Raw genomic sequence first — 51,831 nt, forward strand, 5'->3', positions numbered from 1 at the left:
TCTTGTTTCATCTGTAGAAAGAATTCTTAAAGAATTTGGAGATAATTATGTAATTAATTTTGCTTAACTACTTATCCTGTCGCGGATGACGGCTGTTTGGCGAATTGTCCCGCCGGCGATGCCAAAACCCAAGCGCTGCGACTGCGATCGACTCGTTCTCTGTGGGACAGCACTTACACTGATGAAAGTTGGCTGGGTAAATCCAATCCGCCGCTAACAATTATTCCCCGGTTTCGAGAGTGGGTAAACCAGGATTATCCCGGTACAAAGGTCGCAATTACTGAATATAATTGGGGCGGTTTGGAGTCAATTAATGGGGCGTTAACCCAAGCCGATGTACTGGGGATTTTTGGGCGGGAACAAGTGGATTTAGCGACGCTGTGGGGGCCTCCGAAGTCCTCGGAACCTGGTGCTTATGCTTTCCGAATGTACATGAATTACGACGGAAAAGGCGGTAAGTATGGCGATACGTGGGTGCGATCGGATAGCACAGATCGGGGGCTTTTGTCAATCTACGCAGCCGATCGCAGCAGCGATGGTACTCTGACGCTGGTAATTATTAATAAAACAAACAAAAATTTGACCAGCAACTTGAGTTTGAAAGGATTTAAACCTGCAGGGAAAGCTCAATTTTACACTTACAGTGAAGGGAATTTGGGGGCGATCGCCCGTCAGAGCGATTTAGGTGTCACCGCTGCTGGTTTTCAGGCAACTTACCCGGCTAATTCTATGACTTTGGTCGCTATTCCAAAGGCGAATTCTTAGCGGGGCTTAACTTAACAGACGGGAATTCACCCGCCAGAACCGGAATGATTAAACCGCAGAGGACGCAGAGGACACTGAGTCAGAGAAGGGAGAGATCAATAATTCTGACATTTTTAATCTGAAATTAGACCTGAAGCGTCCACCCGATCGTCCTCAGCATCCAAGTGTATCAGCGGACAAATACAACTCTCCTGTCCCAGCCACTGCGATCCTACTTGATGTAGGGCAGCCATCACCGGTTGAATTTGGCGACCCTTGGGCGTGAGGGAATATTCTACACGGGGCGGAATCTCGGCATAAACACGGCGATCGACTAACCCTTGAGATTCCATCTCTCGTAGGCGTTGGGTGAGGGTTTTGGTGCTGATTCCCGGAAGCGCCGCGAGTAATTCGTGAGGACGGCGATCGCCTCCAAACAGTTCGCGTAGAACCAAAATTGACCATTTATTGTCCAACAAATCCAGCACAAATTGAATCGGACATTTAACCTCTACGCACTGACTGGCTTCCACCATAAACTCCCTTCACAGTTGCCTTCACGATAATTTCCATATTTCTTTAGAAATGGCTCAAGCGTCCTATTGGCTTCAATGCTTTACCTCAAGTAACTATAGGATACCACTGGTAACTGACTTGTGGGCGATCGCGGATTCAGGAACAATTGGTACACAGTCATCAATTCCGAACAATCCACTCTCCACTCCTATGGTCAGTTCAATTAGTAAATCGGACTCGGCTGGTTTGCCATCCAGCATTAAAGCACCTGTTCAAGAAACCCTGTTAACACCCCGCTTTTACACCACCAATTTTGATGCCGTTGCCGAAATGGATCTGTCCGGGCAACAAGCGGAATTAGAAGCAGTTGTAGCAGAATTGCGCGCGGACTATAACCGCCACCATTTTGTCCGCAATCAGGAGTTTGAGCAATCCTGGGACAACATTGATGGCGAAACGCGAAAGGCATTTATTGACTTTCTAGAGCGATCCTGTACCTCAGAATTTTCTGGTTTTCTGTTGTTCAAAGAACTCTCCCGCAAACTCAAGAATCGCCAACCTTTGTTATCGGAAGCCTTTAACCTACTGGCACGGGATGAAGCGCGCCATGCCGGTTTCTTGAATAAGGCGATGACCGATTTTGGGTTGTCTCTTGATCTGGGCTATTTAACAAAAAATCGTACCTACACATTCTTCCCTCCAGAATGGGTAATTTATACTGTTTATCTGTCGGAAAAGATTGGCTACTGGCGCTATATTTTGGTGTATCGCCATCTCGAACAACATCCCGAATATCAAATTTATCCCTTGTTTCGCTACTTCGAGAATTGGTGCCAGGACGAAAATCGGCATGGGGATTTCTTTAAGGCATTGTTGCGATCGCAACCTCAACTCTGGAATAACTGGAAGGCAAGACTCTGGGCGCGCTTTTTCCTACTGACGGTGTTTGCCACCCACACAATGACGGTGTTGGAACGCTCCACATTTTATGACTCGATCGGGATCGACCCCCAGGAATACAACAAGCAGGTGATTCATCACACCAATGAAACGGCAAAACGGGCGTTTCCCAGTATTTTAGATACCCACCATCCAGAATTCTTTCCCCGTTTGGATCGATGTGCGATCGCCAATCAGAAGCTAGCAGAAATCTCAAGTAACCAGCGCCCTGCAGCTATCCAATTTTGCCAAAAATTACCCTGGATTGCTGCGATCTTCTGGCAGTTGTTGCGCCTTTATTTACTGCCCTCGATTAATGCTGAAGCGTCCAGAACCGCTATTAATTAGGAGATATTCCCATGACTAATCTATCCACACGCCTCCGAGAAGGCACGATGCAATCCCACACCACAGCAGAAAATACGGCATTTATGAAATGCTTTCTGAAAGGCATTGTGGAACGGGAACCTTTGCGTAAACTATTTGCCGATTTGTACTTTGTTTACAGCGCCCTAGAAACGGCTTTGCAGAACCATGTCAACCACCCGATTATCGGGGCCCTCTATTTCCCTGAGTTAAATCGCACTGAGAATCTGGCTGGCGATCTAGCTTTTTATTACGGTGAAAATTGGCTGGAGGAAATTACGGCTTCTCCAGCGGGTTGCGTGTATCGCGATCGCATTCAAGCCCTCTCAGAAACCGATCCAGTCCTGCTGATTGCCCATGCCTACACCCGCTACATGGGTGATTTATCCGGCGGACAAAGCTTGAAAAAGGTGATTCGATCGGCGTTGTCTCTGCCGCCGGATCGGGGAACAAATTTCTATGAATTTTCCCAAATCTCGACACCAGAAGCAAGGCGAGTATTTAAGGAACGCTATCGCCAAACCCTGGATGAGTTTCCGGTGGATGCTGACACAATCGAGCGAATTGTCGCAGAAGCAAATGTGGCATTTGCCCTCAACCGGGATGTAATGCACGAACTCGAAGCCGATGTAAAAGCGGCGATTGGAGAACATACCTTTGATTTGCTGACTCGGCAAGATCGCCCCGGCAGCACAGAAAGCCGCAGCCCTCATGCCAAGCGAGAATCTGTCGCGCAATAACTCGCCCAAGGAAAACAAGATCGATCGTATCTCTAAAATATGCCGGGGTTCTGAACTTACACAACAACAGAAGGACACATCAGTTTATGAAACAGTTATCACAAACAGTTGAATTTGATGCTGCATTGTTGAATACCTACAACCAGCCTTTACCCCGCTATACCAGCTATCCACCCGCCACAGAATTAACTACTGACTTCGATCGCAACGCATTTAAAACCGCGATCGCCGTCGGCAATCACAAACAAACCCCCTTATCGCTTTACTGCCACATTCCGTTTTGTGAAACGCCCTGTTATTTCTGCGGCTGCAATACCATCATCACCCAGCGCAAGGAGGTGGTAGAACCATATTTAGGCTATCTCGCTCGCCAAATTCGCCAAGTTGCCAGTTTGGTGGATGCCGATCGGCTGGTGCATCAGTTGCACTGGGGCGGTGGCACTCCCAATTATCTCGATCGAAGTCAGGTAGAGTGTCTCTGGAATCAGTTCAATCATTATTTTAGTTTTGATGCTGCAGCAGAAATATCGATCGAAGTCAATCCTAGCTATATCGATCGCGAATACATTCTATTTCTGCGACAATTAGGCTTCAATCGGATTAGCTTTGGTATTCAGGATTTTAATCCCACCGTCCAGGAAGCAATCAATCGGGTGCAGCCCGAAGCGATGTTGTTTGATGTGATGGATTGGATTCGGGAAGCAGGGTTTGAAAGTGTCAATGTAGATTTGATTTACGGCTTACCTTTCCAGACACAAACAACGTTCCAGGAAACGGTACAGAAGACCTTGCAATTAAATCCCGATCGCATTGCCGTCTTTAATTTTGCCTATGTTCCCTGGATAAAACCGATTCAGAAACGGATGCCGGAATCTGCTTTGCCGACTGCTGGCGAAAAGCTGAAAATTCTGCAAAGTACGATCGCCCAACTGACGCAAAATGGCTATGTGTTTATTGGCATGGATCACTTTGCCAAGCCAAATGATGAACTGGCGATCGCCCAACAAGCGGGTCAACTCCATCGCAATTTTCAGGGGTATACAACCAAGCCCGAATCAGATCTGTTGGGCTTTGGCATGACTTCCATCAGTATGTTGCAGGATGTATATACCCAAAACCACAAGGGATTAAAAGACTTTTATCGGGCGATCGATGCGGGTGAATTACCGATCGAAAAAGGCGTTCGACTCAACCAGGACGATCTGATTCGGCGCACGGTCATCATGGAATTGATGTGTCAATTCCAACTGTCGGTGCAAGATTTAGAAGAAAAATACCATCTCGGATTCGATCTCGATTTCAATGACTATTTCGCCCAGGAACTTCCCAAACTCGATCCCTTAGAAGCCGATGGGTTAATCAAACGTTGGGGCGATGGCATTGAAGTAACTGCGATCGGGCGATTGCTGATTCGCAATATTGCATCTGTGTTTGATGCTTACCTCGGCGATCGTACAGGCGATCGCACAATCACAACGTTTTCCAAAGCTATTTGAGATTTTTAAATGCAAACAACTCCGACTCGATATCCGCTGGATTGGACTGCGGTATTCTTTTTCACCACAATTCATGCCATCGCATTTTTAGCACCTTGGTTCTTCTCCTGGTCTGCCGTGGGTATGACTATCTTTTTGCACTGGTTATTTGGCAGTATTGGCATTTGTTTGGGCTATCACCGCCTATTGAGCCATCGCAGTTTTCAGGTTCCTAAATTGCTGGAATATGCGATCGCCCTGATTGGTGCCTTTGCTCTACAAGGAGGGCCAATTTTCTGGGTTGCGGGTCATCGGCTACACCACGCCTATACCGAGGATGTCGATAAAGATCCTTACTCTGCCCGTCGGGGGTTTTGGTGGAGCCATATGCTGTGGATTTTCTACCCCAATTCAGAATTTTTCGACTATGAACAGTACCAGCGGTTTGCCCCCGATCTGACACGCGATCGATTTTATTGCTGGCTGAATCGCAACTTTTTGCTGCTGCAAATCCCCTTGGGGCTACTGCTGTATGCACTGGGGGGATGGTCATTTGCGATCTGGGGTATGTTTGTCCGAGCTGTTTTACTCTGGCATAGCACTTGGTTTATTAACTCGGTCACTCACCTGTGGGGATACCGTACCTTTGACACAAACGACAACTCCCGCAATCTTTGGTGGGCGGCTATTCTCACCTATGGCGAAGGTTGGCACAATAACCACCACGCCCATCCTAACGTTGCCAAAGCAGGCTGGCGCTGGTGGGAGTACGATCCGACCTGGTGGGCAATTTGGCTGTTAAAGAAATTGGGTGTCGCCCGAAAAGTGGTGATGCCACCGACTCAAAATGGTACACCTTCATAAAATTGGATATCGACCTGAAGCCATGTCTACTGTCACTAAACCCTTCACTTCTGTTTACGGCCCAGTGCAATCCTGGCGCTTTGGCCGATCGCTAGGGATCGATCCGATCGGGCCAGATTCTACTTGCTCATTTAACTGTGTGTATTGCCAGTTAGGTGAGATTGAGCACCAGAGTTGCAACCGCCAGATTTTTGTACCGACTCAGAAAATTCAACAGGATCTGCAATCCTTCCCTGTCGGCAATGTGAACACCATCACCCTCAGCGGTAGCGGTGAGCCAACTCTGGCGCTGAATTTAGGCGAAATTCTGGTTATGGCGAAGGAGATGACTAGGAAGCCGGTTGGGGTATTGACCAACGGCAGTTTGCTGGGCGATCGCGCGGTGTGTGAGGAACTGGCGATCGCCGATTGGGTAGCTGTCAAAGTTGATGCTATTGCTGCTGAATCATTCCGTCGCATCAATCGCCCCATGCCAACCATCAACCTCCAGGACATTTGGGCCGGTCTCCTCCGATTTCGCCAACTCTATTCAGGACACCTGGCAATTCAGACGATGCTACTCACCGACTGGAACGAACAGGATCGGGCAGAGTACATCCGGCGGATGCAAGCATTACTGCCCGACGAAATCCAACTCAACACGCCGACGCGACTTTGCCCCCTGACGCACCAGCTAGAAGCACGAGGGAACGATCCGCCCAATGCCTGTTTATATCCGACAAGGCAACTCAAGCAAGTCCATCCTGAAGTGCTAGAGGTTTTTGGCGATCGCATTGAACGTGTCACAGGAATTCCAGTGCGTTACCCCTTATTAAAACAAGAGGCAAAGAACCGATGAAACCTCACAAAACAGGCGTTACTGAATTAAGGTATGAATGCCCCAGGAATGGGAATATCGTGTTACGGATATGGGTTGATTTACATTCGCTTTCATTGCATAAATTATTCCTCCTATTCATACTCTAACTCAGCAACGCCATAAATTAATAATTATAGTCATCCCTAAAAGCACCGCTTGCGCCACTAATTGTGTGGCGCAAGCTAACAGCCTTACTCTTGCATTCCTGCATACAGCAGTCGGACAAATAAGCGGACACCATCATCATTTTTCAATCTTGCATATGATGGAGCTTCACTGTTACCGATCGCACGCAAATCTGAGAGCAGTTCTGGATGGAATTGGCAAGTAAACGAGCGTCGAATTTTCTTAGTTTCAAAGTCTTTGTAGTTAATGCAGGTTGCTGAACATTCGGTAACTATTTCACCATCTTCCTCTGCTGTTGAACACAGAATTTCAATGGCGTCGGGCAGTTGTATTAGCCAACTCAGAGAGCTACCAGCGATGATATGCCGATAGGGAACAATAGCATCATGAATACTGCGGTAAGCCCAGTTTGCAAACAACATTGCTTCTTCGTTGACTTCATCCGAATGAAACATCGAAATTGATACTCTGGCCTCATATTGAATTGTTGTGTCAATCACGCCTTCATGGCTGTCGGCTGTGACATCATGAGCATGGATAATTTCCCAAGGAATACCTAAAGCATCGCCGTCTGGAGACTGATAAGGCAACAACACACGATCGCCTACTTCTTTTAATTCATTGCGCGTCACGGCAAAATGCTCGTCATTCCAGCCAGTAGCAACCACTCGTCCATCACGCTTTTTGACTTCGAGTGTCTTGCCCATTGCTTCGATGCGCTGGCAGACTTCTTGCAACGATCTCAGAGCCATGCCTGAGCGATCGCGCTCCAGAGATGCCGTGCCCAAAACTTCTTTGACTGCACGACGGATGAGCCGTATATGACATTCAGCAGCTAACTGGTGTCCCACACAAATAAAGATGGCAGCAGCACTGGTGGGCGAGCGCGAGATCAATAGTTTTTCCACTAATGCAAACATATCCTCTCGCGGACACGCCGGACTTGTCCAGGTGGAGGCATCGTATGTTGATGGATCACCACCTTCGACGACTACGGCATAACCAGAGTTAATTGCGGGAACAACTATTTCTGGATCGAGGACTCCTGTTGACCAAACAGGTAGTAATACTGAGTCCATATCGGCGAGTTTCTGAGCAATGTAGGCGACATTTTTGGAAGCCCGAACATCTTCGCCCTTAGCGTTAACGCCTACGTGTTCCCAAGGTTCGATGATAGTAATACAGTTGCGTAACAAATTGGGATGCAACAGTAGAAAATCCAAGTCGAACCGTGAATTAATCACTTTTTCTAAAGGCTTGGCGTGTCCCCACTCAAAAATGCCGTCGCTGGCAAATAGTTGTTTTTCTACCAAGGGGTCTTCTGAGGTTCTATCGGCCAAAAAACGACCTAACAAAATATGTGCTGATTCAAAATCCGATCTACCTTCATGCAAGTAGCCAGGAGTGAGTCGCCAGTCCGCTGTGGTGGTTTGATTCTTGTTTATTTTGATACGTTCTATCATTGGTTTCCTACAATGTCTCATCCGAAAGTAATAACTGGATTGTCAAATTATGTCTTTATTCCATATTCCATGTTCGTTGGAGTTTGACCAAATTAGTCCAGAACATTTCGATACCTTAATATTCCAACATCGGTCATGTCTGCATTTACTGCGGTGGTTTGATTCCACCGGGATTTGTCGCGCCAAAACTGCTCGCTCCTGGTATTGTCAGACCTAGAATTAGAATAATACCACAAAAGATCAGGCTCTCAACGTTAATGGGTAAATTGGCAACCTTCGTAGCCAGAAGCGCCAGTGAAGTAACGATTGATAACGTTCTTGACAAAAGAGCCGAGGGATAAAGATTACCCCCCCAAAGCACGGATAAAACTGGGGAAGTAAGGGCAATTTCACAGGTTTGCCGTGCGCGTCTCATGTGGGAGACATTTATTGCGTCAAACTTTGTATAGCGGTTCTCAGATAAATGAGGTATACAGAAACCCTGTATTGTCATGCTTTCCAGGTCAAAATTCGTACCTCACCTTTTTGATAAAGGCTATACCTTGGCGTTGCTTAATCAGGGTATGAAAAAAATTAGTTGAAAATCCAGAAGCTTTGTGGATACTGGTTTCTATGATTGCATATTTAGCCTTTCATACCGTAAATCAGCAACGCCACAAAACAAACCCATATTTTCAGCTTTTAGACATTCCCCCTGGCTATCTCAACATCATGGGATATGTAGATGAGTCAGAAGTAAATGGGCCGGGTTGTCGAGCCGTCATCTGGGTGCAAGGATGTCTGCGGGAGTGTCCAGGCTGCTTTAATCCGGCTTCCTGGTCTCTTGAGATCGATCGACTAATCAGCGTTGATGCCCTTGCCCAGCAGATTCTCAGTCACCCTCGCAACCAGGGTGTCACCTTTTCGGGCGGAGAACCCTTCTGGCAAGCTCCCGCCTTGGCAGATTTGGCACGCCAAGTCAAAGCAGCAGGATTAAATGTCATGTCGTTTACGGGCTTCACGTTAGAACAATTGCGATCGCAACAGGGGCCCGCCGGTGTTGAGGAGTTGCTGGAACAACTCGATATTTTAATCGATGGTGCCGCTAGGTCATTTTTGGGCAGTCAACTCACCCGATTCTCTCGTTTCTTCCAGCAACCAGCGCGTCCATCTTTTCAATCCTGCTTTTGAGGATCAACTCACTTGGGCGAGCGATCGGATGGAGATTCATATTCTCAAAGATGGCAGTCGGATTTTTACAGGCTACCGGGGTCAAATGAATCTGGCTGAGTCGGAGTTATGAACCAGATCGCATTAAGCATCTACCATCCAAGCAATACACTTTTGCATTTGATTGCTCATTGTTTGTCGATCGGCATTATACCTGCGGCCGTGTCCCGGCAACACCCATTCAAACGAGTAATTAGCCAAGTTTTGCATAGATTTGATTTGTTCCGGCCAAGAATACCAACAGACTTCGTGAAAGCCAACTAGCTGCTGCAAACTTTCCGACCAAGCAAGATGGTCGCCGCTGAACAAAAACTTGTTATTGTAAAGCAAAACTGTGTGACCTTTCGTGTGGCCGGGTACAGGTATAATCCACAAGTCATCTGCGATTTGATGCGGTTCGTTCCCAAACAATTGAATTTCTACACTGCGAGTACCTGCGTTAATTTCGTCAGCATGAAGGATGCGATCGCACCCAAAATGATCGCGGTATTGTTGATGGTCTGCTACGTCGTCGCGGTGAGTCAAGTACAGATAGCGAATGCCACCCATTGCTTCTATGTTTTTGACTAGCGGCGGCACAAAACGGGGAGAATCAACTAAAACATTGCCCTCTGGACGGACAATTAAATAGCTAGCAGCACCGTAGGATTTCTCGGAATGGTAGCCGCAGTGGTAAACATTTTCTGTTACGAGTGCGGGCAACTGTTGCTGAACTTCTTTGATGCTTTTGGGTTTTTCAACAGTGCCGATGGAACTTGTGGGACAAGACAAAAGAGCTGCGAGCGATCGCATTTCTTCAGTTTCATTAGTTGGCTGCTGGTAAACCGCAGACTGTTCTCCTGCTTGACCAAATACTTCGGGTGCCATCCACCGACAAGTATCGCAGTCAATACAGGTACTGTCTACATAAAAGTTACCGTTAATATTTTCAGTACGCCTCCGATTAATGTTAGCCATTTTTCTACCTCTTAATAACCCATATAAATTATGGTAACTTAGTTTAACTAGAACCCCCGACATCCCGCCGGGGTTTAAACCCGTCTCACAGCACAATTCGGTTAAAACTCACATCTTGCACCATTCTCAAGAACAGGCAAGATGCCTGTTCCACAAAGAGTGAGTTTTCTTGTGGAACAGGCATCTTGCCCGTTCATAAAAGAATTATTGACAATGGTGCAATATCTAAGTTTCAATCAACAATTCTACTGCTGCCGATCCACTGGAAAAGCACCCGCTTTCACCGCCACAGTAACAGGTTGTCCGCTGCGGCTCAATTCAAGCTGCAGATTGCTGCCTACTGTACTTTTCTCGACAATTTGCTGTACGCTGCCAGCATCGCTGACTTCTGCACCGTTGATTTTCTTGATCACATCGGCAACGCGAACTCCCGCTTGTGCCGCCGGAGAATCTTTGGCAATTCCGAGAACTAACACGCCTTTATCTTCAGTCAGCCTCAATTTGCTGTTGGGATTTTTATTAAATTCTGCCTTGACATCGGGAGTAATGCTCAACATCCGAACCCCCAAATAAGGATGTTCGGCTTTACCTGTTGTTGCTAACTGGTTGGCAATTTGTTGTGCTCGATCGATCGGAATGGCAAAACCCAATCCTTGAGCGCCTTGAATAATCGCCGTATTCATCCCGATAACTTGACCGCGCTGGTTCAGCAGCGGCCCGCCGGAATTGCCGGGATTGATCGCAGCATCGGTTTGAATAAAGCTGACGCGCTTGTCGGGAACACCGACATCGGCGCTAGAACGGCCTGTAGCGCTAATAATGCCCACAGTCACAGTATTGTCCAAACCGAGGGGATTGCCGATCGCGATCGCCCATTCTCCCGGCTCTAATTCTTCAGATTTGCCCAAACTCACCACAGGCAAATTGGTAGCTTCAATTTTAACAACAGCCACATCAGTAACTGTATCTACGCCTAAAACTTTGCCGACAAATTCGCGGCCATCCTTCAGTTTTACCGTCACCGTATCTGCACCGTCAACAACGTGAGCGTTAGTCAAAATGCGACCGTCGGAACCAAAAACAAAGCCCGAACCCGAACCCCGTTCTACCCGATTTCCCGGTTGAACGGGAGATTCGGAGCCGAAGAAGCGGCGGAATTGCTGGGGGATCTCATCTGGAACTTGGTTCTTCACCGTGCGAGAAGAATTGATCCGCACCACTGCCGGGCCGACTTCCTGCACTACTTTAGTGACAAAATTAGAGTCTTGAGAGGGCAGTATATTTGCAGGCAATGCTGAGATTGGCGCTGCATTTGCCGGTTCAGATTTGATGGCGTTAGAACTTCCAGGAACTTGAGAAGTTAGGGCGTTGCACCCAACAGTTGCGGTGGAGCCGAGCAAAACGAGGGATAAAAAAGCCAGTTTTTTGGGCACAGAAAAACGGCGATCGCGCACAGTTGCAGCAGGCATATTTTTGGTTGACACAGTATTGATTTGGTGGGAGTTAGAGGGAGAGTTATAATTAGGGTTTTGCATTTTTAGCACCTACTGTAATTAAATTAGAACTAAAGGCTCTTTAATTTTAATTCAAGCATTTGTTAGAGGTGATTGCCTGGTGGGGTTTACCCTACACGGTGAGGTGGAAACCGGACTATCGCAGGCAAATTGTGGATTCCAGCTTTTGAGCGCGATCGCGAACTCAGGTAGCACTGGCGAATTACCTCACACTTCCACAATCAAGACTACGATCGCAGACCAGGATATTCCGCATTGGCATTAAATATTCACAGGATTGATATCCGAACTCTACAACAGTCATGGAGTCGCAAAAGCCCGGTTAAGAGTCAAAATCTTCGTTGTGAGCGATCGACGTTAACGTAGAAACGGGGTTTTTGACCCCGCCTGCATCCATGACAGCAGCTAAAGCACCCAGAAAGCCTAAACCTAAAGCAGGAAGGAAAAAACCTGTAAAGCCTCAAGCTAAAGTACCAACTAAAGCTCAGTCAAAATAGCCGGGAAAAACTCCCTTCAAACTGAGATATTGCACCATTCTCAATTACTTGTTTAGGAACAGGCTTTCCGGCCTGTTCCACAAGAGATGAGTTTTATTGTGGAACAGGCCGGAAAGCCTGTTCTTGACAATGGTGCAAGATGTGAGTTCAAATCTAAACTTTGAACCTGCGGAGCAATTTTATTACTCCGCAGGTTCAATGGAACTAACCGCATCGATTTCCCTCGACTTGTTCCTCAAAGTTTCCAAACTATCAACAGTATTCTTAATAAAACCGGCCATCGGCGCAGCAACTATCAAACCTGCTAATCCCGCCACCTTAACCCCCACCAGCAGCGAAACTAAAATCCACACGGGATTGAGACCGATAAAACCGCCTAATAACCGAGGAGCCACCCCGCTTTCAATTACTTGCTCGATTACTGTAGCGACAGCTAAAACTGTGACGCCGAGCCAAAAGTTGTTTAATACGATCAGCAAACTGACAATGCAAATACTGAAAGGTGCCCCGAAGGGAATCATGGTCATTACACCCACACCCAAACCGAACAGCAATCCGAAAGGAACTCGCAAAATTAAAAAAGCAACAGTGATAGACAGTCCCATCAAACCCGCCAAAGTTGCTTGTCCGACGAAGTAGTTGTGGAAGCTTCGCGCCAGCAACTGTCGCAATTGCAGGCTCAGCTTGGAGGGAAACCACTTAAACAATCCTTCCCACACGCGATCGCCGTGCAATAGCAAGTAGAATGTCAGGACTATTGTCAGGAGGAAATTCAACAGACTGTCTGCCGCACCCAAGCCAAATTTGAGGATTTCGCCGGTGAGAGACTGTAATTGAGCTGAAAGTCGATCGCTCAATTGCGTAGTCAAACCGCTAACATCAATGCGGAGATTGCGATTTTCCGCCCACTTGTGGAACGCTTCAATCTGTTCTGTACCAGAAACTATCCAAGTCGGCAGTCGGGTGGCGAGTTCAGTAATTTGGTTCAGCAGAATAGGAGCCAGAGTGACACCTAAAACCACCAATACCAGCAAAGTCAAAAACAATACCGACAACACTGCCCGATCGCGCTTCAGCCCGTATGTGCGCAGAAAGCGCACTGGATAATCTAGCAAAAAAGAGAACACTGTAGCGATTACCAAAACTGTAATCAGGGCGCGAAAATATTCAAAAACTAGGAGGGCTAACCAGCAGTTAAGTACCGCTAGGGGAAATAACAGTCCGTAAGTCCACCACTGCGGCAGTTGAGTGAAACGTCTCATCTAAGTTAACCCAGTTAAAATTGGAGATGCAAGATGTGAGATTGACGCTGCTATTCGCCGTTCTCCGCTAACCATTTTATTCTGCATTTATTTATACCAGCCTGCTGAAAATTCCCAGTTGCTAGACCACCAGCAGAAATAGGACTGCCGGCAGGCACTGCCTGCCACAACCATGTTATATCGTTTCCGCTGGCATGGATATATTACCTGCGAAATAACTTATTTTTTGCTGATGGCACGGCAGGGGTTTGCTGCTGGCGATTCAACCTTTTTCCCCGTGCCGTTCGAGAGCTAATTGAATTAAACGGTCTACTAATTCCGGGAAAGAAATGCCGTCCGCTGCCCACATTTGCGGGTACATACTGGTAGCTGTAAAGCCGGGGAAAGTGTTAATTTCGTTAATCAAAACTTCTCCGGTTGATTCAATGTAGAAAAAGTCTACTCGCGCTAAACCTGCCGCGTCTACAGCCAAAAATGCTTGCACTGCCATTTCTTGGATTTGCGAGACGATCGCACCGCTGACTTTTGCCGGGATTGAGCAGTCGGCTTGTCCCTGGGTATATTTAGTTTCGTAATCGTAGAAATCGCTTTGAAAACTAATTTCTCCCACCGTTGAAGCTTTAGGGTTGTCGTTGCCTAAAACTGCACATTCTAATTCTCTAGCAACCACACCTGCTTCAACAATTATCCGCCTGTCGTAGCTGGCGGCGCTGTCGAGAGCTGCTTCTAATTCGGCGCGCGATCGAGCTTTAGAAATTCCCACAGACGAACCCAAATTCGCTGGTTTCACAAAACAAGGATAGCCCAAAGTGGCTTCAATTTTGTCGCACAGTTTGGGGAAAACGCAAGGATTAGACCAGATTTCGGAACGGTTGACAGCGATGTATTTTACCTGCGGCAAACCAGCGTGAGCAAAAGCCATTTTCATCGCAATTTTATCCATTCCCAGCGCCGAACCTAGAACCCCGGAACCGACAAACGGAATTTGTATTAATTTCAGCAACCCTTGCACAGTACCGTCTTCGCCGTTCGGGCCGTGCAAAACAGGGAACCAAACGTCTACTGCATTCAAACTGGGAAATTGGGGAGAGAGGGAAGACAAAGAAGAGTTTTGTTGTCCTGCTTCTCCTGCTTCTTCTCCTTGTCCCTCTATTTCCAGGGGTTTTCCTGCTGCTAATACTTGTTGAGGTAAAGTTCCCGACAGCCAGCGGCCGTCTTTTTGGATGTAAAAGGGCAGAACTTCGTATTTAGAGGCATTTTCGTCAGCAGCTAGGGCTCGCGCGATCGCCCGCGCCGAACTAATTGAAACTTCGTGTTCGCCCGATCGCCCGCCAAAGAGTAGCCCGATCCGCATCTTCGTCATTTTTCAATACTCCCGGTACTTTTTGACAAATATACACGCAGTTAGCGCAGCCAACGCAGAAACGAACCGCCTTAAAACTACTTATCTCCTCCCTCCCACTCGGGAGCATCCCAATTTGGTAAAAAGCGTTTTTTACGCAGTGCGAGCGTCTCGCTCGCTAGCCCTGCCGTTCGCTATGGACGCTCGCACTGCTCTCATCCAAATATATTATTATGATGCAACCGTCCCCGATCTGAAAGCAAAAATGGGATGCTCCCTCCCACTCTTCCTCTGTGTCAAGAGCGCCCTCTGCGGTAAAAAAATTACATCTTATTAAAAGAGTGCAGCACTAAGCCATCTCCAGCCAATATTATCTATACAGACTATTTGGGCTGTACCGGTTTCACAAAACTGCTGCGAGCCCGAACAAAACAATTGCGAGGCCCGCCGGTATTCTCACTTTTTTCTACAAAAAACCAAGGTTGATGTCGATCGTCATACAAAACCCCCAATCCGCTAGGGCCGAGATAGATTTCAAACTTCTGCCCTTGTTTCAAAGTGCCAACCACAGGCCAACTGCCAATATTTAAATCTACCTTGCTCCCCGGGTCTTCTATTTCTTGAATAGAATGCGGGCCCATACGACAGTTGAGACCGTTCGGGTCAGAATCTACCACTTGCCAATATCGATGGGATGTTCTTGAATACTCTCCGCGTTCGTTTGGCTGCGGCAATTCAACTTGCGGAGTTGAATTTTGCGTCGTGTCAAATTCAGAAATTTGTGTCATTTTATTTAAACTCTCTTTATTCCAATTATAGTCACAAAACTGGTGATATCAAATCCGGTTACATCGGAATTATACATTAGTGCGAGCGTCCCGCTCGCGAGTTACTTATAGCGAGCGGGACTCAAAAAATCATGATTCCGATGAAGCGCGGAAATGATATGAAAAGTCGATCGCTCCTATGCTTGTGCACTTACCTAGTTCCCCAACAACTTCTGCGAAGTCGGGGAACTCAGAGAACTATTTAAAGCATTTCCCCTGTCAAACTAAAAGCGCGAATATCTGTAATTTTAACCCGCACAATTTTACCAACCAATTCAGCAATATCGCCCTTGAAAAATGTGAGGCGATTGCCGCGAGTGCGTCCCATCACCTGACTTGAATCTTTGAGATTCTGGACTTCCACCAAAACCTCTTCAATTCGTCCAAAATAGCGCTGCGATCGCTCCATCGCCGTTGTTGTCACCACATGATTTAGTCGTTGCAGGCGATCGGCTTTCACCTCCTCGCTCAACTGATTATCCCACAAAGCAGCCGGCGTTCCAGGGCGCGGCGAATAAGCCGCAGTATTCACCAAATCAAAACCAACATCTTCGATTAACTTCACAGTCTTCTCAAACTGCACTTCCGTCTCACCCGGAAAACCCACAATCGCATCAGCCGTAATCGAAGCATCCGGCATATAGCGGCGAATTGTATCAATAATCCTGCGGTATTTTTCCTGAGTGTAACCCCGAGACATCGCCTTCAAAATATCATTATCGCCAGACTGAAAAGGAATGTGAAAATGTTCGCAAACCTGCGGTAATTCAGCACAAGCCTTAATTAAGCGTTCCGTAAAATAGCGCGGGTGGCTAGTAGCAAATCGAAGGCGATCGACACCAGGAACATCCTGCACAAAATAAAGCAAATCCGTCAAAGTATGCTGGTTGCTCCCATCCGGTTTAGTTCCCGGCAAATCTCGACCGTAAGCATCAATATTCTGCCCCAACAAAGTTACCTCCTTGTAACCTTGGCGGCCCAAATCCTCCATTTCCGCGCGAATTGCCTCCGGTGTTCGCGACTGTTCAACCCCGCGAACATTCGGCACAACACAATAAGTGCAGCGTTCATTGCAGCCATAAATTACATTCACCCAAGCCGTCACCTTACTATCGCGGCGAGGCTTAGTAATATCCTCCATAATCTCAACAGCTTCAGTTGCCACAACTTGATTTCCCTCGAACACTTGTTCCAGCAAATCTTCAAGCCGATTCGCGTGTTGCGGCCCCATTACTAAGTCTAATTCCGGCACGCGTCGCAGCAGCGCTTCACCTTCCTGCTGAGCCACGCATCCCGCTACAATTAAAGTTAAACCCGGTTCTTGGCGCTTGCGGTGAGCCTGCCTTCCCAGGTTAGAATAAACTCTTTGTTCGGCATTGTCGCGAATCGTGCAAGTATTGTAGAGAATCAAACTAGCTTCGTTCGGGTCTTCCGAAAACTCAAAGCCCATATTTTCGAGAATGCCGGCCATCCGTTCGGAGTCGGCTTTATTCATCTGGCATCCGAAAGTGGTAATGTGATAGCGGCGGGGTTTAACGGTCATGGCGAATTGCAGGGAAATAAAAAATCTAGGTTTTCAACCTTAACAAGTTATTATATAACAAGTCTAAACCCTTTGTGAATTTTTATTTTTTTCCGTCTTTTCTCTTTCTCAGCACCCTCTGCTGTTCATGAAAAAACCGCTTTCACATATTTGTAGGGTGTGTGAGGCGCGGCGATTAACTTGCGCCACCGACAATCAATTTTAAACCGCGCGTCACGCACCAAAATCTAGTTATGGCGGTGCGTGAGTGTTAAAAATCTCACAATTTGAATTCAAAGATTACTTGCCCTCACGCACCCTACAGCTAAAATCCTGATGCTAAGGTTTATTTGCGCCTATTTCTTTATTTATTTTCTCTGTAAAAATTGAGAAATTGTTTTAGCAATACCTTGTGCAGCCAAATAAGGAACTCCATTCCCCACCGTTTTAAACATATTAGTTAGAGTCATATTTTCGGGCAGCGCAAACTTTTTTGGCAGTGACTGAACTGCCAGTGTTTCTGCAACAGAAAGCCTGCGAAGTTTGTAAGGGTGCAAGTGAACTTCATTGTTGCCGTAACAAGCAGTCGGGGAATAACGCCACCTGTGCAAACGCTTGTAAGATTTTTTAGAATCATCTCCCTCATCGACAGCAGCAAACCTTTTAATCCCCGCTCTTGGTTGAAAATAATGTTCGGCATTGGGATGGTTTGCAACATCATTTTTTTGGAACCAAAACTGTACTGTTAACTCTTTGGTAATGCCATCTGGGCAAGGCAACAAACTATCGCAGGCAAACGCATTTTTCTCAGGCCAAGGATTAGAAAAAACTTCTGATTTGGAATATAAAATCTGACTTGACCAAGGAAATACACCTTCAGGCAACATTTGGCTGTTTTGCTCTAAATAAATGCCCATATCTTTGACAATATTTTTTCGGAAACCGATTAAAATAATTCGCTCTCTATCTTGCGGCACACCGTATTCGAGCGCATTAATCAAACGTTCCACAAATAAGTATCCTGCCTCAGCCAAATTATGTTTAAGTTCCTCATAAAAAGCTTTATGTTTTTTTGTTTTCCACAAGCCTTTGACATTTTCAAACAAAAAGAAATCCGGCTGCTGCTGGCAAATCAATTCAATGTAAGAAGCTGAAAGTTTGCCTTTATCTCCTTCCCCACCTCGGTTTTTGCCGCCAATTGAAAAGTCAGGACAAGGTGGCCCCGCAATAAATCCAATAATATCGTGTTTCTTGCGAGCATCTTGCATCAATTCCCGCAAGTGAAGTGCTGGTTTTCCTTCTACAAGTCGAGTCACATCTGCTTCCTCTCCTTCGCAGTGTCCGTATTCTGGCTGCGGTAAGTTTAGATACTGGCGAGAGTGACGGTATGCTTGGATGAATGGCGGGAAAATTTCGCTGACGTATGCTACATTAAAGCCGATCGACTCAAAGCCCAAATCTAGGAAGCCTGAACCCGAAAAAAAAGAAAATATACAGGGGATGGGGAATTGGGAATTGGGCATGGGGAATTGGGAATTGGTAATTGGTAATTGACCGGGCGGGGCGGGCTTATGAGATTATTAATTTGAGGCGATTATTATTTGTAAAACCCGCGCCTACAGGCATCACAAAAATCACACAATATTATTACAACCATTGGCCGCCTCGGAAACGCCAGTAGGGAAATAAAATTCGCATTAGTGTTTGCGATGCCAGATAAATAGCCAGCCACACTAAACTGTAATGCAGGGCAAAAGATCCCAAGTCAAAATCTTCCGGCGGTATCCCCGGCAAACCGATAGTTTTTATTAATAGCAAGACAAAAAGTGCTTCCCAAATCCCGGCGAGCAATTGAAACGCGCCGGGCCAATCTCGATCCCAGCGGTACTGCTGGATGTAGATATATAAGGCATCCCAGCCGATGCCAAAAATCGCTACATAGCCTAAAATTCCGAAAAAGATCGAGCCTGATTTACCAGCGATTAAACCTAGAAAAAATGGCAGTGTTACTAAAACGCCTACAGTTGCAAATAATAATATTCGAGTTTGCCATCGGCCAAATAAGGTGGGAGTCATTCGATTTTGGATTTTAGATTTTGGATTTTAGATTGAATGGGAAGGTTGTTCGATTTTAGATTTTGGATTTTAGATTTTAGATTGAATGCGAAGTTCGTTTTAATCAGTTAAATGTGACATCTTTTACCATTTTCAAGAACAGGCAAGATGCCTGTTCCACAAAGAGTGAGTTTTATTGTGAGGTGGGCATCCTGCCCGCCCGTAAAAAACCTATTGAAAATGGTGCAATACCTCAGTTAAATCCCTTAAATCTTGTACATTGCTTGTTGCCAAACTTCGTCCTTCAAGTTAGCCGGGAGATTTATTGAAAATCCACTTCAACCACTGCACGAACGATCGCCAAACGCTCAATTTGCGGACACCCGGAGATCGGTTGGCGGCCAGACTTTCAACCGAACGCAAGGCGGCGTATTGCAAGCCCAAAAAACTGTCTACGGGCGCGTAAGGCCCCCCCAAAGTAATCGCGCCGGCTGCGTATACCCGGCCTTCTGTGTTGCTAGCAGAAGAATTCCGCAATTCGGACACTTCAAAATCGTTGTTCACGCTCAGCCGCCCCAAACTATTGAGAGGAAGATTGTATTGAGCTACCAAATCGTTTAACAGGGGACTGGTTTTTACCTTAGCGTCCAAACCTGTAGCGTCAATAATAAAATCAGCCTCTAACTTAATTTGCCCCTTGAGTTCCTTCTCCTGAATGTACGTCACCGTCCGGTTTTGACTGTCGCGCTCGACTCTATCGACTTCCCCGAAGGTAATTTGATACCATCCTTGACTTAAACCTTCTTTGACAATCCGCCGCCAGTCGCTGCGCTTGGCTGTAGTAGTACCGCCCCAGTCTGCGAGCAACTGCGGGCGAATTTCGGGGGCGACTTTTTCCAACATTACTCGCAGTTCCCCGCCCCAGCAAGCTTTCGGCCAGTTGAAAGGTTGAAATTCGTAGTGATTTTCGACTCTTCGCTGAGCGAGGTTAAACTTGTTGCCCTGGGGTTTGGGCGATCGCATCAAATGCAATACTTGAATGTTGCTGTTGTGCTGCCGCGCTTCGTAAATCCGCTGCACCACTCGCGAAGCGACGATTCCCCGCCCTCTAATTAACACGCTGCCGCCCCGGGATTCTAACTTTTCGTAAACCCCGTCGTGGCTTTCGTAAGCGTTGACAACCGACTCAAAATCCTGGGTTTTTTCGCGGTAAGCTTGCAAGTCCGGCAGAAATTGAATGGCGGGATAGCCGGTGGCTAAGTGTACGTATTTGGCGATTAAAAAAGCGTGGTCGCGGTGATCCGCATTTGATCGAGAATAAGCGATCGCGTACCTGCCGTCATCTGTCTTGCGAATTCCCCGCACTCTACCGTAGCGAAACATCTGATTCCAACCGATACGGAGAATTTCCCTGTCAATAGCATCAAACACATTCCCCGCCCGAGGCGTATAAGTTTCGGCAAAAGTCGGTTCGGCAAACACCTGCCACATCAACTTCAAGGACATCCCCAACCGCCCTTTGAGCAATTCCTGCCAAGCTTCCCGCACAGCGTAGGGAGGCCAGCCCCAAATGTTATCTGGACAAGAGTCAGAATTCGATCGCAGCCGTTCCCGCAGCGGAATTTGAGAATTCAGGCACAACCGACGGTAGCGGGCGTAAGGTTGCTCTTCCATGCCCAAAACCGCAATTCGATCTGTTTTCACCCCGCAAATTCTCAGCAAATCCACCCAAATAAAGCTGCCCAAACCGCCGCCAACGGCAGCCCAATCAACTTCTGCCACAGGGAGTCCCATAGATTGGAGCGATCGCATTGTCACTTGAGAAGCGTGCAAAAATGCGATCGGAGGAAATTCTCCTCTACTACCTGTTTGAGGAAGCGGCAGCACCCTTTGCGGCCCGAACCCAGAGTCTGGCCCATTTGTCTGCGGGTTAAAGAAAATGTGAGAATTGACAGACTGGGTTTCTGCGGAATTAACAGCAAATGAAATGCCGATCTCGTAGGGCCCAACTTGCAGCATATCGCCATTTGCCAGCACGCACCGGGTTTGGCGAGCGCCGTTGACAAAAGTACCGTTGCGGCTGCCCGTGTCAGTGAGTACGATACTGTCGCCTTCGGTGCCAATCACTCCGTGGAAGCGAGAAACTTGACTGCTGCTGAGCGCAATTCGAGAAACTCGTTCCCCGTTGATTGTGGCGGGCATAGCTTCAAAAATTCGCCCCAAAGCGATGGGCAAGTCGAGTATCGGGGAGCGACAATCTCCCGTCGCTGTATCGTTCCAAGTCAGTCGCAGGCGCAAGGGTTGAGAATTCATGATTATTTTTTAAACATCAGCCGTCAGCTTTGAGCTTTCTGCAAAAAAGATTTTTAAATTTGAAAGTGTTTAGCGGATAGCCCTATTTTCCCTTTTTCAAACTTTCACGGAGAGAGCATCACACTCGCCGCCGCCGCCAAAGAAGTACCGCACCACGGACACCCCGCATTCAACTGCGCGTAAGGCGAAATTCGGCTGCACTTGGGACACTGCAAACCATATTTTGAAGGGCCCGTAGGTTCAGAGTTACCCTGTGCGGGAGGCCCCAGCAAAACTGTCAGCGGCGCGCTTACCTCTACCTCTGTGACCTTCACCACCTCGATTTCCACTTCGCCTAAATGGATTCGGCTTCCCAATCTCAATTTTGCTTCGCCTTGGGTGAGAAATTTTCCGTCTACCAACGGCGGATTGCTTTGGCGCAAATTCCGCACTGCATACTCCTGCAATTCCTGATTAAAAAATATTTCAACGTGCAGACCCGATACGCTCGGATGCGAAAATACTATATCGCACTTTGCTGGGTCGCGCCCGATCCTCACGGTTCCCGGATTTTTGCTCGGCTGTCCGTTTTGAATTGTCTGAGTTTGACGCACCCCAGCTTCTGTCCATGCTAAAGTGAGCTGGTTTGTCATGGTTCTATAGTTTCCTGAAAAATATTATTAATCTAACTCTTCTGACGAACGTCCTTACTACAAACTCAATTAGAATTATTGAGTCGGACTAGATATTGCGTTCTGAAAATATTTTGTGCAGCTCAACAAAAAAGCCCCGACTTCGGGGCTTTTAACGCTCGGATTTGCCTTTTTTTGAGACACTGACTTGCCATGAGTCAGCTTTTCTTTCCCGGAAAAATCTTGACCCCAGTGCAGCTTTGTTAAAGATTTGCCGTTATTGATTTGCCAGCGATTGCTAAAAACTAATTGCTGCGGGGTTTTCGCAAGTTGCGAAGCTTTGGTGCGCTAGCGACGATTTTTGGAGGTTGGCCGATCGAACTCCCTCTGAGAATTCGATCGCCCCACCTCCTCAAACGCTCGCGTGTCAGGCGTGGTGAGTCTCAAGCTGCAACAAAGCCATCTTTCGTTGCAGGGAAGGGAAAGCGTTAAGAGACTTAAGCTTCGCTCTTGCGGCTTTTCCGGCCGCCTTCGCGACCAATTTGAGCCATGTGTTCGCGATTTCTGCTGACAGCTTCGCCACCTTTTTGACCAGCTTCTCTGGCTTCTTCAGAGGTGAATTCGTGTGCAGTTCCTTTCTCGTGTGCAGCTTTTCCGCCTTTGCTAGCAATTGCGCGCTGTTTTTCTGCGTCCATAGAAGCGAATCCGCGTTTGCTTTTCTCAGCCATGACTGTCTCCTTGTTTTTTTCTGATTTTTTAGCTCGATCGCGCCTTCGCCTCCCACTGTCGCGGGTACTCCAAGTCAGTGGTGAGATATCAGACGGTAAATTATTAAACGTCATCTGACGAATATAAACTTTTGGTTTAAGTCGCAGGATGAATATTTCATAATTTACAACTGTGAACTAAAAATAGTTCACGCCCGGACACTGTGGTTACATCCGCAAATGTTTAAGCAGGTTACTGTCTTTCAATCATTCTAGAAATCCCCCAACTTTTATACCTCTTTCTCAGGTATAGTCATTCTTTAGTTCGCTGGAAGGATGGAACCGAAAGCTGATTGGCGATACACTCAGAGGATTTTCGGACTCGCGCGCGGCGACATCTCAAAAATTAAAAGTCCAAAGAGGGATGCTTTTTTTGTCTTTTTACTTTTCATTTTTTTGATGCCTTGGGGGCTGGCCAGTTATCGGAGATGTTAGTTGGTCTGCCGATCGAGTTGTTTCTGGCAAGCGATATTTCGGGGCGCAGCGCAGCACGTACTCGATCGCGCTTATCAAGTTTACCTTATGACCGATCGAAACATAAATCGGTTTGATCCCTGTTTGCGTCCTTAGCGCTGCGCCTACCGTCGATCCCTCCAGCAGCAAGGGCTGCCAACTGCCCCGTTCGCTCCCTACTTCTGAATGTTCTCCAATAAATCGATTTTTGGCAACTCCGATCGTCGCAATCCCTGTCAGAACCCCCAAATGGCAGGCAAGACCGAACCTGCGGGGATGAGCTAGTCCTTGACCGTCGCACAATATCAAGTCTGGTTTCAAACTGATATTTTCCAAAGCTTCGAGGACTGCCGGCACTTCTCGAAAAGACAGGAAACCGGGAATGTAAGGAAAAGCTGTAGGACTGCGAACCACAGCCTGCTGCTGCAACTGCAAGTCGGGAAAGCTCAGAACTGTTACAGCGGCCCGCGATACGTCGTTTGCACTGTCGTAGCCGACATCTACGCCTGCGACGTACCGAACTGTTGACCGTTGATTTTCGGTAATTACCTCTGACCGAAGCTGTTCTTGAATGGCGATCGCCTCTTCAATTGTCTGCGGCCAAGGGTGTCGCTGCAACATTTCACATCTTTAATTCAACCGTTCTCATCTAACCTTAACTTATTTTCTGGCATTTTTAAACTCGGCTTTTTATCGTTTGTCGCTATAAATTCACAACTTGCGCAAGGAGTCTTTTTTTATACTCTGGAGGCTTGAGTAAGGCGGGCGCCGGCTTATTCTACAAATAGAGTCTGTAAGTCCTAGGCGGAAATTCTGTCTTTCGCTGGGGCTTGCACCAACCCGCCAAGGTTTTACCTGCACGAACCTCCAATTTTTGACTGAAAATTCAAAAAAGTTACTTGTTTTATGCTGGTTTTTTAGCTTTCTCAAAGCTTTTGATCTCAGAGCGCCATCGCTTAGGTTGCTCTGGAGCGATCGACCGATCGCCCGCTCATCTTATATCTAAAAATCTCTCGAATGTTGAGGTTTTGAAACATTTATTCATTATTGCTCCCGCTCCCGCAGAACAGTTTTTTTTTATGCCAGATAATTTATCACCCTTTGCCATCGTCAGCCTACGAGAAGGCGGCCTCATGATGGGCTTCGGCAAAGTTCAAGGGCGATTTTCGATGAAGGCATCCACCCTCCAAGACCGATCGTCACTTTTGTCAAAACCCTGAGCGTGCGGGTGGAAAAAATCGACCGGAAAGCCCGTGCAGCCTCCAAAGGCTTGCAAAAAATTACCGTAACTCGAGCAGTAAAAGGGAATGTTCACCCGCCAAAGCATACCATTTTTTTCAAAAAAGCGGAAACCAATAACCGATTATTAATTGCATTATTAATTCGGTCATTTCGGAAGTTTTCAAAACAGAAAATTATCAAAAAACAGCACAATAAATTATTACTAACTACCCAACTCAAAACACAAATTGACAACGATAAACTTTAACTCCCGAACTTTGGCAGAGCAGCAAACTATTCAAAAATGAAAGAGTCAATTTTTGACAGTAATGGAGGCAAGGGAGCTGTGCCGCTGATTAATATTGCGCTGCTGGTCGATCGAACTCCGACTACTGCTTTCTTTCATAAACTGCTGCGAATCCTGATTGACGGAGCGCAGTGAGAAGGGAAAGGGGTGAGAGTCCGAGATGGAGAGAAATTAAGGGTTTTTCACTGGGGAATTGAAGATGTGCTTTTTTAAATGCCCAACACCAAGCGTAAAAAATACAACTAACAACGCTTGGTGAAATCCCGCTTACTTAAATGCCGAGATCGAATTTACCTTGCACAAGTGCTTAAAAACGCTAAAGTAAGAAACAACTCGGAAATTGTAAAGGTTTGCTTGAAACTTCGGCTGATGGGAGATCGCGAGAACCAGTCAATTTCTAATTTAGGTGAAGTGGGGAGTGCCGATCGCCATTCTGCATCAGAAGCACTGTGGCTGCGCGATCGAGCTTTGGCAGCTACTAGCAGCGGCATTGTCATTGCTGACGCCAATGCACCCGACTGTCCCATAATTTATTGCAATCCGGCCTTTGAACGGATGACAGGTTACTGCGCCAGTGAAATCTTGGGGCGCAACTGCCGATTTTTGCAGGGCCCCGATACCGATCGAACTACCGTAGCTAACATCCGCGACGCCTTGCGCCAAGGTAGAGAACTGCAGGTGACAATCAAAAATTACCGCAAAGACGGCACTTTTTTTTGGAACAAATTGTCGCTATCTCCCGTGCGGGACGACAGCGGTAATTTGACTCACTTCGTCGGAGCTCAGTTCGACTTATCCGAACGCATAGATGTGCAGGAAGCATTGCAGCAAGCTAACGACCAACTGCAAACGATTTTGGAAGCAGTTCCGGGCATAGTATCTTGGATTAGGTCGGATTTGCGCTATTTGGGGGTTAACCAGCACTTAGCTAAACTGCACAATTTGTCGCCGTCGGTCTTTGTCGGTCAAGATATCGGTTTTCTGGGCGCTAGTTCGGATTTTCACTCTTTTGTGGTGGAGTTTTTTGCCGGCGACGCTACAGAAGCGGTTAAAGAACTCAGCGCTAAGGTGAAAACGGACGGCGGACTGGCGGCGGGACACTATTTGATTGTGGCTCAAAAGTACGATCGGGGGAACGCAGCTTGTCTGGTAGGGATTGATATTACCGAGCGCAAGCGGGCAGAAGAAGCTCTGGTGCTGACTCGCAAGGCGGTGGAAAGTTCGAGCGATGCGATCGGCATCAGCGATGCTTCGGGCACTCACATCTATCAAAATCCAGCGTTTTCTCAGCTATTTGAATGGGAAACCGCAGAGGAATTTAAACTCGCCGGAGGTATACCGACAGTTTTTGCTGACCCCGCAGTCGCCTCGCAGGTACTCGACACGATCGCCCTGGGTTATTCTTGGTCTGGTGAAGTTACCAACCTCACTAAAAGCGGCGAGATTGTGCAAGTGCTGCTGCGGGCCGATGCTATTAAAGACCCCACAGGGACAATTGTCGGTCTGATTTACATGAATACCGACATTACCGATCGCAAGCGCACGGAACAAGAGTTGCGGCAAAGGGAGAAGCGCTTTCGATCGTTGATTGAAAATGCTAGAGACATTATTGTGATTCTCGACGAGAAAGGCTTTTGCCGCTATGTTTCTCCTTCCCTAGAGCGGATTTTGGGCTACCCCACGGCGGAAGTGCTCGGCCGGTCTGTATTTGACTTGATTCACCCCGACGAATTGCCGATGGTGGATCGAGTGTTCCAAGGAGTCATCCAAATGCCGAGCGTTGGGCTGGGATTGGCGGAATACCGAGTGCAGCACAAGGACGGTTCCTGGTGCGTGTTGGAAGCGGTGGCGACGAATTTGCTCAACGAACCTTCGGTGCGGGGAATTGTGGTCAACTGTCACGACGTGACTGAGCGCAAGGTGGCTGAAGAACAATTGTTGCACGATGCTTTGCACGACGCGCTGACGGAGTTGCCGAACCGCGCTTTGTTGACTGACAGGTTGGGGCAAGCTTTTGCCCGCGCGAAACGGAATCCGAGCTATCAGTTTGCGGTGCTGTTTCTGGATTTGGACAGGTTTAAGGTGATTAATGACAGCCAGGGACACCGCACGGGCGATCGGCTGTTGGTGGCTGTGGCTCGCCGTCTCTTGACTGGTTTGCGGCCAGGCGATACGGTGGCTCGTGTGGGGGGAGATGAGTTTGTGATTTTGCTGGAGGAAATTCAAGGTGTTGATGAGGCGAAAGCCCTTGCAAAGGAAATTCTCAGGGCGATCGAGCGGCCGCTGAATTTGGAAGGTAGTAAAGTTTTAATTACTGCTAGCATCGGCATTGCTTTGAGTACGGACAAATATCAGTGGCCTGGAGATATTTTGCGCGATGCTGATATTGCGATGTACCGGGCAAAAGCTCTCGGTAAAGCTCGCTACGAAGTGTTTACGAGTGCGATGCACACTCGGGCTGTGGCTTTGATGCACTTGGAACACGATTTGCGGGAGTCGGTTGAAGAATTGAATTTGAAATCTTCGATAGTAGATATCGGAGGTGGGGCGGTGCAGGAAAACTCGCAGATGAGCGAAATCGATCGGAGGTTGGAGCATCCGAAATCGCAATTTGCTCCGTTTAAATTGGAATGTCCTTTTACTGTTTATTATCAGCCGATCGTTTGTTTGAAAAGCGGCTCAGTTATCGGATTTGAGGCGCTGGTGCGCTGGCTGCACCCGGAACGGGGTTTAGTTTCTCCGATGGAATTTATTGCGATGGCGGAGGAAACTGGGTTAATTACGCCTTTGGGTTTGTGGGTTTTGAACGAAAGCTGCCGCCAAATTATTAAGTGGCAGAGTTTGAATTTACCTGTGGGAAATTCGCGGCTGACAGTAGCAGTAAATCTTTCCGGGAGGCAGTTTTCTCAACCGGAGTCGATCGAGCAAATTAAGCAAGTTTTGCTGGAAACGGGTGTTGATGCTCGCTGTTTGAAGTTGGAGATTACTGAGACTGTGGTGATGGAAGATGGGGAAGCGGCGGTGGCGATGCTTTCGCAGTTGAGAGAGTTGGGGATTGAGCTGTGCATTGATGATTTTGGCACTGGTTATTCGTCTCTGAGTTATTTGCACAGGTTCCCGATTAATATTTTGAAGGTCGATCGCTCTTTTGTCAGCCGCGTCGGGGAAACGGGCGAAAATTTGGAAATCGTGCGGGCGATCGTCATGCTGGCCCGCAGTTTGGGGATGGAGGTAGTGGCAGAAGGTGTCGAAACCGCCGTCCAATTGGCTCAAATGCGGGCGATCGGCTGCGAGTACGGTCAGGGGTTCTTTTTCTCTAAACCACTCGACAGCGAGGCAGCTACAGCCTTGTTGATGCGATCGCCCAAATGGTGAACTGAACCAAATATTTAACCGGATCAAATTGCTTGATTGTCAATAAGGGCGATCGATCTTTTCGTACTCAATGCCTTGAGTGTTAAAATTAAAATTGAATATAGCCGTTTTCAGTTGATTGAAGGTAGGGAAACGGCACTGCCGTCTCCTCTATTTCATCGGGTAGGGAAACGGCACTGCCGTATCCTCTCTTTCATCAGGCGCTGTATTTCATCCGATTAAAAACTGCGATATAATAGAAAACTATCGAGATAGGTAAAAATATATGTCTCAATCTGTTGTGCCAGCAGTCGAAGAAAAAGAGCTCGATACTTCGCCGACCTTAAGTTTTGAAGAATACAGAGTTTATCAAGGAGAATCTGATGTAAAATATGAACTGTACAAAGGCAAATTAATCCCGATGCCAACAGCCACAATTTTACACATCAAAATTTGCGAATATTTAGTTTACAAATTGCAGCGTTATCTAGCCGCTCACAATCTCGACTTAGTAGTAAAAACTAATCTGGGAGTCAGAACCGATGAAGATAAATCTCGGATTCCTGATGTAGTCGTCTGCACTAAAAGTCTTTTAGAACAAGCTGCTGCTAGACCCGGTGCAGGCATCCTCGATTTTGATGAAAAGCCACTGTTAGTGGTAGAAGTGGTGAGCCAAGATCGGCGGGCAGATTACGTGATTAAACGGGGAGAGTACGAATTAGCGAATGTGCCGGAATATTGCATTGTTGACCCTAAACTTGGCAAGCAAAAAATTAGGCTTTTTGCATTGATTGAAGGTGAAGATGGTTACACTTACACAGATTTCTTGCCTGGTGAGGAAATTATATCTGTAGTATTTCCAGATTTGGTTTTATCAGTGGATGAAATACTAAATCCGCCATTGGTGGAGGAGTTAGTGAAGGCAGAACGAGTTCGATTACAGGAATCACAGCAACAAGCTGTAATGGAACGTCAACGCGCTGATGAGGAGCGTCAACGCGCTGATGAGGAGCGTCAACGCGCTGAGCAGCAGCGCCAACTCGCTGAGCAGCAGCGTCAACTCGCTGAGCAGCAGAGTCAACTCGCTGAGCAGCAGCGTCAACTCGCTGAGCAGCAGAGTCAACGCGCTGAAAGATTAGCAGCGAGGTTGCGGGAATTGGACATAGATCCTGATACTGTCGTTTAAATTTAAAATAATCAGAAATACTCGCTGAGGTCACAAAGATATGTCTCAATCAATTCCGCCAGTTTTAACAGAACAGCCAGTTGATAATTTACCCACACTAACCTTTGAAGAATACCGATTTTATGAAGGCGAACTAGATGTACAATATGAACTGTACAAAGGCAAATTAATCCCGATGCCAATAGCTACAGTTTTACACATCAAAATTTGCGAATATTTAGTTTATAAATTGCAGCGTTACGTAGTCACCCACAATCTTGATTTAGTAGTAAAAAGAGGCTTGGGAGTGAGAACCGAAGAAAATTCATCCCGTATTCCCGATGTATTTGTCTGCACTCAAAGTCTTTTGGAACAAGCTGGTGCTAGACCCGGAGGGGGCATCCTTGGCTTGGATGAAACGCCGTTAGTAGTAATAGAAGTAGTCAGCGAAAATCGGCGGGTCGATTATATAACTAAACGAGTAGAGTACGAACTAGCTAACGTGCCGGAATATATGATTGTTGACCCGGCACAAAACAGACAGCGGGTGCGAGTTGCGGCATTTCCCGAAGGTGATGACGTTTATACACAGGTAGATTACTTGCCGGGTGAGGAAATGGTATCTGTAGTATTTCCCAATCTGAGATTATCAGTCAATGAAGTTTTAGATCCGCCATTAGTAGAGGGGTTAATTAAGGCCGAACAAGCACGATTTCTGGAACTTAAACAAGCTGCAATGAAACGTCAACGTGCCCAAGACGAGCATCAACGTGCTGAAAGATTGGCGGCGAAGTTGCGGGAGTTGGGCGTAGATCCTGATACTGTTTAAGGAATTGAAATAGTGGCACTAGCCTCAATTCTACCTCAATCATCTAGCGGTAAATCGCGCAGAAAATAAAAGCGATCGCGCCCTAAATTCTCGCCTTTAATTCGTCCTGCATAACCTGTCAGCGGAGAAGAAAGTTCTACTAACATTTCGTGCAACTCTTCGCGGGACAACTTCTTGGGTGGGTTAGACATTGAATAAGCACCGCTAAGAGCATCGACACTTGCTCGTTCAGAACCAGAATTTTCGTGATACTTTTTCAGAATAGCAAGAATGTGCGATCGCACATTAATTTCTTGTTCAACTTGCTCAATATATTTAGCAACTTCATCATCAGATTGTCCCGGTTTTAAGTATTCTTTCAGTTTAAATAAGTCCACCGAGTTAGGATAGTTGCTTTGAAGTTTAACCAGTTTTTCAAGCGTCTCAGGGTTCATAATTGCCATACCGTGTACTTTTGCTGCATCCATAAGTTGAGTAGTTGGAACGCCAGGGCCAATAATCAACTTAGTTGCTTTTGCGAGTATTTCTTGATCTTTGAGCCGTAGCGTTCCTAAATTCAGCAATTGAACTGCTGTATCGTTAGGGATTTTTTTACCGGCTTTGCACTCGCCAACTAAGGGGTAAGGTTTGGAGCATAATAAATCTAAGCCACCAGCACCACCTTTGTGAGCATAATCTATTGTAAATCCCAAAAACTCAAGGCTATCGCGCACTACAATTTCAAAGTCTGTTCCTGCTTGATAGTTGCTTTTGTTTGTATCTAGTTCTTTGGTGCGATTTCCCAAAGCTGCTATGGTATTTATCCAAGATAAATCCGGTTTGATTGGTTTTACAGGCTTATCGCTACTCCAACCGAGAAATATTTTGATTTCTGCGTCTAGTTGTTTGGCTTTTGGGTCGGTGGTGGATAAATGCACTAATGCACTTTGCAACTCTTCCAATTCTGGATGTTCTGGCGGCTCTAGTTTTTCCAGCTTTTGACGGCGTTTGGCAAAGATAGACTCGCTCAACACTGGCGTTGAATCAGTAACAGTTAGGGAATGCGGCAAAGATACAAAATTGCCGCTGGGATGCACAGGCATTTCAAGCGGCTGAGGTAGCAGATAGACGCGAAAATAAGCTAGAAAAATATAAGGCCGTTGTACGAGAGTTTCCTCTAATAACTCCCTTGTCCAGATGGTTAATTGCGACAAATATTTTAATGATTCAGCCTCATTTAACACTTGGCACAGTTCGCATTTACCCCAAGCTTTAATCGTAACTTTATCAGAATTTAATTGAGCGAGGGAGCTTTTAGCAGTAGGCAAAAAAATTGAGCGATAATGTTGTTCGTGAGGGAGCAATTTAATCGCGATATCGGCTGGATATAGGGCAAATGACCGACCCGGATCGATAAATGTCCGAGGAATGGCTGCAATCATTCGTCCTACGATTAAGGCTTCCACATCTGGCGCAGGTAACTGTAAAGCCGTATCAACAAAAACAGAATAATTCATCAACTTATCTATAAATTGTCAAGTGACAAGCAACCCATCAGGAATTTGGCCCGACGGATCGCTAAGAATTTCACGGATGATATAATTGTCAACTACCAGTTTTTTTGTGGCAATAAAATCAAAAATTGCTGCCTCAGTAAAATCATAGTTTTCACGACTGAAATAAACAGAGCGGATAGCAAGAAGAGTCTTGATGTTATCACCTGTCAACTTTACCCATTCCCCACCTAACTGAGGAGACAGAAGATCGCTTAAATATCCTTGGGCTTTCGTCGCACCAGAATTAATCTCTTTAGAACGAACTAAGCAGCCACGAGTGATTTTAAACTTTTTATAGTCGATTAGGCGCTTCAATCCAGCCTGTACACCCATCCCGCTAGGTATTTGAAGAACCATTACTCCAATTTTGACGGGGTTTCCATTTTCCTCACCTATGATTTTGAAGTCCATGCTATAGCTTTTTTCTGAGGGACTGCATTTAATCTTTTCAAGACTAATGATTTTAACATTTTCTAAAGTCTGTCCAATTATGGTGGAGAAGCTCAGCCAAAGAGCATCCGCTAATGTAATTTTCTCGTCCAGCAAGGTTGTGAGGGACTTTTCAACAGATATAAGTGCCTTGTTATATTCAATTTCAACAAGGTCTTTTGGTGGTTGTGGAGTGGTCGGAGCAAAAATTTTAAAGTTTTTCGAGCACCATGTCAACACTCCTCGGGCAGAACTATCAGAATTTCTGCCCAAGTCTAGCAGTTGGTTTTCTTCAAAAGGATATATTGGGCTATGGGGAATTAAATTGCTTGACTGATAAAACTCTTTCATCCATAGTGAAACTAGCTGAATAATAGAGTCACCATCCATAAAGGTTAATTGGATTGGATCTCCTCTTCTAGAAACTCGATCTACCACTCCACCCGGCATAAGCTTGATCTTGTTTGTCCATGTATCAGGCATCATTACGGTTAGGATTACAAAACCTTTACTTTGGTCAGACAGTTGAATGTCATCTACCAAAGGCTTAATTAAACCAGCTATCGCTTGTGGTCTTGTTAAGCCACTATCGGGGTCAATTCTGTTATCCAAATCTAGTTCATCAAAACAAATAACTAGAGGCTTATATTCGCTAACCAAACTCAAAATTTGCGAAATCGTCTTAAAGGCTTCAGCATTTTGATATTTCTCTCCTTCGCTAGGATTTGGTAATCCCATAGCATTAGCCTTTACTTCAGCTAAGTTCTTTCCAGATAACCATTTAACCGCAAAATCTGAATAGTCTTCTGAAAGTGTCCAAAAGATGGCACGAATAATGTCAGGATCACTGCGTCTTATTCGCCTGTATTTAGCTACTAACTCATCTACCCAGTTATTATTTTCGGCTTGACTATATTTTTCAACCACCTCTGTAGCTGGAATAGTCTCTGCATCCGAATTTACATTTCTATTCACTTGGTTAACCATCCCTGCGGCTACTTCCTGCCACTGCGTTACCCCTTGACTACCGTTGTGATTGAGACTATCTGCTAAAGTTTGTAGAAAGTAATAATTAACAAACTTTATGTCGTATGTCTCCACACCCGCATAAATAAATAAGGCACTGCCATCAGCTTTAAGACGATGATGAATACGACTAATAACATGGCTTTTACCAACTCCTTTACTAGCTATTATCACCATTGAAGTTACTTTTTCCCGGGCTTTACGAGCATGATGAACTCGCTCGATGGTTTGATAAATTGCATCCGAAGCATGAGCATTCAGCGTCGTAACATCAGGGAAGCTCTGCTCCCAAATGTCTTGCTGTCCGACAACGGCAGCACCAGTTGGGAATGGGTTATAACTTTGGATAGCTGCATTGAGTTCTTCAATCGGAGAAATAGTCATACTGATTTGTGTGAGGTAAAAAGCTGAACCAGAATGAAGCTTAATCGTTTAAGCTTGAGAAATTAAGCGCGTTGCGTAGTAGCGTAATTCACCCAATGAAGTCTTAATGGAGTCTTCAGCTTTATCAGGCGTAATCTCTGTCATTTCACCCCCCTGAAGCAGAAAAAAGCCCTTAGCCTGCATTTCCAACAGCCACTCATTGAACTCCGATCGCCCTACCCTTTCCCCGATCGCCCGACGCATCCGATAAATCGGCACTAAATCGTCTAAGTTATAATCCCGGTTCAAGCTGTCATATACATCGATCGCCACAGCCTTAAAATCTTCATAGGATGCGATCGCCCCTACATCCCCCTTCCCTTTCTCAACCGCAACACTCGCCGCACCATCCTGATGCCGAATCCACTTCAACAAAGAATTTCCCAGCCGAGTACCGATTTGAGAACCGTCAAACTCAAACAGAGAATCCTTATTTTTCAAACCATCCGCTAAAACTTCTTTCCCCTTCGCGCTCAATTCCACCAGCGTCACCCGATTTACCAGCGAATACTCGATCGCCCCAGTCGCCTGCAACTCACCGAGCACACCCTGATATCTCACACTCGTCTCATTAGTGCGCACAATCCGCTTAGTCAAATCCCCTTTTTTAACCATCATTTTGCCGCCGCCCAAATCCCACAAATTCAGCAGCACCCGAACTTTCGCCTTAGCATCCCACACCGCTTGCTCTTCCGGTGTCAAAGTTATAGACACCGCACTTTCACTTTTCTCAGACATATCCATACCTTTAAATACTTGTTTTTACTCTTAAATTTTACCAGAAACCTTGCTGGCAAACATTTAAACTTTTCCGCAAGCACGCGGGCGAACCTGCGAATAACTTATGCTTATTTCATTCTTAAATAATTTTGTCACTCATCACCACAGTAAAATTCGATTACAAAAAAGATGAGGATTGACTAAAAACTTGTGAATTGATAAAATAAAATGTTTGATACATTATCGCAGTTCAACTTCTCTGCAGTAAATGCGATCGAAACAATCAGAAGCACAGCCCGCTACGCTCTAGCAACCTCAACAAATGTAGCGATCCCAACCGCAGCTAACAACCCGCAACCCAGCTTAACTGCGACTTTAGTTCAATGCCGGATTCTGCCTTTAGAAAGACGAATTCAACCTACACATCTTGTTACATTGCAATAGCAATCAAAACATTCAACACAACTTTACCCATGAAAAATATTCCCGACCAAATTTCAGACATCAAAGAAAAACTTCCCGATCTTACTCCTACCCCTCCCGGTTTAAAAGCCCAAGCATCCAGCCACGACCTCAAAGCCCGTTTAGATTGGGGCGAACCCGGACTCACAATCATCGACGCCCGCGATTTTGAAAGCTCCAACAAAAGCCGCATTACCGGCGCCCAACCGATGCCAATAGACGAATTAGTCGATCGGGCAAAATCCAGTTTAGAACCCATCCGCGACATCTACATCTACGGCGAAACCGACGAACAAACCGCCGAAGCGGCCAATCTTCTCCGCGCAGCAGGCTTTAGAAAAGTAGCCGAACTAAAAGGCGGAATTCCTGCTTGGAAAGCCATTGACGGCCCCATCGACGGCGCAGCCGAACACGATACTCCCGGCCCCGACGCCTACAACGTTTTCTCTCGCTTGCAACACCACGCCGAAGCTCAGAAAACCAACAAATAACCTCACAGAATACCTAGATACCCGACTTCTTCAAGAAGTCGGGTATCTAACAAAACAATTTGTTTGTAGTAAGGACTGGAGCCCTCTCTTAAAGCTTGTACTCACTAAGCACTAAAGTCCTTAGTACAAACTTAATGGCGATCGTATAACCGGACTAGAGATTAACAATCGTGGACGCAAAAAGTGCTTTGACACACTACTTATAGCGTAAGGTGCGGCGCCCTCTACATAAACAAGTGTGTGCGTCCAAGACTGATTAACACTCATTCCCCGCGTCCAAAAATGCTTTGACTTCCCTTAAAACTTGCCGATTCCCCTCAAAAGTAATCAGCTTAACTGCATCCTCAAAGGAAGTCCAGACCGAATTTTGAACTTCCTCTACTTGCAACTGAACTTCCATTGAATTTACAAAAGCCAAAAAGTAAGTAACAGTCTTTTCAACTGATTCTCCTTCCTTCGCAGAGGAATAATGTTGCACAGGACTCGGCTTCCCTTCCTTAACAAAGGAATAACTTTCCACAAAACTAGGCTCCTCAAGCACTTCACAATCGCGGATGCCAGTTTCCTCCTCAAACTCCCGCTTCGCCGTTTCTAGCGCCGATTCCCCGGGATTAGCGTGACCTTTTGGAAACGCCCAATGTCCGGCTTGATGTTGAATCAACAAAAATAAACTATCAGTTTCAGTCGCAAAAACTGGCACAATCCCAAAAGCTTCATCTTTCATCTTTCTTCTATTTCCTATTAACTATCGTGTTCTTAGAGTCCGCGAAGGCTGACTTGGTTTGTGTAGAAGCCAATTCAATTTGCCCGTAACTACAATTCCCACCCCAACCGAGTCGGCTGTTCATAAACCCGCTTCAAAGTATTAACATCCCTCGCCGAAATAGGCCCAGGATTTCTCACCTGAGAAAAATAAAGCACATCCGTTTCCATCAAACTGTGGCCCCAAATTCCCAAAGCGTGACCCAACTCGTGGCGCGCCGTCGCCGGAACATACTTACCCACTTGATTGGGATTCAAATAAACCGAAAACCGATGAGATAACACAGTTTTATCCCCATCCAGACGGGCGTACAACTCATAGGTAGACTCTCCAGAGCGCGATCGCAACACCCCTTGACGCAAAGGCGGAGCCCGACGTAAAATCCTAATATCAGCCACCTCCGAATTATCCACCACTTCCAAAGGCAAATAAACCCCCCATTCCCGGATAACACCCAACACAGCCGCCACCCATTCTTCCGACTTATTATCATCAACGGGACGCTCAACATAAACCTGAATCGGAAACTTCGACCACAGCAAATGACCGAAATTCGGTGGCTTAACCCGGTCAAAATAATCACCGCTATCCGTCGAATCTTGCCAATTTGCCAGCGTTGGGGGCAAAGGGTGAACCTGTGGATTGGGCCAACTATTCGCCAGAGGAGAAAGACTCGCTGCCCGAGTATTAACCTGAGTAAAAATTATCAGGCTAAAACAACATAAAGCCAATCCCAAACCAGCCAGCGATCGAGGTTTTACCGTAACTTTCGACAACCGCATTTTTGCAACCGCAGATAGACGAAAATAAACGCAGATGAACTTGAGATTATCTGCGTCTATCTGCGTTCATCTGCGGTTAAAAATCCGAATCTTTTGACACTCCCCGCGCTAATGCGACGGGGATTCTTAAGACTTTCCAGCCTTAATATCCCTATTGCCAGGGTTTCCGGGCGCAATCCTTTTGCCAAAAATGGCGGTCTGCTATCCTAGTCTTGCAACTAGCTCCTCGGTCGTGACTTTCCTCCAGTCCGGGGGTAGGTTTTAACGTCTTTTACTGACGATTTAATTGGTTCAGAACCTTAGTATTGGTTGTGATTAATTATTTTGAGCATCCGTACTGCTGTTAAGCTAGATACTTGATTTCTCAAAATTCGCAACTGTCGAATCTTTTGACGATAGCACACTTGCCAGACATTTGTGCAATTGGTATATCTGATAGGCAGGATTTATCCTGCCATGCCCTTTCATCCCTGGACTCTAGTCACAGGGTTTTTAGGATATTTTTTATAACTTAGGGGTCAACCAACCAGCACTCAAAATCACAGTCAAACCCATAAAAACAATAGACAGACCCCAAGTAATCCGGTTCAGACTGGTTTCTGCACTCTTGGCGCTGGTAAACAATTGAGCTTGGCCGCCAATCCCTCCAATGCCATCGCCTTTAGGACTGTGCAGCAACACAAAAATCACAAGTCCTAAAGCAGACAAAGACCAGATAACTTGTAAAACAGAAACAATATTCATAATCTAGGGTAATTGGTAATTAGTAATCGGCAATCAATCATCATATCAAATCCGGTCGATCGCGCACATCCAGTCGATCGGACGCAGCAGTAGGGACACGGCAGTGCCGTGTCCCTACTGCTGCGTCCCTACTACAATCGGACTCGCACCGGAGTGCGATTGGCGCGAACTTCAAAATTAGCGGGTTCAATCATAGAGCGTCCCGTCATCTCCGAGGGCTGAGGCAACCTCAACAGCTCCAGAATCGTCGGCGCAATATCAGCCAAACAACCGTCCGCCCTCAGAGGAACATCAGTTCCGTGAGCTGGAATCTTCAGACCTTCGCCTTCTACCAGGATAAACGGAACCGGGTTAGTAGTGTGAGCCGTCCAGGGATTCCCATCCTCATCGAACATCTGCTCAGCATTTCCGTGGTCAGCAATAATAATTGCCGTTCCCCCAGCTTTGATAATGCCAGCCAACAGCCGCCCCAAACATTTATCTACAGTTTCGATCGCAATTATCGTCGCGTCCATCATCCCCGTATGGCCCACCATATCCGGGTTAGCGTAGTTAATCACCACAAACGAATAAATGCCCTTCTCAATAGCCGCCACCGCCCCATCCGTCACCTCAGCGGCCGACATCTCCGGCGCCTCATCGTAAGTCGCCACCATCGGGCTCTGCACCATTTCCCGGTCTTCCCCCTCAAAAGGCTCCTCCAGACCCCCATTAAAAAAATAAGTCACGTGAGCGTACTTTTCAGTTTCCGCCGTCCGCAACTGGCGCAAACCGTGCTTAGAAATCACCTCGCCCAGAATATGGTTCAAATTCTGCGGTTCAAAAGCCACTAACACCGACGACAACTTCGGATCGTACTGAGTAAAACTCGCAAAAGTCAGCGGCTCAATTAACTGCCGTTCAAACCCCTTAAAATCGGGAGATACAAAAGCCTGAGTCAATTCTCTAGCCCTGTCCGGGCGAAAATTAAAGAAAATCATCCCATCCCCGGATGCCACCGCCCCTGGGGCAATGCGAGTCGGATCTGCAAACTCGTCCGTCACTCCTTCAGCATAAGAGGCCTGCAACACATCAACTGCCGATCGACCGTCAGGCGCACCCTCAGTCGTCATCACGTCGTAAGCGCGCTGCACCCGATCCCAGCGCTTGTCCCTGTCCATCGCGTAGTAGCGGCCGCTGATGGTCGCAATCCGACCGACCCCTACCTCTGCGATATAACTTTCAATCTTTCCTAGAGCTTCTACACCCTCTTTCGGAGTAGTATCGCGGCCGTCTGTAATCGCGTGAATGCAAACCTCAGAAATTCCCTGTGCTTTTGCTAATTTCAGCAAACCCAAAATGTGACTCAGATGCGAGTGAACCCCCCCCTCGGAACAAAGACCAGTCAGGTGCAACTTGCCGCCCCGACGGCGCACTTCCTCGCAAAGCTGAACCAGCGCCCGGTTGTTGAGCAAAGAACCGTCTTCGACGGCATCCGAGATCCGCACCAACTCTTGAGGAACTACGCGGCCCGCGCCCAGATTCAAGTGACCGACCTCTGAGTTGCCCATTTGCCCGTCAGGAAGCCCTACTGCCCGGCCCGATGTTTTAATCAGAGTTCTGGGATAAGCGGCCCAGAGACTGTCCATCACGGGTGTTTTCGCAGCGGCGATCGCATTTCCGTCTTTTTCTTCACGATAACCCCAGCCGTCTAGAATAATCAGCACTACAGGAGATACAGACGCTTGTGCCATGCGAATACCTTATTTACAATAATTAATTTCTCGATCGTCATGATTTCCGATTTTGCGGAACATCTTCCGCTAATCAGTTTACAGATTTTCTACGCTCCGGCCCAACAAAGCCAACCAAAATTTCCTCAGCCACAGCATTTTGGGAACTAATTGCGACCTGCTTTGCTTGTTTAATTGATTGCCTTGCCTTGAACTGTGAATCCACAGTCGGAGACTGTTACCGATCTCACCAACAGCGGCCGTGCTTTTGCGGCCGGATTTCACGGATAGTTCAACCGTCGGTGGCTCTTGAAACACTAAAAACAATACCACACTTGATTGCGTTTTGCTACTGCCTCAAGAAATAAATTTAAGAGCCTTGACTCGGCTGCGAATAACTTTATGGGAGTTGAGCAAAAATCGGTTTTTTAGTCGGCTCACTTTTAGCGAACATCAAATTCTACAACATCTTTTTTAATTTTGACATCGTAATTGCCAAAGAAATCGTGACCGAGCAGACCAATTTCCATTTGTTTCGCGATCGCCACTTCGACATTTTGGATGGCAGCACCCCCAACCAGAATCGATCGCACCAGCCCGATCCTGTTAAAGTGCGATCGAGCTGCTGGGAACTCACATCGGGTACCAATGTCATCACCTTGGTTTCTGGCTGATGTGAATGAGAATGCACCTCGCGGCCCCCCACAGATCCCAATGCCACCAAAACGGCCGCAAAAACAATCTTGGCGATCGCCAAGTCCGCTTGAGAATCAGTTTTGCCATTATTTATATAAATACCTTGATTGATTCAATATGTCGAACAACGACCACCACTGATATGCTAACCCGCTCCCGAAAACCGCTCGCTCGATCGCCCGATCGGCCCCTGCCGGAAAACTTGGCAATTTTCAAGCGATCGCATAACATCGAACACAGATAAACTTAAAACGGCAACAGGCTGTAATTGTAGAGCCTTGTTGGATATCTTGAAATTAAGCATTTGGGGGCGATCGGCAATGCACAAACTTTTATATTTTGCAACTATAGGACTACTAGCTTTCTCGATCGGAGGCTGCGGTGGCGAGGGGAGCAACACAGCCAGCCCCAGCCCCAGCCCCAGTGCAGCTTCTCCCTCTCCGGCAGCCTCTGCCAGTCCCACCCCAGGAACTCAGACTTTCCAGTCTCCAATAGTAGCCGCCCAGCCTCCCGGGTTAATTCGATCGACCAACCCAGACGAACGAGCCAGACAGGCTCAAACAGACATCGGCGACAACAAAAACAGGAATCCCACGCTGAGTCTTCCGCCGGTGGCGCAAGGCCCCTTGACAGCCAATCCTTCTCAGGCAGACCCCTTTGGGCCGCTGCCGCCGATCGCATTACAAATCCCTCCAGGAGCTGGCGGAGTCGGTGGGATGACCTCAGCACTCCCCAAACTCCCACAGCGACAAGTAGCCGTGCTACCCAAACTGCCCGAGTTCTTGGCTCCCCCTCCAATTGGAGCGCCCGTTCCAGGTACTCAGAGAGGACCTGAGATATCTGGCCCGCGAGGAACTCAGCAAGTAGCAGGTCGCCCGGGCGACCCTTTACTTCCAGGAGGTAATGGAGCGCAACTTGGATCGCCGCCCCAAGTTCCGGGGATCGATACTCCTCAGTTAGGTCGCGGTGGCAGAAATGGTTCCTTACCCGGAGGTAATGGGGCCCAACTTGGCTCGCTTCCCCAAGTCCCAGGGCTAAATGCTCCTCAGTTAGGTCGTCTTCGTACATCCCCACCTGGACTCGAACCAATAGCAGCTAGACCCATAGGAGTGCCGGATCTGCCGGAACTGCCAGTAGAAAAGCGCCCCACCCAGTGGAAAGACCCGAATGCCAGGGTAGCAGCTAGACCCCTGGGTACACAGACTCGCCGTTCGAGCCCACCGCGCCCGCCCCAGCCAATAGCAGCTAGACCCATAGGAGTGCCGAATCTGCCGGAACTGCCAGTAGACAAGCGCCCGCCCCAGTGGGTAGACCCAAATCCCCCGCCTCCTCCGCAGATCCCAGTAGTTCCGCCACCGCCTTCTACTGACCTAGCTACAGGCACTGAAGTGAGCGGGGTGGTAAAAGTGGGGAACGAGACGCAAGTGATTGTCAAAGTACCCAATGAACCAACAAGTCGATATGTCAAAGTCGGCCAGCGGCTGTCTAACGGGCAAGTGTTGGTGAAGCGGGTAGATATCAAGCAAGGAGCCGATCCGATCGTGATTCTGGAGGAAAACGGCGTTGAGGTAGCCAAAGCAGTTGGCGAAAAACCCGCCAGTCGCCAACAACCCGCTAATGCAGTTATTAGCCGTTTGCCAATTACTAATAGCTCATCGCGACGCTGAAAATTGACACTAAAGCATGAAAAATGCTAAAGGCAAAAATTAGAGTTTTTGCCTTTTTGCATTTAAGACCGATCTCGAATCTGAATGTAAAATTAATAGAGGGATAAAAAAATAGAAGACATTTCGGCGAGTCTTAGCTTCTAGAAAATCCCTATTAGTAATTGAAATCAAAGGAGATTTATCATGCTCGGTTCAATCTTACATCTTGCACCATTCTCAAGAACAGGGAAGATGCCTGTGAAGCGAAGAGTGAATTTTCTTGTGGGGTGGGCAGGATGCCCGCCCCGATCGGGATTATTGCAAATGGTGCAAGATGTCAGTTCAATTCAAAAATTAGGGATGGCGATATTAGTTGCTTCTTGTATCGGAGGTGCTGGTCATCTGTTTAATCCCCAGCCGTCAATGGCTCAGCAAAAAGAAGAAGGAAAACGCCCTCCCATCTGCCAAGGCAACCCTCCTACGGGAAGAGTGAAATGCAATTACGAGGGAGGCGATAACTACGAGGGAAATTTCGTCAACGGCCTGCCCGACGGCAGCGGAGTCTACGTGTACGCTAATGGCGATCGCTACGAAGGACAATTTCGGAATGGAGTGCCAAATGGTAGAGGGACATTCATTTTTAAAGATGATGGCCGCTACACAGGCGTGTTCCAAGACGGCACAATGAGGTCTGGGACGGTCGTTTTCCCCAACGGCGAGCGCTACGTCGGAAACTTCGCAGTCGTCAGGAACATTCAGACTAATGCCATTAGCAGCCAACCCGCAGGGCGGGGTCAATTTTTTTACTCGAACGGCGATCGCTACGAAGGACAATTCTTTGCCGGCGCGCCCTTTGGCCCGGGTGTATTGGTGCGCGTAGACGGCACTCGCTGTTCCGGCAGGTTTTTCAATCAAGAACTTGACGCTAGTGTCTCCTGCATTTACCCCAACGGTACGCGCTATGAAGGAGAATTGCGAAAGGGAGTGCCTCACGGTGTCGGAACGATGATCGATGCTAGCGGCAGGCGCTTTCCGGGGGTATTTCGCAACGGCAAGCCCGGACTTTCGTAAAGGATAAATTGAGGTTTTCAGGCAACTTTCGACAACAAATCGGACAAAAGGCAAAGGACAGAAGAAAATAATATCTAACAGCGCATAGGAGAAAGTTGATTAATGATTTCCCGTTTTAAAACCAGTGGAATCGCTTTATTAGTTGCATCAGTGTTGGGAATTGGTAGTGATGCCACTTATCCGTTTCCGTCAATGGCGCAAGGAACAGAAGCTAAAACCGGTCAGTGCGTGCCAAGTATCGCTACAGGTAGGGTCAGGTGCGATTATGACAGCGGTGATAGCTACATCGGACAGTTCGTTAACGGTTTGCCCAGTGGCACGGGGGTATACGTATATTCCAGCGGCGATCGATATGAAGGGCAGTTCCGTCTGGGTAAACCAAACGGTCGAGGACAATTTATATTTAAGGATGATGCCCGCGTCGAGGGCATATTCCGAGATGGCAAAATCAGCTCCGGGACAGCTATTTTTACTAATGGCGACCGCTATGTGGGCCCGTTTTCTCTCGATCGAAATGTGGGTGTGCCGACTGGACAGGGGCAATTCATTTTTGTTAACGGCGATCGCTTTGTCGGTCAATTTTTAGGGGGCAAACCTTTAGGTACGGGCTCGTTCACCCGCGCTGACGGCAGCCGGTGTTCGGGACAGTTCTATAGTCAAGAACTCGATGGCAAGGGTCGCTGTTCGTTCTCCAACGGTATCCGCTATGAGGGAGAGTTGCGCAAGGGATTGCCTCACGGCAAAGGGACAATTATCGATACCAGAGGCCGGCGTTTTCCGGGAGTGTTCCGCGACGGCCAGCGGCTCGAACGATAAACTGGGAATAAGTGGAATAAGTGCGATCGGTTAGCAAGTGAGCAACGGCTAAAAAAACAGAATACCCCGATCCCCGACTTCTTAAAGAAGTCGGGGATCTAACAGAAAAGTGTTGGTTCTAAATGCGATCGGGATCGACTCCTAACTCTCGCAACTTCGCCGCCAATCTTTCAGCCCGTTGGCGCTGCTCGTCAGCCCGTTGTCGCTGCTCGTCAGCTTGCTGTTCAAGTTCCTGCAACTGAGCTAGTTCTTCTTTAATCAACTGTTCAACTAATGGCGGAGACAGTATTTCATTCATTGATAATATCAGATCGGGAAATACTACAGATACCATTTGTTGCCCCGGCACAAAATCTGTTTGCGTATAAATTTCTTCACCTTCAGGAAAGGCTAAAACTCGCACCAGTTGCTTGTTACGTGTAGGGTCAACAATCACATATTCGGGCACGTTAGCTAGTTCGTACTCAGCTCGTTTAATAATATAATCGGCCCGCCGATTTTGACTCACTACCTCTATCACTAACAGCGGCTTTACATCAAAATCGAGGATGGCAGCACCTGGTCTAGCAGCAGCTTGTTCCAAAAGACTTTGAGTGCAAACAACTACATCAGGAATGCGGGATTTATCTTCTTCTGTCCTCACTCCCAAACTGGTTTTTGCTACTAAATCAAGATTATGTTCAGCTAGATAACGCTGCAACTTAATAAACTAAATACTCGCAAATTTTGATGTGTAAAACTGTTGCTGTTGGCATCGGAATTAATTTGCCTTTGTACAGTTCATATTGTAAATCGGAATCAGTTTGATAAAATCGGTATTCTTCAAAAGTTAATGTGGGTGAATTATCAACTTGCTTCTCTTCAACCACTGGCAGTACAGATTGAGACATATCTTTTCACCAATGTCGATATAATTTTATTATATTCAATCTGCGTTGCTCTGCGTGCATCTGCGACTAAAAGTCCAAACTATAGTGAAATAATGTAAAATTAACATTGCGATCGCCCCGACAACTAAACCTCACCCTTCATTACACCATCCGAGTTTCTATGTCAATCAAAAAAATTCTTTCCATAGCGCTGTTAATTTTCATCCCGATTTCCATCGCCGCTGAGTATTTGCACTGGGGTTCCCTCGCAGTTTTCATCACATCCGCTTTAGGCATTATACCTCTGGCGATTTGGTTGAGCACCGCTACAGAAGAAGTGGCGATCGTTACAGGCCCCTCCATAGGCGGCTTATTAAATGCAGTTTTCGGCAATGCTACGGAATTAATTATTGCCATAGTTGCCCTGAAAGCCGGCTTAATTGACATTGTGAAAGCCAGCATAACCGGCACAATTATCAGTAACTTGCTCTTAGTCATGGGATTTTCCATGCTGTTAGGAGGAATCCGCTACAAAGAACAAGAATTTAAGCCAATTATCGCGCGAGTGAACGGTTCCACAATGACTCTAGCAGTAATTGCAATTCTGCTGCCGACAATGGTAATTTACACCTCAAATGGAGTCGAACCCGCAGCAATTCAGAATCTTTCTTTAATAACTGCGATCGTCCTAATTGCAGTTTACGCTTTAACTCTGCTATTTTCCTTAAAAACTCACAGCTATCTTTACGAGGTCGGCATACTAGAACTAGAGTCAGAAAATACTCAAAATACCGATGAATCTACTGCACACAAACCGAATTTGTGGCTGTGGATAGGAGTGCTAGTTGCCTCAACTGTTGCCGTTGCTTTTGAATCTGAAATTTTCGTTGGTGTTGTCGAAGAAACTACCAAAGGATTGGGATTGACGCCGCTGTTTACAGGGGTAATTCTGTTGCCGATTGTTGGCGGCGCGGCCGAATATGTAACTGCGGTGGGAGTTGCGATGAAAAACAATATGGATTTGTCAGTTTCTGTGGCGATGGGTTCGAGTTTGCTAGTTGCTTTGCTGGTAGCGCCGGTGTTGGTGATTATCGGATTAGTGATTCATCAGCCGATGGATTTAAACTTCAATCCGTTTGAAGTAGTTGCAGTTGCCATCGCAGTGACAATTGCCAATCTAATCAGTCTCGACGGGCGCTCTAATTGGCTCGAAGGAGTGCTGCTTTTAGCAACATATATCGTGTTAGCCGCAGCATTTTACTTTCATCCCATTACTTGATTTCTCGTTGAACAGGCAAGATGCCTGTTCCACAAAAACTGAATTTTATTAACTGGTTCCCAAGAAGAGTCTGGTAACGAGTAATACCAGTAAAGTGCATTGCGCGGAAAGCGCAACGCACTTTACTGCTAAATAGCATCCGGGTCTATTCCCATCTCCCGCAAGCGCGCCGCCAGTCGCCCTGTGCGTTGATACTCCTGCTTAATTAAATCTTCGACAAGTGGGGGAGATAGAATTTGATCTACTGATAAAATCAAATCTGGAAACTGTAAAGACACGATGTTTTGCCCTGGCACAAAATTAGCTTGCTCGTAAGCAGTTTCATTTTCCGGTAAAGTTACAACTCTCACCCTAGTCCGGTTAGGTTTGGGGTCTGCCATCCAATATTCCGGTACTCCAGCATTTTCGTATTCTGCTCTTTTTGTCACGTAATCTTGACGCTCGTTTTGGCTGACAACTTCAACAATTAACACTGGCGTTTCATCTAAATCTAAGACACCAGCACCGGGTCTAGCAAGCAGTTGTTCCCAAAGACTTTGAGTACAAACAATCACATCAGGAATGCGCGAGGAATTCTCTTCCGTTCTCACTCCCACATTAGTTTTGGCCACCAAATCGAGATTGCGTTCAGCTAAGTAACGCTGCAATATGTAAACTAAGAATTCGCAGATGCTTGCGTGTAAAGCCGTTGCTGCTGCCATCGGTATTAATTTTCCCCTGTGAAGTTCGTAGAGAACGTCAGGTTCTCCCTCATAAACAAGATATTCTTCAAAAGTTAAGGTTGGCGAAGCATCAACTCGATCGTTTTCCGAAACAGGTAAAACAGACTGAGACATATTTATCCGCGCTCCGGTTTGAGTTCTGTGAATTAATTTTACACTTTCTAATATAGATAGGACTTACGAATGGGGGCCCAGAAACCGGGTTTTTTTACGAAAATATTTCGTTGTAGCCCGCAGATTAGGTAAAAAACCCGGTTTCTTTGTCGGAGTGCGTAAGTCCTGATAGAATTTGATAAGAAAAAACTAAAGTCATAACTATGAACTGAACTTAAAAAGTTACTCGATCGCGCCATCTCTCTAAAAGCTTGTCCCCAATGCCCTGAACCCGCGCCACGTCGTCCAAAGAGGTAAAAGGTTGCTGTTGCCGCGCTGCAATAATTCTCTCGGCTAACTTCGGGCCAACCCCTGGCAAAGTTTCTAATTCTTCCTGAGTGGCGGCATTCAAATTAATTAACTTTTTACCCGCAGCAATTTGAGGTTTAGCGATCGCAGATTTTGATGCTGCTTGTAGTGAATCGCACTCTTTTTTCTTAGCGTCAATTTTCTGTTTGATTCGGGCGGGAATTCCCAAGATTGCACCTTTGTAAAGCCGATCGAACTCCCGCTCAAAATGGGCCGCAACCGTGGGACTGTCGATCGCCAGCAGCGTCTCGTCATTCCCGTGATTTGCCGCCTCAGTCCAGTTGTGAGAACCTGTAAGCACCGTTTTGCCGTCCACAACGCCGAATTTGTGGTGCAGGCGATCGCCCATCGGTAACAGCGGCACTCCCACCGCAGTCAACGGCTTTCTCCAAGGGCGATTGTCAGCTTCTAACCGGCAATCTTCCATGAAAGTCGCACCCATCATATCCAAACCTTCACTGTACGAGCGATAAATAAAATTAGACTCAATTAAAGCTCGCACCGCAACTCCCCGCCTAGCTTCAATTTCCAGAGTATTTGACAACCGCTGGGCCGAAAATACAAACAATGCTAAATCAACCGACTTTTTTGCACTACCCAAGGTTTTGTTAATCAAACTGTTAACGCTTTTTTCCCACGGGAAAATCTTGGAAGTCGGCGAAAATTGCACCGCAACAGTCGCATTCCCTACCCTCACTTTTTGTACTTGACGAAACGGCTTTTTGATGCCAAATTTGCTGTCCGGTTTGCCTCCGGGCCCGTCGCCCCACATGATGTTAAATTCTTGAGTAAATAGTTGCGCTAATTGAGCATTTTCAATTTTCAGCAAATTGTTCGCATTGCCGCGACTTGCTGCTGTCTTGAAATCGCCGTGTATATCGCTTGTGGTAAAATTAGCAGAGGTTACTATTACTGTTTTGCCGTCAATTACTACAAATTTGTGGTGCATCAAACCGCTGCCTTTACTGCCGTCAGCAGTATCGTCAATTACAGGAATCCCGGCCTCCTTGACAATTACCAAAGCATCGCCTTGCTTGATTTCCTCGGAACTCAATTTGCCGTCTTTATTGGTATCGGCAAGTTGCACAAATTCGCTGTAACGATCGCGCTCTCTTTCCGGTAATTTCGCCAACTCCTGGGCTGTAAAATCGCCAGGGGGGCGACTGTACAGATGTTCGACAATTAATCTAACTTTAATTCCCGATCGCTGCCTATCGGCCATCTTTTGGGCAATACCGGGCAAGCGAAACTCCTGAACCGCTACATCTACCGTCGATCTAGCATTAGCTACGGCAAAAGCGACCAACTTTTCTAAATCATCTCCAGGTCTCGTTTGCTGGCGGTAAGGCTCTGTATAACTCGAAGCGATCGACTGATTGAAGTATACTTGCAACAACGGGTCTTGAGGCAGCGGAGCCAGACTCAGAGGTAAATTCTGCACGTCTTGCTTTGTTTGTCCGCAGCCCGCCAGATTGATCGCCAGCAGCCCACCACAACACAAACCGAGTAAATTATAATAAAATACAGTCACAAAAATTTAAAATAATTGAGGTTATTGGCTCACCCACAGTTCAAATATATTCGATAAAGTAAACTTAGAACCCATTAAATTTATGCAAGGGAATAGATTTTGCGTCTTGTAGGACTGCCTCGATGCCGGAAGCATCACTGGTAGGGTAGCAGCATTCAGGGGCGTGGGTCAAACCCGATACCGCTGCTTTATGGCTAAAAGAAAAAGAATTTTTCAGTGCGGTCACAAAGGATATGGTAAAGCGTGCCATCGCTGCACGCAAGAGTTGGTGGCGCAGCAGCATTACGTTGAAGTGCTGGCAGAAAAACAAACCAAAAAACAAGAGAGGGAAGCATCATTTGCTAGAGATATCATCGATCTCAGAGGTCTGCCCGACCACGTAGTCACTAAAGCTCGCGCAATTATAGCAGCTTTGGGCGAAAATAAGAATTACAGAGATTTCGGCGGCAAACGCCTGCGTCACAACCGTTTGATCGTGAGTATTCCTGTAACGCGCAACTACAGAATGCTTTGTGAAGATTGCGGCACTTTCTTAATTCCCCAAAAAGTTTTGTCGCACGAAGACTACAACGTCTGCAAACCAGGAAGTTAGTAATCAGTCATCAGTCATTAGTTATTAGTTATTTAAATCCATGCAAATTTACCTCGACTATAGCGCCACAACACCTGCACGCCCAGAAGCGATTCAAGCCATGCAAAAAGCCCTGACTCAGCAGTGGGGAAATCCTTCCAGCTTGCACGAGTGGGGACAAAGGGCGGCGACAGCTTTAGAATTAGCGAGAATGCAGGTTGCTAGCTTGATTAACGCGCTACCGGAATCGATAATTTTTACCAGCGGCGGTACTGAAGCGGACAATTTGGCAATTATGGGAGTTGCCCGTCTTTATACAAAGCCGCAGCATATTATTATCTCTAGCGTAGAGCATTCTGCCGTAGCAGAAACCGTGCGACAACTTGAACAATCGGGATGGGAAGTGACGCACCTACCGGTGGATAAGTTTGGGCGCGTTCACCCTTGGGATTTGCAGCAGTCACTGCGATCGAATACAGTGTTAATTTCGATCATTTACGGACAAAGCGAAGTTGGCACCCTGCAACCAATTGAAGCCTTGGGACAGATTGCGCGCGATCGCAATATCATGTTTCATACCGATGCAGTTCAAGTTGCCGGCAAGCTGCAAGTTGACGTGCAGAAACTGCCCGTAGACTTGCTTTCCCTTTCCAGTCACAAACTTTACGGGCCGCAAGGTGCGGGGGCGCTTTACGTGCGTCCTGGTGTGGAATTAGTGCCAATATTGGCTGGTGGTGGTCAAGAATTGAAACTGCGTTCCGGGACGCAAGCGCTGCCGGCAATTGTCGGTTTTGGGGTGGCGGCGGAGTTAGCATTGCAGGAAATAGATGTGGAAACGCCGAGGTTAATTGCATTGCGCGATCGACTTTTTGACCGATTAGCCAATGTACCCAGTTTAGTGCCAACGGGCGATCGATATTGTCGGCTGCCGCACCACGTCAGTTTTTGCATCGTCTCCCCTTCCTCCCGCCCTTACCAACAGAGGGATACAGGGCGAATTACAGGCAAAACTCTGGTGCGGCAGCTAAATTTAGCAGGAATTGGCATTAGTTCCGGTTCCGCTTGTAGCAGCGGCAAACTCACTCCCAGTCCGATATTATTAGCAATGGGATATGATGAAATCGGCGCCGTTGGTGGAATTCGCTTAACTCTAGGACGAGAAACAACAGAAGCTGATATTGATTGGACAGTAATTGCGATCGAGCAAATTTTGGATAGATTAATGCCAAAGGTAGCATTGTGTAGGAATTAGAAAACCGGGCGGTTTGTCTGCACGCACAATCTAAGAAACCGGGTTTTTTCCGATATCTTCGCCTCCGATCAAAGATTGTCGCAAAAACCCGGTTTCTCGCCACCCACGCACAACCATGCTACAATAAACCCGATATTATTCACAACTCCCCAACAATGGAAGAAAGCCGCGCCCAAGCCTACCTAGAACTAATTCACACCCTGCTGAATTGCCCCAACGGCGAAGAACCGCAGATATTACAAGATAACTCAGAATTGTTGGATGTCGAATTTCTGGAAACTTGCGAGTTAGTAGCAGAAAAAATGGCACAACAAGGAGGACAAAACGGCGCTGAGTTCCTGCGAAATCTGATCGGCCAGCTAGCACAATTAATCGATGTCAACGATGGTGATATTTCCGCAGGTGAAAATCCCCAAGAGTATGCAAACTTTATTCTAGAATTATTGCAAGCCGAAGATGGTAGCAATAGCAATACAGCAGTAATTTACCCGATGCTAGGTGAACGAAAACATCTACTAAATGCTCGTTTTTCGGACATTTTAGAGCAAGTAATGCAGAAATTAATTGGTGGAGAAAATGCACAAACTATTGATTCAATTGTCAGTCTCGTTGAAGACTTGAGCATTAATATTAGTAATTTTTCCGGTGGGAATAGAGCGGATAATATTGAAATTGCAATTGCCGCTTATCAACTTGTTTTAAATAATCGGCAACCCGGAAGCGAAAAGTTTGCTCAAACTCAAAACAACTTAGCTGCTGCCTACATTACCAGAATAAAGGGCTCGCGGGCCGAAAATGTGGAAAGGGCGATCGCCCTTTATGGCGCTGCTTTAACAGTCTACACCCTTGAGGCTTTCCCGGAAGATTGGGCAATGGCTCAAAATAACCTAGCTGCTGCTTACGCCAACAGAATCAACGGTTCGCGGGCGGAAAATATCGATCGCGCGATCGCATTTTTTGACGCTGCTTTAAGTGTTCGTACCCGCGAACAGTTTCCTGAAGATTGGGCAATGATTCAATATAACCTAGGTAATGCCCACAATGACAGAATCAACGGTTCGCGGGATGAAAATCTCGAAAAGGCGAGATCCTTTTATCAAGCAGCATTAACAGTATATACCGGTGAGGATTTCCCTGAATATTGGGCAATGATTCAAAAGAAGCTGGCTAATGCCTAATGTGAGGCTGCTTTAACAATCTCACAAACCGGGTTTTTTTCCGATATCTTCGCCTCCGATTAAATATCTTCGCAAAAACCCGGTTTCTCGCCACCGCGCACAATCTCAGAAACCGGGTTTTTTCCGATATCTTCGCCTCTCACCAAAAATTCTCGCAAAAACCCGGTTTCTCGCCATTTAGAGAATTGGCAAACGGTCGATCGCTCCCTAGCACCTTTTGCCATAATTAGGCTAAAATAAATTCACTCCAATTATTAGTTTGTCATACCATTAATTGTGTAGATACTGTCTTGAACTGTCAAGGGGTAGCAAGTAAATAATTGGGGTCGAAAGGCTTTTGGGACTTTAAAATCC

Annotated in this window: 52 protein-coding genes; 24 read left to right on the top strand and 28 right to left on the bottom strand. The window is 46.8% G+C overall.

Going from position 1 to position 51,831, the window contains the following annotated elements:
- The first annotated feature begins 96 nt into the window (after window positions 1–96).
- Window positions 97–765, top strand: coding sequence for a hypothetical protein (locus QUA02_RS22320; RefSeq protein WP_333030745.1), 669 nt, complete (start codon window positions 97–99; stop codon window positions 763–765).
- A 113-nt stretch (window positions 766–878) separates the two neighbouring features.
- On the opposite strand, the gene QUA02_RS22325 is transcribed toward QUA02_RS22320, so the two are convergent.
- Entirely contained in the window at window positions 879–1,280 is a 402-nt protein-coding gene (locus QUA02_RS22325; protein WP_333030746.1) for a winged helix-turn-helix transcriptional regulator, read from the bottom strand.
- 190 nt (window positions 1,281–1,470) lie between these two features.
- Between QUA02_RS22325 and acsF the strand changes: the two genes are divergently transcribed.
- The 5 genes from acsF to QUA02_RS22350 all read left to right on the top strand — a co-directional run bounded on the left by acsF (window position 1,471) and on the right by QUA02_RS22350 (window position 6,482).
- Window positions 1,471–2,547, top strand: a complete 1,077-nt coding sequence (acsF, locus tag QUA02_RS22330; protein WP_333030748.1) for a magnesium-protoporphyrin IX monomethyl ester (oxidative) cyclase — start codon at window positions 1,471–1,473, stop codon at window positions 2,545–2,547.
- Window positions 2,548–2,558: 11 nt separating this feature from the next.
- The gene (locus QUA02_RS22335) at window positions 2,559–3,305 is read left to right on the top strand and encodes a biliverdin-producing heme oxygenase (protein WP_333030750.1); all 747 of its coding nucleotides are present in this window, start codon (window positions 2,559–2,561) and stop codon (window positions 3,303–3,305) included.
- A gap of 86 nt (window positions 3,306–3,391) precedes the next feature.
- Entirely contained in the window at window positions 3,392–4,801 is a 1,410-nt protein-coding gene (gene hemN / locus QUA02_RS22340; RefSeq protein ID WP_333030752.1) for an oxygen-independent coproporphyrinogen III oxidase, read from the top strand.
- 9 nt (window positions 4,802–4,810) lie between these two features.
- Window positions 4,811–5,644, top strand: coding sequence for an acyl-CoA desaturase (locus QUA02_RS22345; protein ID WP_333030754.1), 834 nt, complete (start codon window positions 4,811–4,813; stop codon window positions 5,642–5,644).
- A 22-nt stretch (window positions 5,645–5,666) separates the two neighbouring features.
- A complete protein-coding gene (locus QUA02_RS22350) occupies window positions 5,667–6,482 on the top strand; it encodes a radical SAM protein (protein WP_333030756.1) in 816 nt (271 codons plus the stop codon).
- A gap of 212 nt (window positions 6,483–6,694) precedes the next feature.
- On the opposite strand, the gene QUA02_RS22355 is transcribed toward QUA02_RS22350, so the two are convergent.
- Window positions 6,695–8,092, bottom strand: a complete 1,398-nt coding sequence (locus QUA02_RS22355) for a hypothetical protein (protein WP_333030758.1) — start codon at window positions 8,090–8,092, stop codon at window positions 6,695–6,697.
- A gap of 612 nt (window positions 8,093–8,704) precedes the next feature.
- Here QUA02_RS22355 and QUA02_RS22360 point away from each other — a divergent pair.
- On the top strand, window positions 8,705–9,262 hold the full coding sequence (locus QUA02_RS22360) for a 4Fe-4S single cluster domain-containing protein (RefSeq protein ID WP_333030760.1): 558 nt from the start codon (window positions 8,705–8,707) through the stop codon (window positions 9,260–9,262).
- 123 nt (window positions 9,263–9,385) lie between these two features.
- On the opposite strand, the gene QUA02_RS22365 is transcribed toward QUA02_RS22360, so the two are convergent.
- Both QUA02_RS22365 and QUA02_RS22370 read right to left on the bottom strand, forming a co-directional pair.
- Window positions 9,386–10,258 carry an MBL fold metallo-hydrolase gene (locus tag QUA02_RS22365; RefSeq protein WP_333030762.1) on the bottom strand — a complete coding sequence of 291 codons (873 nt, stop codon included), beginning with the start codon at window positions 10,256–10,258 and terminating at the stop codon, window positions 9,386–9,388.
- 245 nt (window positions 10,259–10,503) lie between these two features.
- Window positions 10,504–11,793, bottom strand: coding sequence for an HhoA/HhoB/HtrA family serine endopeptidase (locus QUA02_RS22370; RefSeq protein ID WP_333030764.1), 1,290 nt, complete (start codon window positions 11,791–11,793; stop codon window positions 10,504–10,506).
- Window positions 11,794–11,872: 79 nt separating this feature from the next.
- Between QUA02_RS22370 and QUA02_RS22375 the strand changes: the two genes are divergently transcribed.
- The gene (locus tag QUA02_RS22375) at window positions 11,873–12,037 is read left to right on the top strand and encodes a hypothetical protein (RefSeq protein ID WP_333030766.1); all 165 of its coding nucleotides are present in this window, start codon (window positions 11,873–11,875) and stop codon (window positions 12,035–12,037) included.
- Window positions 12,038–12,451: 414 nt separating this feature from the next.
- On the opposite strand, the gene QUA02_RS22380 is transcribed toward QUA02_RS22375, so the two are convergent.
- The 10 genes from QUA02_RS22380 to nfi all read right to left on the bottom strand — a co-directional run bounded on the left by QUA02_RS22380 (window position 12,452) and on the right by nfi (window position 24,042).
- Window positions 12,452–13,531, bottom strand: a complete 1,080-nt coding sequence (locus QUA02_RS22380; RefSeq protein WP_333030767.1) for an AI-2E family transporter — start codon at window positions 13,529–13,531, stop codon at window positions 12,452–12,454.
- A 262-nt stretch (window positions 13,532–13,793) separates the two neighbouring features.
- On the bottom strand, window positions 13,794–14,894 hold the full coding sequence (locus QUA02_RS22385; RefSeq protein ID WP_333030769.1) for a D-alanine--D-alanine ligase family protein: 1,101 nt from the start codon (window positions 14,892–14,894) through the stop codon (window positions 13,794–13,796).
- A 362-nt stretch (window positions 14,895–15,256) separates the two neighbouring features.
- Entirely contained in the window at window positions 15,257–15,661 is a 405-nt protein-coding gene (locus QUA02_RS22390; protein ID WP_333030771.1) for a hypothetical protein, read from the bottom strand.
- Between the two features lie 241 nt (window positions 15,662–15,902).
- Window positions 15,903–17,243, bottom strand: a complete 1,341-nt coding sequence (miaB, locus tag QUA02_RS22395; RefSeq protein WP_333030773.1) for a tRNA (N6-isopentenyl adenosine(37)-C2)-methylthiotransferase MiaB — start codon at window positions 17,241–17,243, stop codon at window positions 15,903–15,905.
- Window positions 17,244–17,590: 347 nt separating this feature from the next.
- Window positions 17,591–18,745, bottom strand: a complete 1,155-nt coding sequence (locus QUA02_RS22400) for a DNA cytosine methyltransferase (protein WP_333030774.1) — start codon at window positions 18,743–18,745, stop codon at window positions 17,591–17,593.
- A gap of 124 nt (window positions 18,746–18,869) precedes the next feature.
- Window positions 18,870–19,298 (bottom strand): hypothetical protein, encoded by a 429-nt coding sequence (locus QUA02_RS22405; RefSeq protein ID WP_333030776.1) that lies wholly within the window; start codon window positions 19,296–19,298, stop codon window positions 18,870–18,872.
- A 288-nt stretch (window positions 19,299–19,586) separates the two neighbouring features.
- The gene (locus QUA02_RS22410) at window positions 19,587–21,590 is read right to left on the bottom strand and encodes an FHA domain-containing protein (protein ID WP_333030778.1); all 2,004 of its coding nucleotides are present in this window, start codon (window positions 21,588–21,590) and stop codon (window positions 19,587–19,589) included.
- A 104-nt stretch (window positions 21,591–21,694) separates the two neighbouring features.
- Window positions 21,695–22,222 (bottom strand): FHA domain-containing protein, encoded by a 528-nt coding sequence (locus QUA02_RS22415; RefSeq protein ID WP_333030779.1) that lies wholly within the window; start codon window positions 22,220–22,222, stop codon window positions 21,695–21,697.
- A 476-nt stretch (window positions 22,223–22,698) separates the two neighbouring features.
- Complete coding sequence (locus QUA02_RS22420) at window positions 22,699–22,929, bottom strand: KGG domain-containing protein (RefSeq protein WP_333030781.1); 231 nt, start codon at window positions 22,927–22,929, stop codon at window positions 22,699–22,701.
- 420 nt (window positions 22,930–23,349) lie between these two features.
- Window positions 23,350–24,042, bottom strand: coding sequence for a deoxyribonuclease V (gene nfi / locus QUA02_RS22425; protein ID WP_333030782.1), 693 nt, complete (start codon window positions 24,040–24,042; stop codon window positions 23,350–23,352).
- Between the two features lie 314 nt (window positions 24,043–24,356).
- On the opposite strand from nfi, the gene QUA02_RS22430 reads away from it, so the two are divergent.
- The 6 genes from QUA02_RS22430 to QUA02_RS22455 all read left to right on the top strand — a co-directional run bounded on the left by QUA02_RS22430 (window position 24,357) and on the right by QUA02_RS22455 (window position 30,297).
- Window positions 24,357–24,641, top strand: coding sequence for a hypothetical protein (locus tag QUA02_RS22430; RefSeq protein ID WP_333030783.1), 285 nt, complete (start codon window positions 24,357–24,359; stop codon window positions 24,639–24,641).
- An 8-nt stretch (window positions 24,642–24,649) separates the two neighbouring features.
- Entirely contained in the window at window positions 24,650–24,910 is a 261-nt protein-coding gene (locus tag QUA02_RS22435) for a hypothetical protein (RefSeq protein WP_333030784.1), read from the top strand.
- A gap of 36 nt (window positions 24,911–24,946) precedes the next feature.
- Entirely contained in the window at window positions 24,947–25,084 is a 138-nt protein-coding gene (locus QUA02_RS22440; protein WP_333030786.1) for a hypothetical protein, read from the top strand.
- 234 nt (window positions 25,085–25,318) lie between these two features.
- Window positions 25,319–28,324 (top strand): EAL domain-containing protein, encoded by a 3,006-nt coding sequence (locus QUA02_RS22445; RefSeq protein WP_333030788.1) that lies wholly within the window; start codon window positions 25,319–25,321, stop codon window positions 28,322–28,324.
- A gap of 265 nt (window positions 28,325–28,589) precedes the next feature.
- Window positions 28,590–29,489: a Uma2 family endonuclease gene (locus QUA02_RS22450; RefSeq protein WP_333030790.1), complete on the top strand. Its 900-nt coding sequence runs from the start codon at window positions 28,590–28,592 to the stop codon at window positions 29,487–29,489.
- Between the two features lie 40 nt (window positions 29,490–29,529).
- Window positions 29,530–30,297 carry a Uma2 family endonuclease gene (locus tag QUA02_RS22455; RefSeq protein ID WP_333030791.1) on the top strand — a complete coding sequence of 256 codons (768 nt, stop codon included), beginning with the start codon at window positions 29,530–29,532 and terminating at the stop codon, window positions 30,295–30,297.
- A gap of 35 nt (window positions 30,298–30,332) precedes the next feature.
- On the opposite strand, the gene QUA02_RS22460 is transcribed toward QUA02_RS22455, so the two are convergent.
- Genes QUA02_RS22460 through QUA02_RS22470 form a run of 3 tightly spaced genes read right to left on the bottom strand, consistent with a single transcriptional unit; the run spans window position 30,333 to window position 34,448 of the window.
- The gene (locus QUA02_RS22460) at window positions 30,333–31,793 is read right to left on the bottom strand and encodes a DUF1802 family protein (protein ID WP_333030793.1); all 1,461 of its coding nucleotides are present in this window, start codon (window positions 31,791–31,793) and stop codon (window positions 30,333–30,335) included.
- Between the two features lie 18 nt (window positions 31,794–31,811).
- Window positions 31,812–33,671: a hypothetical protein gene (locus QUA02_RS22465; protein ID WP_333030795.1), complete on the bottom strand. Its 1,860-nt coding sequence runs from the start codon at window positions 33,669–33,671 to the stop codon at window positions 31,812–31,814.
- 48 nt (window positions 33,672–33,719) lie between these two features.
- The gene (locus QUA02_RS22470) at window positions 33,720–34,448 is read right to left on the bottom strand and encodes a hypothetical protein (RefSeq protein WP_333030796.1); all 729 of its coding nucleotides are present in this window, start codon (window positions 34,446–34,448) and stop codon (window positions 33,720–33,722) included.
- Between the two features lie 210 nt (window positions 34,449–34,658).
- On the opposite strand from QUA02_RS22470, the gene QUA02_RS22475 reads away from it, so the two are divergent.
- Both QUA02_RS22475 and QUA02_RS22480 read left to right on the top strand, forming a co-directional pair.
- Complete coding sequence (locus tag QUA02_RS22475; protein ID WP_333030797.1) at window positions 34,659–34,874, top strand: hypothetical protein; 216 nt, start codon at window positions 34,659–34,661, stop codon at window positions 34,872–34,874.
- Window positions 34,875–34,903: 29 nt separating this feature from the next.
- Entirely contained in the window at window positions 34,904–35,383 is a 480-nt protein-coding gene (locus tag QUA02_RS22480; protein WP_333030799.1) for a rhodanese-like domain-containing protein, read from the top strand.
- 256 nt (window positions 35,384–35,639) lie between these two features.
- Here the strand turns inward: QUA02_RS22480 and QUA02_RS22485 are convergent, their stop codons facing one another.
- The 6 genes from QUA02_RS22485 to QUA02_RS22510 form a co-directional block, all read right to left on the bottom strand.
- Window positions 35,640–36,107, bottom strand: a complete 468-nt coding sequence (locus tag QUA02_RS22485; protein ID WP_333030800.1) for a bis(5'-nucleosyl)-tetraphosphatase — start codon at window positions 36,105–36,107, stop codon at window positions 35,640–35,642.
- 89 nt (window positions 36,108–36,196) lie between these two features.
- Window positions 36,197–36,928: a peptidase gene (locus QUA02_RS22490; RefSeq protein ID WP_333030801.1), complete on the bottom strand. Its 732-nt coding sequence runs from the start codon at window positions 36,926–36,928 to the stop codon at window positions 36,197–36,199.
- A gap of 504 nt (window positions 36,929–37,432) precedes the next feature.
- On the bottom strand, window positions 37,433–37,672 hold the full coding sequence (secG, locus tag QUA02_RS22495) for a preprotein translocase subunit SecG (RefSeq protein WP_333030803.1): 240 nt from the start codon (window positions 37,670–37,672) through the stop codon (window positions 37,433–37,435).
- Window positions 37,673–37,803: 131 nt separating this feature from the next.
- Window positions 37,804–39,405: a 2,3-bisphosphoglycerate-independent phosphoglycerate mutase gene (gene gpmI / locus QUA02_RS22500; RefSeq protein ID WP_333030807.1), complete on the bottom strand. Its 1,602-nt coding sequence runs from the start codon at window positions 39,403–39,405 to the stop codon at window positions 37,804–37,806.
- A 78-nt stretch (window positions 39,406–39,483) separates the two neighbouring features.
- The gene (locus tag QUA02_RS22505) at window positions 39,484–39,717 is read right to left on the bottom strand and encodes a hypothetical protein (RefSeq protein ID WP_333030809.1); all 234 of its coding nucleotides are present in this window, start codon (window positions 39,715–39,717) and stop codon (window positions 39,484–39,486) included.
- 110 nt (window positions 39,718–39,827) lie between these two features.
- Complete coding sequence (locus QUA02_RS22510; protein WP_333030811.1) at window positions 39,828–39,977, bottom strand: hypothetical protein; 150 nt, start codon at window positions 39,975–39,977, stop codon at window positions 39,828–39,830.
- An 86-nt stretch (window positions 39,978–40,063) separates the two neighbouring features.
- Between QUA02_RS22510 and QUA02_RS22515 the strand changes: the two genes are divergently transcribed.
- The 4 genes from QUA02_RS22515 (at window position 40,064) to QUA02_RS22530 (ending at window position 43,613) form a co-directional block, all read left to right on the top strand.
- The gene (locus QUA02_RS22515) at window positions 40,064–40,324 is read left to right on the top strand and encodes a hypothetical protein (RefSeq protein WP_333030813.1); all 261 of its coding nucleotides are present in this window, start codon (window positions 40,064–40,066) and stop codon (window positions 40,322–40,324) included.
- Window positions 40,325–40,370: 46 nt separating this feature from the next.
- Window positions 40,371–41,747, top strand: coding sequence for a hypothetical protein (locus QUA02_RS22520; RefSeq protein ID WP_333030814.1), 1,377 nt, complete (start codon window positions 40,371–40,373; stop codon window positions 41,745–41,747).
- A 303-nt stretch (window positions 41,748–42,050) separates the two neighbouring features.
- Complete coding sequence (locus QUA02_RS22525; protein ID WP_445305197.1) at window positions 42,051–42,797, top strand: MORN repeat-containing protein; 747 nt, start codon at window positions 42,051–42,053, stop codon at window positions 42,795–42,797.
- Between the two features lie 102 nt (window positions 42,798–42,899).
- The gene (locus tag QUA02_RS22530) at window positions 42,900–43,613 is read left to right on the top strand and encodes an MORN repeat-containing protein (RefSeq protein ID WP_333030816.1); all 714 of its coding nucleotides are present in this window, start codon (window positions 42,900–42,902) and stop codon (window positions 43,611–43,613) included.
- Window positions 43,614–43,731: 118 nt separating this feature from the next.
- Here the strand turns inward: QUA02_RS22530 and QUA02_RS22535 are convergent, their stop codons facing one another.
- Window positions 43,732–44,313 carry a Uma2 family endonuclease gene (locus QUA02_RS22535; RefSeq protein ID WP_333030818.1) on the bottom strand — a complete coding sequence of 194 codons (582 nt, stop codon included), beginning with the start codon at window positions 44,311–44,313 and terminating at the stop codon, window positions 43,732–43,734.
- A 1-nt stretch (window position 44,314) separates the two neighbouring features.
- Complete coding sequence (locus QUA02_RS22540; protein ID WP_333030819.1) at window positions 44,315–44,503, bottom strand: hypothetical protein; 189 nt, start codon at window positions 44,501–44,503, stop codon at window positions 44,315–44,317.
- 160 nt (window positions 44,504–44,663) lie between these two features.
- On the opposite strand from QUA02_RS22540, the gene cax reads away from it, so the two are divergent.
- Window positions 44,664–45,761 carry a calcium/proton exchanger gene (gene cax / locus QUA02_RS22545; protein WP_333030821.1) on the top strand — a complete coding sequence of 366 codons (1,098 nt, stop codon included), beginning with the start codon at window positions 44,664–44,666 and terminating at the stop codon, window positions 45,759–45,761.
- A 128-nt stretch (window positions 45,762–45,889) separates the two neighbouring features.
- Here cax and QUA02_RS22550 read toward each other — a convergent pair whose 3' ends face one another.
- Window positions 45,890–46,597 carry a Uma2 family endonuclease gene (locus QUA02_RS22550; RefSeq protein ID WP_333030823.1) on the bottom strand — a complete coding sequence of 236 codons (708 nt, stop codon included), beginning with the start codon at window positions 46,595–46,597 and terminating at the stop codon, window positions 45,890–45,892.
- A 214-nt stretch (window positions 46,598–46,811) separates the two neighbouring features.
- On the bottom strand, window positions 46,812–48,476 hold the full coding sequence (locus tag QUA02_RS22555) for a DUF655 domain-containing protein (protein ID WP_333030824.1): 1,665 nt from the start codon (window positions 48,474–48,476) through the stop codon (window positions 46,812–46,814).
- 190 nt (window positions 48,477–48,666) lie between these two features.
- On the opposite strand from QUA02_RS22555, the gene QUA02_RS22560 reads away from it, so the two are divergent.
- The 3 genes from QUA02_RS22560 (at window position 48,667) to QUA02_RS22570 (ending at window position 51,477) form a co-directional block, all read left to right on the top strand.
- On the top strand, window positions 48,667–49,068 hold the full coding sequence (locus QUA02_RS22560; RefSeq protein ID WP_333030826.1) for a DUF7682 family zinc-binding protein: 402 nt from the start codon (window positions 48,667–48,669) through the stop codon (window positions 49,066–49,068).
- A gap of 40 nt (window positions 49,069–49,108) precedes the next feature.
- A complete protein-coding gene (locus QUA02_RS22565; protein WP_333030827.1) occupies window positions 49,109–50,299 on the top strand; it encodes a cysteine desulfurase family protein in 1,191 nt (396 codons plus the stop codon).
- Window positions 50,300–50,454: 155 nt separating this feature from the next.
- Entirely contained in the window at window positions 50,455–51,477 is a 1,023-nt protein-coding gene (locus QUA02_RS22570; RefSeq protein WP_333030830.1) for a tetratricopeptide repeat protein, read from the top strand.
- A gap of 59 nt (window positions 51,478–51,536) precedes the next feature.
- On the opposite strand, the gene QUA02_RS22575 is transcribed toward QUA02_RS22570, so the two are convergent.
- A complete protein-coding gene (locus QUA02_RS22575) occupies window positions 51,537–51,701 on the bottom strand; it encodes a hypothetical protein (protein ID WP_333030833.1) in 165 nt (54 codons plus the stop codon).
- Between the last annotated feature and the right edge of the window lie 130 nt (window positions 51,702–51,831).

The sequence above is a fragment of the Microcoleus pseudofavosus SVA1_A4 genome (assembly GCF_036700565.1).
Lineage (GTDB): Bacteria > Cyanobacteriota > Cyanobacteriia > Cyanobacteriales > Microcoleaceae > Microcoleus.

What these genes read in the sequence shown, in the direction of transcription:
- QUA02_RS22335 (WP_333030750.1), top strand. Translation starts at nt 2,559, where the DNA reads ATGACTAATCTATCCACACGCCTCCGAGAAGGCACGATGCAATCCCAC.
- QUA02_RS22385 (WP_333030769.1), bottom strand. Translation starts at nt 14,894, where the DNA reads ATGACGAAGATGCGGATCGGGCTACTCTTTGGCGGGCGATCGGGCGAA.
- cax (WP_333030821.1), top strand. Translation starts at nt 44,664, where the DNA reads ATGTCAATCAAAAAAATTCTTTCCATAGCGCTGTTAATTTTCATCCCG.
- QUA02_RS22355 (WP_333030758.1), bottom strand. Translation starts at nt 8,092, where the DNA reads ATGATAGAACGTATCAAAATAAACAAGAATCAAACCACCACAGCGGAC.
- QUA02_RS22370 (WP_333030764.1), bottom strand. Translation starts at nt 11,793, where the DNA reads ATGCAAAACCCTAATTATAACTCTCCCTCTAACTCCCACCAAATCAAT.
- QUA02_RS22480 (WP_333030799.1), top strand. Translation starts at nt 34,904, where the DNA reads ATGAAAAATATTCCCGACCAAATTTCAGACATCAAAGAAAAACTTCCC.
- QUA02_RS22525 (WP_445305197.1), top strand. Translation starts at nt 42,051, where the DNA reads ATGGTGCAAGATGTCAGTTCAATTCAAAAATTAGGGATGGCGATATTA.
- QUA02_RS22490 (WP_333030801.1), bottom strand. Translation starts at nt 36,928, where the DNA reads ATGCGGTTGTCGAAAGTTACGGTAAAACCTCGATCGCTGGCTGGTTTG.
- QUA02_RS22365 (WP_333030762.1), bottom strand. Translation starts at nt 10,258, where the DNA reads ATGGCTAACATTAATCGGAGGCGTACTGAAAATATTAACGGTAACTTT.
- hemN (WP_333030752.1), top strand. Translation starts at nt 3,392, where the DNA reads ATGAAACAGTTATCACAAACAGTTGAATTTGATGCTGCATTGTTGAAT.
- QUA02_RS22540 (WP_333030819.1), bottom strand. Translation starts at nt 44,503, where the DNA reads ATGTCTCAATCTGTACTGCCAGTGGTTGAAGAGAAGCAAGTTGATAAT.
- QUA02_RS22440 (WP_333030786.1), top strand. Translation starts at nt 24,947, where the DNA reads ATGAAAGAGTCAATTTTTGACAGTAATGGAGGCAAGGGAGCTGTGCCG.
- QUA02_RS22455 (WP_333030791.1), top strand. Translation starts at nt 29,530, where the DNA reads ATGTCTCAATCAATTCCGCCAGTTTTAACAGAACAGCCAGTTGATAAT.
- QUA02_RS22360 (WP_333030760.1), top strand. Translation starts at nt 8,705, where the DNA reads ATGATTGCATATTTAGCCTTTCATACCGTAAATCAGCAACGCCACAAA.
- QUA02_RS22515 (WP_333030813.1), top strand. Translation starts at nt 40,064, where the DNA reads ATGAGAATGCACCTCGCGGCCCCCCACAGATCCCAATGCCACCAAAAC.
- QUA02_RS22465 (WP_333030795.1), bottom strand. Translation starts at nt 33,671, where the DNA reads ATGACTATTTCTCCGATTGAAGAACTCAATGCAGCTATCCAAAGTTAT.
- QUA02_RS22550 (WP_333030823.1), bottom strand. Translation starts at nt 46,597, where the DNA reads ATGTCTCAGTCTGTTTTACCTGTTTCGGAAAACGATCGAGTTGATGCT.
- gpmI (WP_333030807.1), bottom strand. Translation starts at nt 39,405, where the DNA reads ATGGCACAAGCGTCTGTATCTCCTGTAGTGCTGATTATTCTAGACGGC.
- QUA02_RS22405 (WP_333030776.1), bottom strand. Translation starts at nt 19,298, where the DNA reads ATGACTCCCACCTTATTTGGCCGATGGCAAACTCGAATATTATTATTT.
- secG (WP_333030803.1), bottom strand. Translation starts at nt 37,672, where the DNA reads ATGAATATTGTTTCTGTTTTACAAGTTATCTGGTCTTTGTCTGCTTTA.
- QUA02_RS22570 (WP_333030830.1), top strand. Translation starts at nt 50,455, where the DNA reads ATGGAAGAAAGCCGCGCCCAAGCCTACCTAGAACTAATTCACACCCTG.
- QUA02_RS22450 (WP_333030790.1), top strand. Translation starts at nt 28,590, where the DNA reads ATGTCTCAATCTGTTGTGCCAGCAGTCGAAGAAAAAGAGCTCGATACT.
- QUA02_RS22390 (WP_333030771.1), bottom strand. Translation starts at nt 15,661, where the DNA reads ATGACACAAATTTCTGAATTTGACACGACGCAAAATTCAACTCCGCAA.
- QUA02_RS22475 (WP_333030797.1), top strand. Translation starts at nt 34,659, where the DNA reads ATGTTTGATACATTATCGCAGTTCAACTTCTCTGCAGTAAATGCGATC.
- QUA02_RS22445 (WP_333030788.1), top strand. Translation starts at nt 25,319, where the DNA reads ATGGGAGATCGCGAGAACCAGTCAATTTCTAATTTAGGTGAAGTGGGG.
- QUA02_RS22565 (WP_333030827.1), top strand. Translation starts at nt 49,109, where the DNA reads ATGCAAATTTACCTCGACTATAGCGCCACAACACCTGCACGCCCAGAA.
- QUA02_RS22460 (WP_333030793.1), bottom strand. Translation starts at nt 31,793, where the DNA reads ATGAATTATTCTGTTTTTGTTGATACGGCTTTACAGTTACCTGCGCCA.
- QUA02_RS22350 (WP_333030756.1), top strand. Translation starts at nt 5,667, where the DNA reads ATGTCTACTGTCACTAAACCCTTCACTTCTGTTTACGGCCCAGTGCAA.
- QUA02_RS22470 (WP_333030796.1), bottom strand. Translation starts at nt 34,448, where the DNA reads ATGTCTGAGAAAAGTGAAAGTGCGGTGTCTATAACTTTGACACCGGAA.
- acsF (WP_333030748.1), top strand. Translation starts at nt 1,471, where the DNA reads ATGGTCAGTTCAATTAGTAAATCGGACTCGGCTGGTTTGCCATCCAGC.
- miaB (WP_333030773.1), bottom strand. Translation starts at nt 17,243, where the DNA reads ATGACCGTTAAACCCCGCCGCTATCACATTACCACTTTCGGATGCCAG.
- QUA02_RS22575 (WP_333030833.1), bottom strand. Translation starts at nt 51,701, where the DNA reads ATGGCAAAAGGTGCTAGGGAGCGATCGACCGTTTGCCAATTCTCTAAA.
- QUA02_RS22345 (WP_333030754.1), top strand. Translation starts at nt 4,811, where the DNA reads ATGCAAACAACTCCGACTCGATATCCGCTGGATTGGACTGCGGTATTC.
- QUA02_RS22380 (WP_333030767.1), bottom strand. Translation starts at nt 13,531, where the DNA reads ATGAGACGTTTCACTCAACTGCCGCAGTGGTGGACTTACGGACTGTTA.
- QUA02_RS22530 (WP_333030816.1), top strand. Translation starts at nt 42,900, where the DNA reads ATGATTTCCCGTTTTAAAACCAGTGGAATCGCTTTATTAGTTGCATCA.
- QUA02_RS22410 (WP_333030778.1), bottom strand. Translation starts at nt 21,590, where the DNA reads ATGAATTCTCAACCCTTGCGCCTGCGACTGACTTGGAACGATACAGCG.
- QUA02_RS22420 (WP_333030781.1), bottom strand. Translation starts at nt 22,929, where the DNA reads ATGGCTGAGAAAAGCAAACGCGGATTCGCTTCTATGGACGCAGAAAAA.
- QUA02_RS22415 (WP_333030779.1), bottom strand. Translation starts at nt 22,222, where the DNA reads ATGACAAACCAGCTCACTTTAGCATGGACAGAAGCTGGGGTGCGTCAA.
- nfi (WP_333030782.1), bottom strand. Translation starts at nt 24,042, where the DNA reads ATGTTGCAGCGACACCCTTGGCCGCAGACAATTGAAGAGGCGATCGCC.
- QUA02_RS22485 (WP_333030800.1), bottom strand. Translation starts at nt 36,107, where the DNA reads ATGAAAGATGAAGCTTTTGGGATTGTGCCAGTTTTTGCGACTGAAACT.
- QUA02_RS22560 (WP_333030826.1), top strand. Translation starts at nt 48,667, where the DNA reads ATGGCTAAAAGAAAAAGAATTTTTCAGTGCGGTCACAAAGGATATGGT.
- QUA02_RS22400 (WP_333030774.1), bottom strand. Translation starts at nt 18,745, where the DNA reads ATGCCCAATTCCCAATTCCCCATCCCCTGTATATTTTCTTTTTTTTCG.
- QUA02_RS22325 (WP_333030746.1), bottom strand. Translation starts at nt 1,280, where the DNA reads ATGGTGGAAGCCAGTCAGTGCGTAGAGGTTAAATGTCCGATTCAATTT.